The 56,354-nt window shown below is 67.9% G+C and carries 50 protein-coding genes (2 of these 50 cut by a window edge); 22 read left to right on the top strand and 28 right to left on the bottom strand.

What is annotated here, in order from left to right; genetic code table 11:
• From WS51_RS22120 to WS51_RS22105, 4 genes are all read left to right on the top strand, one after another.
• Positions 1-764, top strand: the 3' portion of a protein-coding gene (locus WS51_RS22120) for an aminotransferase-like domain-containing protein (protein ID WP_059502707.1). The gene continues 715 nt to the left of window position 1, outside the view; the window shows 764 of its 1,479 coding nt (coding positions 716-1,479); its start codon lies off the left edge, out of view; the stop codon is at positions 762-764.
• A 297-nt stretch (positions 765-1,061) separates the two neighbouring features.
• The gene (gene htpG, locus WS51_RS22115; RefSeq protein ID WP_059502705.1) at positions 1,062-2,960 is read left to right on the top strand and encodes a molecular chaperone HtpG; all 1,899 of its coding nucleotides are present in this window, start codon (positions 1,062-1,064) and stop codon (positions 2,958-2,960) included.
• A gap of 8 nt (positions 2,961-2,968) precedes the next feature.
• Positions 2,969-3,565, top strand: coding sequence for a chorismate--pyruvate lyase family protein (locus tag WS51_RS22110; RefSeq protein ID WP_059689448.1), 597 nt, complete (start codon positions 2,969-2,971; stop codon positions 3,563-3,565).
• A complete protein-coding gene (locus WS51_RS22105; RefSeq protein WP_069229779.1) occupies positions 3,565-4,041 on the top strand; it encodes a DNA-deoxyinosine glycosylase in 477 nt (158 codons plus the stop codon). The genes WS51_RS22110 and WS51_RS22105 overlap by 1 nt, the downstream gene beginning before the upstream one ends.
• Before the next feature lie 48 nt (positions 4,042-4,089).
• Here the strand turns inward: WS51_RS22105 and WS51_RS22100 are convergent, their stop codons facing one another.
• Positions 4,090-4,344, bottom strand: a complete 255-nt coding sequence (locus WS51_RS22100; RefSeq protein WP_059502703.1) for a hypothetical protein — start codon at positions 4,342-4,344, stop codon at positions 4,090-4,092.
• 156 nt (positions 4,345-4,500) lie between these two features.
• On the opposite strand from WS51_RS22100, the gene WS51_RS22095 reads away from it, so the two are divergent.
• The 3 genes from WS51_RS22095 (at position 4,501) to mctP (ending at position 7,407) form a co-directional block, all read left to right on the top strand.
• Positions 4,501-5,418, top strand: a complete 918-nt coding sequence (locus WS51_RS22095) for a class I SAM-dependent methyltransferase (RefSeq protein WP_059448656.1) — start codon at positions 4,501-4,503, stop codon at positions 5,416-5,418.
• Positions 5,419-5,617: 199 nt separating this feature from the next.
• Complete coding sequence (locus tag WS51_RS22090) at positions 5,618-5,860, top strand: DUF3311 domain-containing protein (RefSeq protein ID WP_059448657.1); 243 nt, start codon at positions 5,618-5,620, stop codon at positions 5,858-5,860.
• Positions 5,857-7,407 (top strand): monocarboxylate uptake permease MctP, encoded by a 1,551-nt coding sequence (gene mctP, locus WS51_RS22085; protein ID WP_059448658.1) that lies wholly within the window; start codon positions 5,857-5,859, stop codon positions 7,405-7,407. Before WS51_RS22090 ends, mctP begins: the two co-directional genes overlap by 4 nt.
• 96 nt (positions 7,408-7,503) lie before the next feature.
• Here the strand turns inward: mctP and WS51_RS22080 are convergent, their stop codons facing one another.
• The 5 genes from WS51_RS22080 to WS51_RS22060 all read right to left on the bottom strand — a co-directional run bounded on the left by WS51_RS22080 (position 7,504) and on the right by WS51_RS22060 (position 12,636).
• Positions 7,504-7,959: a VOC family protein gene (locus WS51_RS22080; protein ID WP_059448659.1), complete on the bottom strand. Its 456-nt coding sequence runs from the start codon at positions 7,957-7,959 to the stop codon at positions 7,504-7,506.
• 246 nt (positions 7,960-8,205) lie between these two features.
• Complete coding sequence (tal, locus tag WS51_RS22075) at positions 8,206-9,159, bottom strand: transaldolase (RefSeq protein ID WP_059448660.1); 954 nt, start codon at positions 9,157-9,159, stop codon at positions 8,206-8,208.
• A gap of 169 nt (positions 9,160-9,328) precedes the next feature.
• Positions 9,329-10,540, bottom strand: coding sequence for a benzoate/H(+) symporter BenE family transporter (locus tag WS51_RS22070; RefSeq protein WP_069229778.1), 1,212 nt, complete (start codon positions 10,538-10,540; stop codon positions 9,329-9,331).
• 56 nt (positions 10,541-10,596) lie between these two features.
• Positions 10,597-11,772: a vWA domain-containing protein gene (locus tag WS51_RS22065; RefSeq protein WP_059448662.1), complete on the bottom strand. Its 1,176-nt coding sequence runs from the start codon at positions 11,770-11,772 to the stop codon at positions 10,597-10,599.
• Positions 11,773-11,793: 21 nt separating this feature from the next.
• The gene (locus WS51_RS22060; protein ID WP_059502697.1) at positions 11,794-12,636 is read right to left on the bottom strand and encodes an AAA family ATPase; all 843 of its coding nucleotides are present in this window, start codon (positions 12,634-12,636) and stop codon (positions 11,794-11,796) included.
• Positions 12,637-12,892: 256 nt separating this feature from the next.
• Between WS51_RS22060 and WS51_RS22055 the strand changes: the two genes are divergently transcribed.
• Together WS51_RS22055 and WS51_RS22050 are read left to right on the top strand one after the other, a co-directional pair.
• Positions 12,893-13,252, top strand: a complete 360-nt coding sequence (locus WS51_RS22055) for a c-type cytochrome (protein WP_011885616.1) — start codon at positions 12,893-12,895, stop codon at positions 13,250-13,252.
• 41 nt (positions 13,253-13,293) lie between these two features.
• Positions 13,294-13,653 carry a c-type cytochrome gene (locus WS51_RS22050; RefSeq protein WP_059448664.1) on the top strand — a complete coding sequence of 120 codons (360 nt, stop codon included), beginning with the start codon at positions 13,294-13,296 and terminating at the stop codon, positions 13,651-13,653.
• Positions 13,654-13,725: 72 nt separating this feature from the next.
• Here the strand turns inward: WS51_RS22050 and WS51_RS22045 are convergent, their stop codons facing one another.
• Positions 13,726-14,193, bottom strand: coding sequence for a DUF1841 family protein (locus tag WS51_RS22045; protein ID WP_390885647.1), 468 nt, complete (start codon positions 14,191-14,193; stop codon positions 13,726-13,728).
• A gap of 235 nt (positions 14,194-14,428) precedes the next feature.
• Between WS51_RS22045 and WS51_RS22040 the strand changes: the two genes are divergently transcribed.
• Positions 14,429-15,358 carry a DMT family transporter gene (locus WS51_RS22040; RefSeq protein ID WP_069229777.1) on the top strand — a complete coding sequence of 310 codons (930 nt, stop codon included), beginning with the start codon at positions 14,429-14,431 and terminating at the stop codon, positions 15,356-15,358.
• Positions 15,359-15,477: 119 nt separating this feature from the next.
• Here WS51_RS22040 and nth read toward each other — a convergent pair whose 3' ends face one another.
• Together nth and rsxB are read right to left on the bottom strand one after the other, a co-directional pair.
• Positions 15,478-16,122, bottom strand: coding sequence for an endonuclease III (gene nth / locus WS51_RS22035; RefSeq protein WP_059468177.1), 645 nt, complete (start codon positions 16,120-16,122; stop codon positions 15,478-15,480).
• Positions 16,119-17,000, bottom strand: a complete 882-nt coding sequence (gene rsxB / locus WS51_RS22030; RefSeq protein WP_059547072.1) for an electron transport complex subunit RsxB — start codon at positions 16,998-17,000, stop codon at positions 16,119-16,121. Before rsxB ends, nth begins: the two co-directional genes overlap by 4 nt.
• Before the next feature lie 253 nt (positions 17,001-17,253).
• Here rsxB and WS51_RS22025 point away from each other — a divergent pair, with 253 nt between their 5' ends.
• Positions 17,254-17,886, top strand: coding sequence for a TetR/AcrR family transcriptional regulator (locus WS51_RS22025; protein ID WP_059448668.1), 633 nt, complete (start codon positions 17,254-17,256; stop codon positions 17,884-17,886).
• A 97-nt stretch (positions 17,887-17,983) separates the two neighbouring features.
• Here WS51_RS22025 and WS51_RS22020 read toward each other — a convergent pair whose 3' ends face one another.
• Positions 17,984-19,471 carry a polyhydroxyalkanoate depolymerase gene (locus WS51_RS22020; protein ID WP_060361046.1) on the bottom strand — a complete coding sequence of 496 codons (1,488 nt, stop codon included), beginning with the start codon at positions 19,469-19,471 and terminating at the stop codon, positions 17,984-17,986.
• Between the two features lie 211 nt (positions 19,472-19,682).
• Positions 19,683-21,512, bottom strand: a complete 1,830-nt coding sequence (locus WS51_RS22015) for a glycoside hydrolase family 15 protein (RefSeq protein ID WP_069229776.1) — start codon at positions 21,510-21,512, stop codon at positions 19,683-19,685.
• A 168-nt stretch (positions 21,513-21,680) separates the two neighbouring features.
• On the opposite strand from WS51_RS22015, the gene WS51_RS22010 reads away from it, so the two are divergent.
• On the top strand, positions 21,681-22,928 hold the full coding sequence (locus WS51_RS22010) for a lactonase family protein (RefSeq protein ID WP_081053846.1): 1,248 nt from the start codon (positions 21,681-21,683) through the stop codon (positions 22,926-22,928).
• A 114-nt stretch (positions 22,929-23,042) separates the two neighbouring features.
• Here the strand turns inward: WS51_RS22010 and WS51_RS32900 are convergent, their stop codons facing one another.
• Together WS51_RS32900 and WS51_RS22000 are read right to left on the bottom strand one after the other, a co-directional pair.
• A complete protein-coding gene (locus WS51_RS32900; RefSeq protein ID WP_069229775.1) occupies positions 23,043-28,061 on the bottom strand; it encodes a DNA translocase FtsK in 5,019 nt (1,672 codons plus the stop codon).
• A 180-nt stretch (positions 28,062-28,241) separates the two neighbouring features.
• Entirely contained in the window at positions 28,242-28,787 is a 546-nt protein-coding gene (locus WS51_RS22000; RefSeq protein ID WP_059448673.1) for an META domain-containing protein, read from the bottom strand.
• A gap of 216 nt (positions 28,788-29,003) precedes the next feature.
• Here WS51_RS22000 and purT point away from each other — a divergent pair, with 216 nt between their 5' ends.
• The 4 genes from purT to WS51_RS21980 all read left to right on the top strand — a co-directional run bounded on the left by purT (position 29,004) and on the right by WS51_RS21980 (position 32,876).
• Positions 29,004-30,218, top strand: coding sequence for a formate-dependent phosphoribosylglycinamide formyltransferase (gene purT / locus WS51_RS21995; RefSeq protein ID WP_059791572.1), 1,215 nt, complete (start codon positions 29,004-29,006; stop codon positions 30,216-30,218).
• Between the two features lie 18 nt (positions 30,219-30,236).
• Positions 30,237-30,431 (top strand): DUF6726 family protein, encoded by a 195-nt coding sequence (locus WS51_RS21990; protein WP_059448675.1) that lies wholly within the window; start codon positions 30,237-30,239, stop codon positions 30,429-30,431.
• An 82-nt stretch (positions 30,432-30,513) separates the two neighbouring features.
• Entirely contained in the window at positions 30,514-30,897 is a 384-nt protein-coding gene (locus tag WS51_RS21985) for an MliC family protein (protein WP_059502684.1), read from the top strand.
• 497 nt (positions 30,898-31,394) lie between these two features.
• Complete coding sequence (locus WS51_RS21980) at positions 31,395-32,876, top strand: DEAD/DEAH box helicase (protein ID WP_472297397.1); 1,482 nt, start codon at positions 31,395-31,397, stop codon at positions 32,874-32,876.
• A gap of 255 nt (positions 32,877-33,131) precedes the next feature.
• Here WS51_RS21980 and gluQRS read toward each other — a convergent pair whose 3' ends face one another.
• Together gluQRS and WS51_RS21970 are read right to left on the bottom strand one after the other, a co-directional pair.
• On the bottom strand, positions 33,132-34,025 hold the full coding sequence (gene gluQRS, locus WS51_RS21975; RefSeq protein WP_069229774.1) for a tRNA glutamyl-Q(34) synthetase GluQRS: 894 nt from the start codon (positions 34,023-34,025) through the stop codon (positions 33,132-33,134).
• 22 nt (positions 34,026-34,047) lie between these two features.
• Positions 34,048-34,902 carry a sulfurtransferase gene (locus WS51_RS21970; RefSeq protein WP_059502680.1) on the bottom strand — a complete coding sequence of 285 codons (855 nt, stop codon included), beginning with the start codon at positions 34,900-34,902 and terminating at the stop codon, positions 34,048-34,050.
• Between the two features lie 222 nt (positions 34,903-35,124).
• On the opposite strand from WS51_RS21970, the gene dnaE reads away from it, so the two are divergent.
• The 3 genes from dnaE to WS51_RS21955 all read left to right on the top strand — a co-directional run bounded on the left by dnaE (position 35,125) and on the right by WS51_RS21955 (position 41,490).
• Positions 35,125-38,658: a DNA polymerase III subunit alpha gene (gene dnaE, locus WS51_RS21965; RefSeq protein WP_059502677.1), complete on the top strand. Its 3,534-nt coding sequence runs from the start codon at positions 35,125-35,127 to the stop codon at positions 38,656-38,658.
• 322 nt (positions 38,659-38,980) lie between these two features.
• A complete protein-coding gene (locus tag WS51_RS21960) occupies positions 38,981-40,069 on the top strand; it encodes a glycosyltransferase family 9 protein (protein WP_069229773.1) in 1,089 nt (362 codons plus the stop codon).
• A gap of 242 nt (positions 40,070-40,311) precedes the next feature.
• Positions 40,312-41,490, top strand: a complete 1,179-nt coding sequence (locus tag WS51_RS21955; protein WP_069229772.1) for a glycosyltransferase family 9 protein — start codon at positions 40,312-40,314, stop codon at positions 41,488-41,490.
• A gap of 169 nt (positions 41,491-41,659) precedes the next feature.
• On the opposite strand, the gene WS51_RS21950 is transcribed toward WS51_RS21955, so the two are convergent.
• The 3 genes from WS51_RS21950 to WS51_RS21940 form a co-directional block, all read right to left on the bottom strand.
• Positions 41,660-42,940 (bottom strand): O-antigen ligase family protein, encoded by a 1,281-nt coding sequence (locus tag WS51_RS21950; protein ID WP_059547042.1) that lies wholly within the window; start codon positions 42,938-42,940, stop codon positions 41,660-41,662.
• A 134-nt stretch (positions 42,941-43,074) separates the two neighbouring features.
• Positions 43,075-43,917: a glycosyltransferase family 2 protein gene (locus WS51_RS21945; RefSeq protein WP_069229771.1), complete on the bottom strand. Its 843-nt coding sequence runs from the start codon at positions 43,915-43,917 to the stop codon at positions 43,075-43,077.
• Between the two features lie 157 nt (positions 43,918-44,074).
• Complete coding sequence (locus tag WS51_RS21940) at positions 44,075-44,827, bottom strand: glycosyltransferase family 2 protein (protein ID WP_059502667.1); 753 nt, start codon at positions 44,825-44,827, stop codon at positions 44,075-44,077.
• Between the two features lie 223 nt (positions 44,828-45,050).
• Here WS51_RS21940 and msbA point away from each other — a divergent pair, with 223 nt between their 5' ends.
• Positions 45,051-46,802 carry a lipid A export permease/ATP-binding protein MsbA gene (gene msbA / locus WS51_RS21935; RefSeq protein ID WP_059448685.1) on the top strand — a complete coding sequence of 584 codons (1,752 nt, stop codon included), beginning with the start codon at positions 45,051-45,053 and terminating at the stop codon, positions 46,800-46,802.
• Positions 46,803-46,893: 91 nt separating this feature from the next.
• Entirely contained in the window at positions 46,894-47,286 is a 393-nt protein-coding gene (locus WS51_RS21930) for an RcnB family protein (RefSeq protein WP_059502665.1), read from the top strand.
• 58 nt (positions 47,287-47,344) lie between these two features.
• On the opposite strand, the gene WS51_RS21925 is transcribed toward WS51_RS21930, so the two are convergent.
• The 4 genes from WS51_RS21925 to WS51_RS21910 all read right to left on the bottom strand — a co-directional run bounded on the left by WS51_RS21925 (position 47,345) and on the right by WS51_RS21910 (position 50,795).
• Positions 47,345-47,923 carry an FUSC family protein gene (locus tag WS51_RS21925; protein ID WP_059448687.1) on the bottom strand — a complete coding sequence of 193 codons (579 nt, stop codon included), beginning with the start codon at positions 47,921-47,923 and terminating at the stop codon, positions 47,345-47,347.
• 32 nt (positions 47,924-47,955) lie between these two features.
• Positions 47,956-49,215 (bottom strand): MFS transporter, encoded by a 1,260-nt coding sequence (locus WS51_RS21920; RefSeq protein ID WP_059448688.1) that lies wholly within the window; start codon positions 49,213-49,215, stop codon positions 47,956-47,958.
• Positions 49,212-50,177, bottom strand: a complete 966-nt coding sequence (locus tag WS51_RS21915; RefSeq protein WP_059502663.1) for a PRC-barrel domain containing protein — start codon at positions 50,175-50,177, stop codon at positions 49,212-49,214. Before WS51_RS21915 ends, WS51_RS21920 begins: the two co-directional genes overlap by 4 nt.
• A 282-nt stretch (positions 50,178-50,459) precedes the next feature.
• Entirely contained in the window at positions 50,460-50,795 is a 336-nt protein-coding gene (locus WS51_RS21910; RefSeq protein WP_059791557.1) for a YggL 50S ribosome-binding family protein, read from the bottom strand.
• Between the two features lie 247 nt (positions 50,796-51,042).
• Between WS51_RS21910 and WS51_RS31320 the strand changes: the two genes are divergently transcribed.
• A complete protein-coding gene (locus tag WS51_RS31320) occupies positions 51,043-52,068 on the top strand; it encodes a pentapeptide repeat-containing protein (RefSeq protein ID WP_081333593.1) in 1,026 nt (341 codons plus the stop codon).
• 52 nt (positions 52,069-52,120) lie between these two features.
• On the opposite strand, the gene rng is transcribed toward WS51_RS31320, so the two are convergent.
• The 6 genes in view from rng to hemF are tightly spaced (at most 51 nt apart) and all read right to left on the bottom strand, a layout consistent with a single transcriptional unit that may run on beyond the window.
• Positions 52,121-53,590: a ribonuclease G gene (gene rng / locus WS51_RS21900; protein ID WP_059448692.1), complete on the bottom strand. Its 1,470-nt coding sequence runs from the start codon at positions 53,588-53,590 to the stop codon at positions 52,121-52,123.
• 8 nt (positions 53,591-53,598) lie between these two features.
• On the bottom strand, positions 53,599-54,231 hold the full coding sequence (locus WS51_RS21895; RefSeq protein WP_059448693.1) for a Maf family protein: 633 nt from the start codon (positions 54,229-54,231) through the stop codon (positions 53,599-53,601).
• Between the two features lie 51 nt (positions 54,232-54,282).
• Complete coding sequence (rlmH, locus tag WS51_RS21890; protein ID WP_044844705.1) at positions 54,283-54,753, bottom strand: 23S rRNA (pseudouridine(1915)-N(3))-methyltransferase RlmH; 471 nt, start codon at positions 54,751-54,753, stop codon at positions 54,283-54,285.
• A gap of 19 nt (positions 54,754-54,772) precedes the next feature.
• The gene (gene rsfS / locus WS51_RS21885; RefSeq protein WP_059502656.1) at positions 54,773-55,219 is read right to left on the bottom strand and encodes a ribosome silencing factor; all 447 of its coding nucleotides are present in this window, start codon (positions 55,217-55,219) and stop codon (positions 54,773-54,775) included.
• 4 nt (positions 55,220-55,223) lie between these two features.
• A complete protein-coding gene (locus WS51_RS21880; protein WP_081053631.1) occupies positions 55,224-55,937 on the bottom strand; it encodes a nicotinate-nucleotide adenylyltransferase in 714 nt (237 codons plus the stop codon).
• Between the two features lie 31 nt (positions 55,938-55,968).
• On the bottom strand, positions 55,969-56,354 hold the 3' end of the coding sequence (hemF, locus tag WS51_RS21875) for an oxygen-dependent coproporphyrinogen oxidase (protein WP_059502652.1). It continues 535 nt past the right edge of the window; the window shows 386 of its 921 coding nt (coding positions 536-921); its start codon lies beyond the right edge, outside the window — the gene reads right to left on this strand; its stop codon occupies positions 55,969-55,971.

Below are 56,354 nucleotides of genomic sequence, written 5' to 3'. Positions count from 1 at the left end.
TGCCGTATACGCCCGACGGCCCCGATCTCGACGCGCTGGAGACGCTCGTGCAGATGTGGCGGCCGAAGATGCTCGTGATCAATTCGGTGCTGCAGAACCCGACCGGCACGTCGCTGTCGGCCGCGCAGGCGTTCCGGATCCTGAAGCTCGCCGAGGCGTACGATTTCCTCGTCGTCGAGGACGACGTGTACGGCGACCTGTGCCCGCCGAGCTATCCGGCCACGCGACTGGCGAGCCTCGACCAGTTGAAGCGCGTGATCTACCTCGGCAGCTATTCGAAGACGCTCGCGGCGAATTTGCGGGTCGGCTATGTCGCGTGCGCACCGGAGATCGCGAAGGCCGTCACCGACCAGAAGATGCTGGTCGGGATGACGACGCCGGAGCTCAACGAGCGCGTGCTGTACAAGATCCTGACCGAAGGGCATTACCGGCGCCACGTGGAGCGGCTGCGCGCGCGGCTCGACGGCGTGCGCGACAAGACCGCGCGGATGCTCGAGCGTACCGGGTTGCGGCTCTTCACGATGCCGGCGGCGGGGATGTTCCTGTGGGCCGACACGGGCGTCGATTCCGACGCGCTCGCGGCCGCCGCGCACGAGGAAGGGTTCCTGCTGACGCCGGGGAGCCTGTTCTCGCCGCAGCAGTCGCCGTCGACATGGACGCGCTTCAACGTCGCGAACTGCGGCGATCCGGCGCTGCCCGGGTTTCTCGCGCGCTATATCGAGTCGGCGGCGCGGCGCGCAGGCGGATCCGGGCTGACGGGCTGACGCGCTGATCATCAGCCTCGAAGCTGCATGAAATCGTTTCGTTTTCGATCCGGGAAGCGATACGCCATTTCAGCGAATTGAAAGCGGCGCGAACATTGGATCGGTCCGAAATTCGCGCGGTAAAAGCGCTAATTCGCGACCCGGCCCACACGTGCATCCGGACAAGGCGCCGAAGCACACGGCCGGGCCCTTGAAATCCAGCCGGCCGCCCCCAGATGGCGGCAACAACCGGTCGGCCCCGGCATCGTGCGCCGGGTGCCGGGGGTTACACCATTCAAGTAAGAGGAAACAGCATCCATGGCACACGAAACGATGAGCTTTCAGGCAGAGGTCAAGCAACTCCTCCACCTGATGATTCATTCGCTCTACAGCAACAAGGAAATCTTCCTGCGCGAACTGGTGTCGAACGCGTCCGACGCTGCCGACAAGCTGCGTTTCGAAGCGCTCGCGGACAACGCGCTGTACGAGAACGATCCGAACCTGCGCATTCGCATCGGTTTCGACAAGGCCGCGCGCACGATCACGATCGACGACAACGGCATCGGCATGAGCCGCGACGAGGCGATCGCGAACCTCGGCACGATCGCGCGTTCGGGCACCAAGGAATTCTTCACGAAGCTGTCCGGCGACCAGCAGAAGGACGCGGCGCTGATCGGCCAGTTCGGCGTCGGCTTCTACTCGGGTTTCATCGTCGCGGACAAGATCACCGTCGAGACGCGCCGCGCCGGCCTGCCGGCGAACGAAGCCGTGCGCTGGGAAAGCGCGGGCGAGGGCGATTTCACGATCGACGCGATCGAGCGCGCGCAGCGCGGCACGACGATCACGCTGCACCTGCGCGAAGGCGAGGACGAACTGCTGTCGTCGCACCGCCTGAAGTCGATCATCCAGAAGTATTCCGACCACATCGCGCTGCCGATCCTGATGAAGAAGGAAGAGTGGGATCAGGAAAAGGGCGAGATGGTCCTGAAGGACGAGGACGAGACCGTCAACCAGGCGAGCGCGCTCTGGACGCGTTCGAAGAGCGACGTCACCGACGAGCAGTACACGCAGTTCTACCAGCATATCGCGCACGATCATCAGGATCCGCTCACTTGGACGCACAACCGCGTCGAGGGCCGCAGCGAATACACGCAGCTGCTGTTCGTGCCGGCGCGCGCGCCGTTCGACCTGTGGAACCGCGATTACCGCGGCGGCCTGAAGCTGTACGTGAAGCGCGTGTTCATCATGGACGACGCCGAGCAGCTGCTGCCGCAATACCTGCGCTTCGTGAAGGGCGTCGTCGATTCGGCCGACCTGCCGCTGAACGTGTCGCGTGAAATCCTGCAGGAAAGCCGCGACGTGAAGGCGATCCGCGAAGGCGTGACGAAGCGCGCGCTGTCGATGCTCGAGGAACTCGCGAATGCGGAAGACGACGCCGGCAAGGAGAAGTACAAGACGTTCTGGAGCGCGTTCGGCCAGGTGCTGAAGGAAGGCGTGGGCGAGGATCACGCGAACCGCGAGCGTATCGCGAAGCTGCTGCGCTTCGCATCGACGCACGGCGACACCGACGCGCAGGACGTGTCGCTTGCCGACTACGTGTCGCGCATGAAGCCCGAGCAGAGCAAGATCTACTACGTGACCGCCGATACGTGGCAGGCCGCGAAGAACAGCCCGCACCTGGAAGTGTTCCGCAAGAAGGGCGTCGAGGTGCTGCTGCTGACCGATCGCGTCGACGAATGGATGCTGTCGTTCCTGCACGAATTCGACGGCAAGCCGCTCGCGAGCGTGGCCCGCGGCGATCTCGACCTCGGCGCGCTCAACGACGAGGAAAAGAAGGCGCAGGAGCAGGCTGGCGAGGCGATCAAGCCGGTCGTCGAGAAGATGAAGGAAGCGCTCGGCGACAAGGTGAAGGAAGTGCGCGTCACGTTCCGCCTGACCGACTCGCCTTCGTGCCTCGTTGCGGACGACAACGACATGAGCGGCTACCTGCAGCGGATGCTGAAGGCGGCCGGCCAGAACGCGCCGGCGATGCAGCCGATCCTCGAGATCAACCCGGAGCATGCGCTCGTGAAGCAGCTGAACACCGAAAGCGCCGATTTCGGCGACTGGTGCCACCTGCTGTTTGACCAGGCGCTGCTGGCCGAAGGCGGGATGCTCGACGATCCGGCGAGCTTCGTGAAGCGGACCAACGCGCTGCTGCTGTCGCGCGCCGCGTGAGCGCGCGGATGCGATTCGACGGCGCACGGGCGGGCTGGCGCGAAACGCCCCGGCCCGGCTGCACGCTCGATCAGCGCGACTGGCTGACGCGCGGCGGTTCGCTGACCGCGCATCTGGCGCGGCTCGGCAGCGTGAGCGTGCGCGTGACGCGCGAGGCCGTCGATTGCCCGTGGTTCGACGAACCCGATGCGCTCGACAGTGCGCCGCGCGCGCCGATGTGGGTGCGCGAGGTGATCCTGTCGGTCGACGGCATGCCGTACGTCGCCGCGCACAGCATCGCGCCGCTCGCGGCCAGCAAGGGTGTATGGCAGGCGATGCGGCGGTTGCGCACGCGGCCGCTCGCGGAGCTGCTGTACAGCGATCCTCAGGTCGAGCGCTCGACGCTCGTCAGCCGGCGCGTGATCGCCGGTCATCCGCTGTATGCGCTCGCGAGCCATGCGTTGCAGGGCGCGCGGGCGCCGCATGCGTTCGCCGCGCGGCGCTCGGTGTTCCAGCGCCACGGCAAGCCGTTGATGGTCACCGAGTGCATGTTGCCTGCGCTGTGGCGCCATCTCGATGCGCACGGCGACGGGCCGCGATCGGCCGGGCCGCGCGGAGCGGCGTGATGCTGCGAGGCTTTCCGCCCGTCGTCGGGCCGCACACGCATACGATGATTCTCGGCAGCTTTCCGGGCGAGGCGTCGCTCGATGCCGCGCAGTACTACGCGCATCCGCGCAATCAGTTCTGGCGGTTGCTCGGCGCGGTGCTCGGCGAGCCGGGGCTGCACGAGCTCGAGTACGACGCGCGGCTCGAGCGCGTGCTTTCGCACGGCATCGGCATCTGGGACGTCCTCGATGCGTGCCATCGACAAGGCAGTCTCGATTCGGCGATCCGCAATGCGAAGCCGAACGACTTTGCATCGTTGCGCGAGCATGCGCCGTTGCTGAGGAAAGTGTGTTTCAACGGCAAGACGGCAGGGCGGTTTGCCGACGTGATCGGCCAGGCCGGATACGACACGCTCGTGCTGCCGTCGTCGAGCCCGGCGAATGCGATGCTGTCGTTCGAGCAGAAGCTGGTGCACTGGCGGGCAATTCGCGACTGACGGCGATCCCGACCGCTCTCCGGTCGCGCGCGAACGCCGCGCCGGCGCTCAGTCGTCCTTGCCCCATCTCCACCCGGGCTTTTCGCCCTTGATCCAGCAAACGGCAGTCAACAGCGCGACCATCACCACGATGCAGGCGCCGTACGCAATCGGCGACCGGTTGGGCGGCACCAGCCACGCGCTCGCGATGATCCCGATCGCGAACAACAACAGCACGACCCAGCCCTGCCACGCCACCGGCAATCCCCATCCCCAACCGTAGCGCTTCGCCGGAAACCAGATCCGTTTGCCGTTCGAGTTCATGCGTCCTCCTTCGATCACGCGTGCAGCGTAGCGCGAACCGGTTTCGAAGTCATGCAGTGCAGTGCAGAGAAGGGCAGGGTATGCGGCGCGGCCGCCATCCCGCACCAATGCTATCCTCTCGTCCGCTCATCCAGCGTCACCCAGCGAGATTCAATCATGACCCGACTGATCAAGCGCGCGTCCGCCGAGGCGCGCGCGTTCAAGCAACGCAAGCCGTCCGCCTACAACGGCTCCGAAAAGCTCCAGCCGCCGCGCGTGAAGCGCCGCCCGGAGATCGACGAACACGACGACGTGCCCGTCCTCGACGCGCCGCGCAAGCCGCGCTTCGCGCCCGTCACGTTCTCGGAAGAGCGCGGCGTGCGTTTCCTGCACTTCGGTACCGAATGGGTGCAGGGTGCGATGCGGATCTCGAAGCCGCTGCACATCGAGCTCGAATACGCGCAGCAGATGATGGCATGGCTGCTGTTCCTCGAAACGCCCGCGCGAATCGTCCAGCTCGGGCTCGGCACCGGCGCGCTGACGAAGTTCTCGCACCGTTTCCTGCCGCACGCGAAGGTCGAAGCCGTCGAATTGAACCCGGCCGTGATCGTTGCTGCCCGCACGATGTTCGCGCTGCCGCCCGACGATGCACGCCTCGTCGTGCACGAAGCCGACGCATGGGATTTCGTCAACGACCCGGCCAACCGCGGCACGACGGGCGCACTGCAGATCGACCTGTACGACGCGACCGCGCGCGGCCCGGTGCTCGACAGCGTCGCGTTCTACCGCGCGGTGCGCGGCTGTCTTGCCGACGCGGGCATCGCGACGATCAACCTGTTCGGCGACCATCCGAGCTTCGTGCGCAACATGAAGCATCTGAACGCGGCGTTCGACCATCGCGTGATCGCGCTGCCGGAAGTGCACGATGGCAACCGGATCGCGATCGCGTTCTCGGGCCCCGCGCTCGACGTATCGTTCGCGCAGCTCGAAGCCCGCGCGAAACTGATCGAGGACACGCTGAAGCTGCCCGCGCGCAAATGGGTGAAAGCTTTGAAAGAAACGATCGGCGCACGCGAATCCTCGTTCGCGATCTGACGCTCATGCACCGGCCGCATGCCGGTGCAACCGCTGGACCTGGGGGCGGATCACCTCGGGTTCGCCCCTGCTTGACCGCTCGCTCGCGGCTCCTATACTGGCGCGAAGCCAGGGGAGCCGCAGCTTACCCGTTTTGCCCCTCCTCTCGCCGCCGTACCCGCTTGACAAGATCGATAACCGGGAAAGATGAGGAGACGTCATGGCTCACGATGCCGACGCCAGCCGGGCCGCCAAGCGCTGGCTCTGGCTGCTGGTGCTGCCGCTGATCGCGATGGTCTGGGTGCCGTCGTACAGCAAGATCGAACCGCAATGGTTGGGTTTTCCGTTCTTCTACTGGTACCAGTTGCTGTGGGTGTTCATTAGCGCGGTGATCACCGCGTTCGTGTATTTCAAGACCAAGAACGCGTGGAAGGCGAGCGGCCCGCAAGGAGGTGCGCGATGAACCTCGGCGCCACCTTCGTCTTCGTCCTGCTCTTCATCGGCGTCACGATCCTCGGCTTCCTGGCCGCGAACTGGCGGCGCGGCGATCTCGCCCATCTCGACGAATGGGGTCTCGGCGGACGCCGCTTCGGCACGATCGTCACGTGGTTCCTGCTCGGCGGCGACCTCTATACGGCGTATACGTTCGTCGCGGTTCCCGCGCTCGTGTTCGGCGCCGGTGCGATGGGCTTCTTCGCGTTGCCGTACACGATCCTGATCTACCCGTTCGCGTTCGTCGTGTTCCCGAAGCTGTGGAGCATCGCGAAGCGGCACGGCTACGTGACCGCCGCCGACTTCGTGAACGCGCGGTACGGCAGCCGCATGCTCGCGCTCGCGATCGCGGTGACGGGCATCCTCGCGACGATGCCGTACATCGCGCTGCAACTCGTCGGCATCGAAGTCGTGATCGGTGCGCTCGGCTTCGACACGACGGGCTTCGTCGGCGACCTGCCGCTCATCATCGCGTTCGCGATCCTCGCCGCCTACACGTATACGTCGGGGCTGCGCGCGCCCGCGATGATCGCGATCGTGAAGGACGTCCTGATCTACATCACGATTGCCGCCGCGGTCATCGTGATTCCGGCGAAGCTTGGCGGCTTCGGGCACATCTTCGCGTCGGTGCCGCCGGCGAAGCTGCTGCTGAAGGCGCCCGACGCGGCGAGCCTGAACGGCTACAGCGCTTACGCGACGCTCGCGATCGGCTCCGCGCTCGCGCTGTTCCTGTATCCGCACTCGGTCACGGCGATCCTGTCGTCGGCGTCGGGCAACTCGATCCGCCGCAACATGGCGATGCTGCCCGCGTACTCGTTCGTGCTCGGCCTGCTCGCGCTGCTCGGCTACATGGCGCTCGCGTCCGGCGTGAAGGACATGCCGCAGTACGTGCCGTACTTCAAGGCGTTCGGCCCGAACTTCGCGGTGCCCGCGCTGTTCCTCGAGTATTTCCCGTCGTGGTTCGTCGGCGTCGCGTTCGCGGCGATCGGCATCGGTGCGCTGGTGCCGGCGGCGATCATGTCGATCGCGGCCGCGAACCTGTACACGCGCAACATCCATCGCGAGTTCGTGAACCGCAACATGACGCACGACCAGGAGACGCACGTCGCGAAGCTCGTGTCGCTGATCGTGAAGGTCGGCGCGGTGGCGTTCATCCTCGGGCTGCCGCTGACTTACGCGATCCAGCTGCAGCTGCTCGGCGGGATCTGGATCATCCAGACGCTGCCCGCGATCGTGCTCGGCCTGTACACGCGGCTGCTCGATCATCGCGGCCTGCTGGCCGGCTGGGCGGCAGGCATCGTGTGCGGCACGTGGATGGCGGTGTCGCTGAAGCTCGCGAGCTCGATCTTCACGATCCACCTGTTCGGCCTCGCCATTCCCGGCTATGCGGCCGTATGGTCGCTGGTCGTGAATCTCGTGGTGTCGGTGGTGGTAAGCGTGCTGGTGCGCGCGATCGGCATGGCGCATGCGGAGGACCGCACGCGGCCGGAGGATTACCTCGACGTCGTCGAGAGCTGAACGGGCGGCGCGGCGGTATGCCGCCTGCTGCTTGCCGCGCATCGTGCAGCAAAACGAACGCCCGCCACCGCGAAGTGGCGGGCGTTTTTGCAGGCGTCAGCCTTGCGCGCGTTTCGCGAGATCCTCGCGTTGCGACAGGTCCTCGACGTTGACCATCCAGTGCACGCCGAAGCGATCCTTGGCCATGCCGAAGCCGAGCGCCCAGAACGTCTTGCCGAACGGCATCGTCACTTCGCCGCCGTCGGCGAGCGCGTTGAACAGCTTCTGGCCTTCCTCGACCGTCGCCGGGTTCAGCGACAGCGAATAGCCGGCGTGCGTGCCGCCGCCCGGCTGGCTGCAATCACCGTCCGAGCACATGATCATCGAGTCGCCGATCGTGAAGCTCGCATGCATCACCTTGTCGCTCATCTCCGGCGACATCGGGTAATCGGGATTCGGCGGCGCATCCTTGAAGTGCATCTTGAACATCGTCTTCGCGCCGAGCGCCTTTTCGTAGAACTGAAGGGCCTCTTCCGCACGGCCGTAGAACGTCAGGTACGGTTGGACTTGCATCGTTGTCTCCTGTTGACCGGGCCGGCGTGCCGGTGCCTGCCCGGGTACTTCCGAAGTTGACCGGGAAGAGTGCGCCGGGATGCGGCCGGCGCACTCGTGACGTGGATTGTAGTGCGCGCGCTTGACGATGGAATGAAAAATAAAAACGGCCGCGAACACGAGGTTCGCGGCCGTTCGGCGCGCGTGCTGACGGCTGTTGTCAGGCCTGCTGACAGTTCAACTGACAGCCGTCACGTGTGGCACGGTTCAGCGCAGCGCATCGATCAGCTTCTCGAGTTTCACCGCGTCGGCGGCGAATACGCGGATGCCTTCGGCCAGTTTCTCCGTTGCCATCGCTTCGTCGTTCAGCTGGAAGCGGAACGACGCCTCGTCGATCGCGACGCGCTCGGTCGGCTTGTCCTGCAGCGCATCGGGCGACAGCTTGCGCGCCACGGTGTCGGTGCTTTCCTGCAGCTTCTGCAGCAAATCGGGGCTGATCGTCAGCAGGTCGCAGCCCGCGAGCTCGGTGATCTGGCTCGTCGTGCGGAAGCTCGCGCCCATCACTTCGGTGTTGTAGCCGAACGTCTTGTAGTACGTGTAGATGCGCCGCACCGACTGCACGCCCGGATCGTTCGCACCGCCGTTCTTCGCTTCGTCCCACTCGGCGCCGGCTTGCTTCTTGTACCAGTCGTAGATGCGGCCGACGAACGGCGAGATCAGCTGCGCGCCGGCTTCCGCGCATGCGGCGGCCTGAACGAGCGAGAAAAGCAGGGTCATGTTGCACTTGATCCCTTCCTTCTGCAGCACCTCGGCGGCGCGAATGCCTTCCCACGTCGACGCGAGCTTGATCAGGATGCGCTCGCGGCCGATGCCGGCGGCTTCGTACAGCTTGATGAGCTCGCGGCCCTTGTCGATCGAGCGCTGCGTGTCGAACGACAGGCGCGCATCGACCTCGGTCGACACGCGGCCCGGGATCAGCTTCAGGATCTCGGTGCCGAATGCGATCAGCAGGCGGTCGATGATGAAATCGGTGTTTTCGTTGCGATGATCGCGGACGGTTTTCTCGAGAATCGGCTTGTACGCGTCCTTCTGGACGGCCTTCAGGATCAGCGACGGATTCGTGGTCGCATCCTGCGGCTTGTATTGCGCAAGCTGCTGGAAATCGCCCGTGTCGGCGACGACGGTCGTGTACTGCTTCAGCTGGTCGAGTGCGGTAGTCATGGCGATTCGGGAGGAGGGCGCAAGGCGCCGGGGTTCTCACGGGCCGCGCGAGCGCGGCGGCGAAGCGAGGCGGCGCCCGGCGCCGCCTCCGATCCACTATTTTAGGCCCGAATCGCGTCGCGCACGTTTTGGGCGAACCGTTTGCGGTGCGGGGCCGCACCACGTGGCGCTACGCTGGGCGCCGCGCATTCAGGATCACCTGCGTGACGATCCCCGCGACGAGCCCCCAGAACGCCGAGCCGATCGACAGCAGCGTGAGGCCCGATGCGGTGACCATGAACGTGACGAGCGCGGCTTCGCGCTGCTTCACGTCCTGCATCGCGTTCGCGAGCCCGCTCATGATCGAGCCGAACAGCGCGAGCGCGGCGACCGACACGACGAGCGCCTTCGGCAGCGCCGCGAACAGCGCGGCGATCGTCGCGCCGAAGATCCCGGCGATCAGGTAGAACGTGCCGCACCACACGGCGGCGGTGTAGCGCTTCGCGTGATCCTCGTGCGCCTCGGGGCCCGTGCAGATCGCCGCGGTGATCGCCGCGAGGTTCACGCCGTGCGAGCCGAACGGCGCGAGCAGCAGCGATGCGAGGCCGGTGGTCGCGATGAGCGGCGACGACGGCGTCGAATAGCCGTCGGCGCGCAGCACCGCGATGCCCGGCACGTTCTGCGACACCATCGCGACGACGAACAGCGGAATGCCGATGCTGACGATCGATGCGACCGAGAATGCGGGCATCGTGAACACGGGCTGCGCGAGCGCGATCTGGAAGCGGCTGAAGTCGAGCAGGCCGAGGCTGCCGGCCACCGCGGTGCCGACGAGCAGCGTCGTGACGATCGCATAGCGCGGCGCGAGCCGCTTGACGATCAGGTAGGTGAAGAACATGGCGAGCACGAGCGCGGTCTGGAACTGCGCGGCGCGGAAGATCTCGATGCCGATCTCGAACAGGATGCCGGCGAGCAACGCGGCCGCGATGCCGGCCGGAATGCGCCGCATCAGCGTGTCGAACAGCCCGCTCACGCCGACCGCGGTCAGCAGCAGCGCGCACACGACGAACGCGCCGATGGCTTCGGCGTACGGCACACCGGGCAGCGACGCGATCAGCAGCGCGGCGCCGGGCGTCGACCACGCCACGACGACGGGCGCGCGAAAGCGCAGCGACAGGCCGATGGTCGTCAGCGCCATGCCGATCGACAGCGCCCAGATCCACGACGAGATCTGCGCGTCGGTGAGGTGCGCGGCGCGGCCGGCCTGGAACATCAGCACGAGCGAGCTGGTGTAGCCCGTCATCATCGCGACGAAGCCGGCGACGAGCGCGGAGACGGACGTATCGGCGAAAAAGCGGCGGCCGCCGGCGCGGCCCGCGCTCGCGGTAGGCGAAGGGTTCATGCTATCTCCGGAGGAGGCCGCTCGGACGCGGCCTTCGTTTCTGCAGGGTGGGTTCGTTATTTGCTGAGTGCGCGCATCGCGGTTTCGAGGCCCGCGAGCGTGAGCGGATACATGCGCTGGCCGAGGAGGTCGCGGATCACCGCGACCGATTGCCGGTACTCCCATAGCCGCTCGGGCTCGGGGTTCAGCCACGCATGGTGGGGGAATTGGTCCGCGAGGCGGCGCAGCCAGACGGCGCCGGCTTCCGGGTTGTTGTATTCGACCGAGCCGCCCGGTTGCAGCACCTCGTACGGGCTCATCGTCGCGTCGCCGACGAAGATCAGCTTGTAGTCGGGCGTGAACTTGTGCAGCACGTCCCACGTCGCGGTGCGCTCGGAATGGCGGCGGCGGTTGTTCTTCCACAGGTGGTCGTACACGCAATTGTGGAAGTAGTAGAACTCGAGATGCTTGAATTCCGCCTTCGCGGCCGAGAACAGTTCCTCGGTGCGCTTGATGTGGTCGTCCATCGAGCCGCCGACGTCGAGCAGCATCAGCACCTTCACGTTGTTGTGACGCTCGGGCACCATCCGCAGGTCGAGCCAGCCGGCGTTCGCGGCGGTGCTGCGAATCGTGCCCGGCAGATCGAGCTCTTCGGCCGCGCCTTCGCGCGCGAAGCGCCGCAGGCGCCGCAACGCGACCTTGATGTTGCGCGTGCCGATCTCGACCGAATCGTCGTAGTCGCGGTATGCGCGCGCCTCCCATACCTTGACCGCGGTGCGGTTGCCGTTCGACGGGCCGCCGATGCGCACGCCTTCCGGGTTGTAGCCGCCGTGCCCGAACGGCGACGTGCCGCCGGTGCCGATCCACTTGTTGCCGCCTTCGTGGCGTTCCTTCTGCTCGTCGAGCAGTTCCTTCAGGCGCTCCATCAGCTTGTCGAGGCCGCCCATCGCTTCGATCTGCGCCTTTTCCTCCGGCGACAGTTCGCGCTCCAGACGCTTCTCGAGCCAGTCGAGCGGAATGTCGAACGCGTCGGACGGCAGCGCGGACACGCCATGGAAATACGCGCCGAACGCCTGGTCGAACTTGTCGAAGTACTGCTCGTCCTTCACGAGCGTCATTCGCGCGAGGAAGTAGAACGCGTCGATCGACGGCGAGATCAGCCCGGCCTTCAGCGATTCGAGCAGCGTCAGGTATTCCTTCACCGAGACGGGCAGCTTGGCTGCGCGCAGCGCGTAGAAGAAATTGAGCAGCATGGCCGGGCCTTCGCGGGTGGGTTACCGGTTGTGCCGGTTCATGTAGACGAGGCGCTCGAGCAGGCTCAGATCCTGCTCGTTCTTCAGCAGCGCGCCGGCGAGCGGCGGCACGATCTGCTTCGCGTCGGCGCCGCGCAGCGCGTCGGCCGGGATGTTCTCGGCGAGCAGCAGCTTCAGCCAGTCGAGCAGTTCGGAGGTTGACGGCTTCTTCTTCAGCCCCGACACGCCGCGCAACTCGAAGAAGCTCTGCAGCGCCGCGTGCAGCAGCTCTTCGCGGATGTTCGGGAAGTGAACCGCGACGATCTTCTGCATCGTCGCCGCATCGGGGAACTGGATGTAGTGGAAGAAGCAGCGGCGCAGGAACGCGTCGGGCAGTTCCTTCTCGTTGTTCGACGTGATGATCACGAGCGGGCGGTGCTTGGCACGTATCGTCTCGCGCGTCTCGTACACGTGGAATTCCATGCGGTCGAGCTCGCGCAGCAGGTCGTTCGGGAATTCGATGTCGGCCTTGTCGATCTCGTCGATCAGCAGCACGCTCGGGCGCTCGGCGTCGAACGCTTGCCACAGCACACCCTTCACGATGTAGTTCGCGATGTCCTTCACGCGCTCGTCGCCGAGCTGCGAGTCGCGCAGCCGCGATACCGCGTCGTATTCGTACAGCCCCTGCTGCGCCTTCGTCGTTGACTTGATGTGCCACTGCAGCAGCGGCATGCCGAGCGCGGCCGCCACTTCCTCGGCGAGCATGGTCTTGCCGGTGCCGGGCTCGCCCTTGATCAGCAGCGGGCGCTGCAGCGTCAGTGCGGCGTTGACCGCGAGCTTCAGGTCGTCGGTGGCGACGTAGTGCGAGGATCCTTCGAAACGCATGGCGGCGCTCTTTCCTGGTCGCAAAAAAACCCAGTATAAGTCAGAAGGGCTGTCCGGTTGGCCCGCTGCCGCGTATCGTTGCGGGGCTGCGGCGGGGCTGCGGCGGGGCGGACCGGGGCGCCATATGGACGCGTTCCCCGCCGACGCGGTACAATCTGGCCGTTTTTTTTGGCCTGCGTGGCGATCCGATAAGCAAAACGGCGCGGGCCGTTGCCGCTTCGGCGCCAGTTTCCCCTCAAGCTAGGTTACAAGAGCTATGAACAAATTTGTCGGCAAACACGTCGTTGTCGCAGCGCTCGTGGCGCTCGCGGGCAGCGCGCAGGCGGCCGGTGTGGTCGGCAACCCGAAGGACGGGGCGAGCAAGGCCGCCATGTGCATCGGTTGCCACGGCATCCAGGATTACCGCGCGGCGTACCCGGAGGTCTACCGGGTGCCGGTCCTCGGTGGCCAGAACCAGCAATACCTCGAGAACGCGCTGAAGGCCTACCGCAAGAAGGATCGTCACTTCCCGTCGATGAACGCGATCGCCGGTTCGCTGACGGATCAGGACATCGCGGATCTGGCGGCCTACTACGCCGCCCAGAAGGCCGACACGAAGGACAATCCCTACAAGTAAAGCGCGCGCCGCCGATTCTTACCGGCGGGACAGGAGCATTCATGAACAACGCATTCAAGACGGCAGCGGTTGCACTGGCGGCCGGCCTCGCGATCGGTACCGCGCATGCGGCGGACACCGTGAAGGGCAAGGAACTGGTCGAGTCGCACAACTGCGCGGCCTGCCACGGCGCGCAGCTGAACAAGCCGATCAACGCAGAGTATCCGCGCCTCGCCGGCCAGCACGCCGACTATCTCGTATGGGCGATGCGCCAGTACCAGATGGGCCTGACGAACCCGCTGCTCGGCCGCAACAACGCGATCATGCAGGCGCAGGTGCAGAACCTGTCGGTCAACGACATGAAGGACATCGCGGCCTACATCGAGTCGCTGAAAGAGACCGATCTCGTCTTCAAGAAGTAAGCGCGCCGGGCCTTGCCGGTCCGTGCAGCCAGCGTACCCCGCCGCGGCGGGGTATTTTTTTGTCCGCGGCGCTCAGTCGCGCGACGCGCGGCGCAGGATGCGCTGCAGGTACGCGTCCGTATCGGGCGGCGTGCCGGTGCGTTGCGCTTCCCAGATCGTCTCGCCGAGGCATTCCATGATCATGTGCTGCGCCTCGTGGGTCGAGTCGAGCTTCGCGGCCAGCTTGTCGTGCGCGGCGCGGATGCCGGGCGGCTGGTCGATCGACAGCTGCTCGCTGATCGCGAGGTGCATCGACAGGTGCAGGAACGGGTTCGTGCGGCCTTCCTCGGGCGTGTAGTTGCGCGCGGCGGCGCCGTCGGCGTCCGCGAGGTCGTCGTGGTATTCGGGATGCTCGACGATCCAGTCGGCTGCCATCGCTTCCAGCGGCGTCAGGATCTCGCCGGCGCGCTGCTTGCGCCAGGTCTCGGTGAAAAAGCGACGGACCTCGTCGCGACTCGGATTGAACATGGTGGGAACGCGTGGTGATTCGGGCGGCGTCATGCCGCGTCGCGCATTGTACGCCGGGTCGGCGCACGGCGCTGGCGGCGGGTGATGCCTGGGCGGTGGACGGCGGCTTGCGGCCGGCGGAGCGCGCCGCGTGACGCAGCGGCGACGTCGATCCGCATTGGCCAGCGCGGGCCGCGGCGCCGCGCAACGGGTAAGCGCGGGCTAGGCCGCCGGCCGCCGGGCCGCTACACTCCGACGATTGCCGTCGTCGCGCTCACACCGTTCCATCATGTCCGCCACCGTTCGCTTATCGTCCGCCGCGCTGCAGGGCGCGCTCTATGTCGCGCTGTCCGCCGCCGCATTCGGCGCGATGGCAATCTTCGGCCGCTACGCGTATGCGGCCGGCGTCGACGTGCTCGGGCTGCTGATCGTGCGCTTCGCGATCGGCGGCGCGGTCCTTGCCGCGATCGCCCGGCACCGCCGCGTCGCATGGCCGCGCGGCCATGCGCTCGCGCCGCTCGTGGCGATGGGCGCGCTCGGCTACGTCGGGCAGTCGTTTTGCTATTTCAGCGCGCTCCAGCATGCGCAGGCGAGCCTCGTCGCGCTGCTGCTGTACCTGTATCCGGCATTCGTCACGCTGCTGGCCGCGTGGTGGCTCGGCGAGCGTCTCACGCGCGCGAAGGCGGTCGCGCTCGTGCTCTGTGTCGCCGGTTCCGCGCTGATGGTGGGCGGCGGCCACGGCGAGCCGCTCGGCATCGCGCTCGCGCTGGCCGCCGCGGTGATCTATTCGCTGTACATCGTCGGCGGCACGAAGGCGACGCGCGGTGTCGATCCGCTCGCGACCACCGCGATCATCTGCCTGTCGGCGACCGCGACGCTCATCGCGATCGCGATCGTGCGGACCGCCGCGTTCGGCGCGCCGCCGCGCTGGCCGGCGACGCCCGCCGGCTGGGCGTCGATGCTGGCGATCGCGCTGGTGTCGACGGTGGCCGCGATGCTCGCGTTCTTCGCCGGGCTCGAGCGGCTGGGCGCCGCGCGCACGTCGATGCTGTCGACGCTCGAACCGGTCGTGACGGTCGCGCTCGCGGCGCTGCTGTTCGGTGAGGCGCTGTCGCCGTTGCAGTGGGCGGGCGGCGTCGCGATCCTCGCGGCGGTGCTGGCGCTCGTGCGTGCGGGCGGTGCGGCCGCCGACGACGCGACGGCGACATCCAACGCATAGCAGGGAAGGGAATCCGGCGGGTGCTCAACGGCGCGTGGTCGGTGCCGCGTGGTGCGCGGGGCACCGGGCACGCCGGGCGCGTGATGCGTGATGCATGGCGCGCGTCACGCGCCCGCCGCTCACTCGTTCGGCGGCGGTGTCTTCGGCCGGAATTCGCACAGAGGCTCGATCGCGCAGTGCCAGCATTCGGGCTTGCGGGCCTTGCACACATAGCGACCGTGCAGAATCAGCCAGTGATGTGCGTCGTGCAGGAATTCCTTCGGCGTGAACTTCTCGAGCGCGGCCTCGACGGCTCGCACGTCCTTGCCCGGCGCAAGCCCCGTGCGATTCGCGACGCGGAAGATATGCGTGTCGACCGCGATCGTCGGCTGGCCGAACGCGGTATTCAGCACGACGTTCGCGGTCTTGCGGCCCACGCCCGGCAGGCTTTCGAGCGCTTCGCGATCGGCCGGCACCTCGCCGTCGTAGCGTTCGAGCAGGATGTTGCACGTCGCGATCACGTTCTTCGCCTTGGTGCGGTACAGGCCAATCGTCTTGATGTAGTCGGCGACGCCTTCTTCACCGAGCGCGACGATTTGTCGCGGGGTGTTCGCCACCGGGAACATCTTGCGCATCGCCTTGTTGACCGACACGTCGGTCGCCTGCGCCGACAGCATCACCGCGATCAGCAGCTCGAACGGCGTCGTGTATTCGAGCTCGGTGGTCGGATGCGGATTGAGGCTCTGCAGCGTTTCGTAGATCGCGCGTCGTTTGGAGGCGTTCATGAACGGTTCTTGTCGGGCGCCGTGCTCGGGCTGTTCCGGTCGTCGTTGTTCGGGGCGTCGTGATCGTTGCCGGCGGCCTCGGCGTCGCGCTGCGCCTGCTGTTCGGCGAGCCGCTTGCGGCGGGCTTCGGCCGCGTCGATCTGCGCCTGCACGGCCGCGCTCACGCCTTCGGTGTTCTTCGGCCCGGCGCCTTGCTCCGACAGTTCTTCCTTCTTCTTGCGAGCGCGCTCGAGCGCGGCGGCGATGATCGCGCGCTTCTTCGCTTCGGCGTCGTCGGCCGCGGCGCCTGGCTGTGCGGCGGCCGGCGCCGCCTTGGCCGAGCCCGCACTGGCCGCGCGGCGGGCGGCGGCGCGCGCTTCGGCGGCCTCGCGTTCGCGACGCTGGCGGGCGAGCCGCCGATCGTGGCGTTCGCGTGCGGCGTCCGCCTGTTCCTGCGACCATGCGTCCCAGCCGGTGCGCTCGCCGGTGACGGGAACCATCGCGATGCAGTCGACCGGGCAGGGCGGCACGCACAGGTCGCAGCCCGTGCACAGCGATTCGACGATCGTATGCATCTGCTTCGGTGCGCCGACGATCGCGTCGACCGGGCATGCCTGCATGCACAGCGTGCAGCCGATGCACAGGCTTTCGTCGATGAACGCGACGGCGCGCGGATGCTCGGTGCCGTTGACGGGGTTCAGCGGGATCACGGGCTTGCCGAGCAGCTTCGCGAGGCGTGCGATGCCTTCGGCGCCACCTGGCGGGCACTGGTTGTAGTTGGCATCGCCGGCGGCGATCGCGTCGGCGTACGGACGGCAGCCGTCATAGCCGCACTTCGTGCATTGGGTCTGGGGAAGCAGATCTTCGATGCGATCCGCGAGGGTCTTGGAATCGGTCACGGTGACAACGGGCGCAGCAGCGCCGAATGGCTCTCGGCCGCGTATGCCCGCGACCGGAAAGGTTTGCCAAACCTTGATTATCGCCGATTTCCCGCATTGCGCTGGACGCTGTCTGTGCGCATAATCGAACCGCTTTTTTGCAGGGGCTCAGCAGGGGGGCGGCCGCATGCGGTGCGCTCGTTCCAGGGCAGCCGGCGCCGAGGCGGTGGGGGTGCCGGTCCGGATCACGCGGCTCACATAGCAAAACGCCACCATGAATCAGCCAAAAATCAAAAGAGATCCTGAAGGTACCCGCCGCCGCATCCTGATGGCGGCCGCCGAAGAGTTCGCGAGTGGAGGGCTGTTCGGCGCACGCGTCGACCAGATCGCGCGCCGGGCCGAAACCAACGAGCGCATGCTCTATTACTACTTCGGCAGCAAGGAGCAGCTGTTTACGGCCGTGCTCGAACACGCGTTCTCCGCGCTGACCGACGCCGAGCGCGTGCTCGATCTCGATGGCGTCGCGCCGGTCGAGGCCGTCACGCGGCTCGCGCACTTCGTGTGGGATTACTACCGCGATCATCCGGAGCTGCTGCGGCTCATCAACAACGAGAACCTGCACGAAGCGCGCTACCTGCACAAGTCGACGCGGATCCGCGAGATGATGTCGCCGATCGTCGCGAAGCTCGGCAACGTGCTGATGCGCGGCCAGAAGGCCGGTCTGTTTCGCAGCGACGTCGATCCGCTGCGCTTCTACGTGACGCTGTCGGGGCTCGGCTACTACATCGTGTCGAACCGCTTCACGCTCGCTGCGACACTCGGCCGCGACTTCAGCGAAGCCGACGAGCGCGCGGAGATGGTCAGGATGAATACCGAGGTGCTGCTCGCGTATCTGTTGCGACGCTGAGCCCGCGCGCCAATTGGCGGGCCACGCCGGGCCGCCGGATAGAAAAACGCCGCCGTGCGCAAGCAACGGCGGCGTTTTTGCGTCCGAACGCGGTGTGTCAGGCGGCCTTGCGCGCGCGAACGGGTTTGGCGCGCGTGCCGCCCGCGCGTTTCGCGGCCGGTGCTGCCTTCGCGCTGGCCGTCTTGGCGGGCGCAACGCTCACGGCCGGCGCCTTCGCGCGCGTGCGCTTCGCGGCGGTCGCGCGCGCCGTCGACTCGTGCTGCGGCGTGGCGGCCGGCGCGGCACCGATCGTGGTGGCGTCCTGCGCATCGGCAGGCAGCTTCGCCGCGCCGTTCTTCGGTTCCGGCGCGTGCTCGCGGATGAAGTCGCGCAGTTGCGGATAGATGATCGTGCGCCAGCGGCGGCCCGAGAAGATCCCGTAATGACCGCACTTCTCGGCGGTCAGGCTGCGGCGGTCGTCCTGCGGGATGCCGGTGCACAGCTCGTGCGCGACGTGTGTCTGGCCGCTGCCCGAGATGTCGTCGAGTTCGCCCTCGATCGTCATCAGCGCGGTGTGCTTGATGTCCTGCGGGCGCACGCGCTCGCCTTCGACGTCCCATGTGCCTTCCGCGAGCCGGAATTCCTGGAACACGACGCGGATCGTCTCGAGGTAGTACTCGGCCGCCATGTCGAGCACCGCGTTGTACTCGTCGTAGAAGCGGCGGTGTGCCTCGGCGTCATCCTCGTCGCCGCGCAGCAGGCTCTGGTAGAAGTCCCAGTGCGATTGCGCGTGGCGTTCCGGATTCATCGCGACGAAGCCCGTGTGCTGCAGGAAGCCCGGATAGACGTGGCGGCCTTCGCCCGGATAGTTCGCGGGCACCGTGTGGATCACGTTGTTCTCGAACCACGCGGTCGAGTGTTGCGTTGCGAGCGAGTTCACCGACGTTGGGCTGCGGCGCGCGTCGATCGGGCCGCCCATCATCGTCATCGTGAGCGGCGTGTCCTCGCCTCGGCTCGCCATCAGCGAGATCGCCGCGAGCACCGGCACGGTCGGCTGGCATACGGAGATCACGTGCAGGTTGCGCGCGCCGATGTGGCGGATGAATTCCTGGATGTACGCGATGTAGTCGTGCAGGTGGAACGGGCCGACTTCGACCGGCACCATCCGCGCGTCGATCCAGTCGGTGATGTACACCTTGTGATCCTGCAGCAGCGTGCGCACGGTGTCGCGCAGCAGCGTCGAGTGGTGGCCCGACAGCGGCGCGCAGACGAGCACGACCGGCTCGTCCTTCAATTGCGTGACGGCATCGGCGTCGTCCGAATAGCGTTTGAAGCGCAGCAGCCGGCAGAACGGCTTCTCGATGATCGTCTGCTCGACGATCGGGATGTTGTGGCCGTCCTTGACGATCTGATGAATGTTGAATTCGGGCTTCTCGTAATCCTTGCCGAGCCGGTACATCAGCTCGTACGCGGCGGCCATCCGCGTCGCGCCGGGCATCAGCGAGAACGGGCTGGACGGATTGGCGAACGATTTGGAGGCGGCCTGGGCCCAAGCCGTGAGCGGGCTCAGCATCGCCCGCTGGAATTCGTGCAATTGGTAAAGCATGCAGACTACTCCCGCGTGGGGGACGGTGCGCAAGGGCGGCGTGGGGCGTCGCGGCGTGCCGTGTGGGTCAGCGACCGGCCATGTTGCAGTGCAGCCGGACAATCGAATCGATCATATCGGACAACGATCGGTGGTGCAATGCAACATTTCCCGGATTTTTCATCAAACTTTTGCGAATTGACGATCTCTGAAGAAGCCGCTCCGCCCCCGCTCAGCGTCCCGTCGCGACGGCCGGCGCCGGCTGGCCCGCCGCGCGCGCCATGGCGTCCTCGTGGTGCATCAGGTTCATCGCGGTATGCACCAGCGCCACGTGCGAGAACGCCTGCGGGAAGTTGCCGACGAGTCGGCCCTCGACCGGGTCGTATTCCTCGGCGAGCAGCCCCAGGTCGTTGGACAGCGCGAGCAGGCGGCTGAAGAGCCGGTGCGCGTCGTCGATTCGGCCGAGCAGCGCGTAGTTGTCGACCAGCCAGAAGCTGCACGCGAGAAACGTGCCTTCGCCGGGCGGCAGGCCGTCGTCGTACTCCGTCGTTCGGTAGCGCATCACGAGGCCGTCGTGCAGCAATTCCCGCTCGATCGCATCGACCGTGCCGACGATGCGCGGGTCCTCCGGCGGCAGGAAGCCGAGCAGCGGCATCAGCAGCACGCTCGCGTCGAGCTCGTCGCTGCCGTAGCTCTGCGCAAACGCCTGTTTGCCTTCATGCCACGCGTTGTCGCAGACGTCGGCATGGATCCGGTCGCGCAGCGCGCGCCAGCGGTCGAGCGACGCGGGCAGCCGGAACATCTCCGCCGACTTGATCGCGCGGTCGAACGCGACCCACGCCATCACCTTCGAGAACGTGAAATGGCGGCGGCCGCCGCGCGTCTCCCAGATGCCCTCGTCGGGCTCCTGCCAGATTTTCTCGAGATGGTCGAGCAGCGAACACTGGACGGACCACACCGTGTCGTCCGCCTGCAGGCCGCCGACGCGCGCGAGGTGCAGCGCTGCCATCACTTCGCCGAATACGTCGAGCTGGAGCTGGTTCGCGGCACCGTTGCCGACGCGCACCGGTTTCGAGTCCTGGTAGCCGGGCAGCCAGTCGAGCTCCATTTCCGGCAGCCGGCGCTCGCCGGCGATCCCGTACATGATCTGGATTTGCTCGGGCGAGCCGGCCATCACGCGGCCGAGCCACGTGCGCCACGCGCGCGCCTCGTCGTAGTAGCCGCCGCGCATCAGCGCGAGCAGCGTGATCGTCGCGTCGCGCAGCCAGCAGTAGCGGTAGTCCCAGTTGCGGTTGCCGCCGATCTTCTCCGGAAGCGACGTGGTGGGCGCCGCGACGATCCCGCCGGTGGGCTCGTACGCGAGCGCCTTCAGCGTGATCAGCGAGCGGCGCACGGCGGCCGCGTAGCGGCCCTGCACCTGGCAGCGGCCCGACCATTCGAGCCAGTAGTTCTCGGTGCGGGCGAGCATCGACAGCGGATCGCGCGCGGGCGGCAGCCGCAGGTGCGACGCCGCATAGCCGAGCGAGAACGGCACGCGCTCGTCGGCGTTCACCTTGAATTCGGCGAGCGTGTGAAGGTTCTTGCCGGTGAGCGGCACCGGCGTGCGCAGCACGACCGTATCGGGACCGGCGATTGCCTTCATCCCGCTTTCACGCGTGAGCTGCGTGACCCACGGGATCGAGAAACCGTAGTCGAAGCGCAACACGAGTTCCATGCGCATCTTCATCGTGCCGTGCCGGCCGACGACGATCCGCACGAGTTCCGACCAGCCGTTGCCGGGCGGCATGAAGTCGATCACGGTGACGGCGCCGTCCGCGCTTTCGTAGTCGGTTTCGAGGATCAGCGTGTCGCCGCGATAGCGGCGCGTCGTGTGCGTGATCGCGGCGTCGCTGGCCGGCGCGAGCAGCCAGCGGCCGTGCTCCGGCGTGCCGACCAGCGCCGCGAAGCAGGCGCCCGAATCGAAGCGGGGCCAGCAGAGCCAGTCGACGGAGCCGTCTTTCGAGATCAGCGCGGCGGTGTGGCCGTCGCCGACGAGCGCGTAGTCTTCGATCAGGGCGGGCATGGGCAAGCGGTCCTTGGGTATTCGAGTTCACAATGCAGGCTGCGGCGCTCTGGCTTCACGCTGCGGCGTCGCGCCCCGTATACTCGGCCAGGCGGCGGCGGAGCGCATGAACGGCCGGCGTTTCGTCCTATCTCAACACTTGAAGCGACTCGATGCAAGGAGGATTCAATGCCCAGCCGTTTACGCGAGCGTGACGCACGCGCTTCGACACGAGGGTTCCCGCTTGGGCTCGCTCACTGGATGAAAGGTTTCGCGATCGTGCTGTCCTTGTCCGCGACCCATGCGTTCGCCCAGCAATCCCAGGCACCGGCCGACGGCGTCTACAACCTGCTCGTCGGCACCTATACGGGACACGGCAGCGACGGGATCTACGTGTACCGCTTCGATACGAAAACGGGCGGTGTCGCGCCCGTGTCGTCGGCCAAGACCGTGAATCCGTCCTATCTGTTGCCGAGCCGCGACGGTCGCACCGTCTACGCGGTCAACGAACTGCCCGGCGACAACGGCCCGGCGACGCAGCGCGGCGGCGTCAGCGCGTTCGGCTTCGATCCGAAGACGGGCGCGCTCACGTTCATCGACCGCGTGTCGTCCGAAGGGAACGATCCTTGCTATCTCGCGCTGTCGCCGGACGGCAAGTACCTCGTCACGGCCAACTACTCGGTCGCGGCCGATCCGGGCGGCAGCTTCGCGGTGTTCCCGGTCCGCGACGGCGGGGCGGTCGGCACGGCGGTGTTGACGGTGCACCACGAAGGCACCGGGCCCGTGAAGGGGCGCCAGGACGGCGCGCACGTGCACTCGACGGTGTTTTCGCCCGACGGCCGTTACCTGTTCGTGCAGGATCTCGGCGCGGACAAGATCTACGGCTACCGCTACACGGTCGATGGCAGCCGCGGGCTGATCAGCCCGACCGACACGCGCTATACGCCGGTGAAGCCCGGCTCCGGCCCGCGTCACATGGTGTTCAGCGCCGACGGCCGGTTCGCGTACGTGACGAGCGAGCTCAACGCGTCGGTCGAGGTGTTCGGCTACCACGACGGCAAGCTGACGCCGATCGAGACGCTGCCGATGACGGTGCCCGGCTTCAAGGGCAAGGTCGGCGGCGGCGCGATCCACCTGTCGCCGGACGGCCGCTTCCTGTACGCGAGCAACCGCGGCGACGTGAACGACATCGTGATCTACGCGGTGAACAAGGCCGACGGCCGGCTGAAGACCGTCGGGCATCAGTCGAGCCTCGGCAAGACACCGCGCGAATTCCTGATCGATCCGACCGGCAAGTGGCTGATCGTCGGCAACCAGGACAGCGACACGTTTTACGTATTCAGCCGCGACGTCGAAACGGGTCTGCTCGGCCCGAATCCGCAGAAGGTGGCGGTCGGCAGCCCGGTGGACTTCAAGCTGGTGCCGGTGGCGCAGTAATCGCGCGGTAAATGTCACGCGGCAAATGGAAAAGGGCGCTGCCGAGGCAGCGCCCTTGTTTCGTCCGGGCGGCCGCTTGCGCGCAACGCCCGTATCGGCCGTGGGCCGCCGTGCTCAGTCGGCCGCGGCCGGCACGAGCACCTCGCGGCTGCCGTTGATGCCCATCGACGACACGAGGCCGGCCGCTTCCATCTGCTCGACGAGGCGCGCGGCGCGGTTATAGCCGATGCGCAACTGGCGCTGCACCGACGAGATCGACGCGCGCCGCGTACGCACGACGAATGCGACCGCTTCGTCGTACAGCGGATCGGCTTCCGCATCCGGCGCATCGCCGAACAGGTCCTGCGTCGCGCCGTCGGCCGCCGGGCCGTCGAGAATGCCTTCCTCGTACTGCGGCTCGCCGAACTGCTTCAGGTATTCGACGATCCGGTGCACTTCCTCGTCCGCGACGAACGCGCCGTGCACGCGCTGCGGATAGCCCGTGCCCGGCGGCAGGAACAGCATGTCGCCCTGGCCGAGCAGCGATTCGGCGCCCATCTGGTCGAGAATCGTGCGAGAGTCGATCTTCGACGACACCTGGAACGCGACGCGTGTCGGGATGTTCGCCTTGATGAGGCCGGTGATCACGTCGACCGACGGGCGCTGCGTCGCGAGGATCAGATGGATGCCGGCCGCGCGTGCCTTCTGCGCGAGACGGGCGATCAGCTCCTCGATCTTCTTGCCGGCAACCATCATCAGGTCGGCCAGCTCGTCGATCACGACGACGATCAGCGGCAGTTTCGATAGCGGCTCGGGGTCGTCGGGCGTCAGCGAGAACGGGTTGCCGATCTTCTTTTCCTTCGCCTCCGCGTCACGGATCTTCTGGTTGAAGCCCGCGAGGTTGCGCACGCCGACCGCCGACATCAGCCGGTAGCGCTTTTCCATTTCGCCGACGCACCAGTTCAGCGCGTTCGCCGCGAGCTTCATGTCGGTGACGACCGGCGCCAGCAGGTGCGGAATACCTTCGTAGACCGACAGCTCGAGCATCTTCGGGTCGATCATGATGAGCCGCACGTCCTCGGGCGTCGCCTTGTACAGCAGCGACAGGATCATCGCGTTGATCGCGACCGACTTGCCCGAACCCGTCGTGCCGGCGACGAGCATGTGCGGCGCTTTCGCGAGATCGGTGACGACCGGGTGGCCCGTGATGTCCTTGCCCATCGCGATCGTGAGCTGCGACGCCGAATGCTGGTACTGGCGCGATTCGAGGATTTCCGACAGGCGGATCATCTGGCGTTTCGCGTTCGGCAGCTCGAGGCCCATGCAGGTCTTGCCGGGAATCGTCTCGACGACGCGGATCGACGTGAGGCCGAGGCCGCGCGACAGGTCCTTCATCAGGCCGACGATCTGGCTGCCGCGCACGCCGAGCGCCGGCTCGATCTCGAAGCGCGTGATCACCGGGCCCGCCGATGCGCCGACCACGGTCACCGGCACCTTGAATTCCTGCAGGCGCTGCTCGATGACCTGGGCCGTCTGCGCGAGGTGTTCCTCGGTGATCGTTTCGACGTCGTCGGACGCGGGTTCGAGCAGGTCGAGCGTCGGCAGTTCGACGTTGAACGACGCAGGTGCGTGGAATTCGAATGCGTTCGGGCGCGGCTGGCGCGCGGGTGCGGTCGACGCGTCCGGGGCCGGGGCGCTCGATTCGACGGGGGCCGACGGTACGGCGGGCTCGGGGAGTGTCGTGCCTGCAGGCGGTACGGCCGTGACGGCCGGGATGGCCGGGATGGCGATGCCGGTTGCCGCGGGTGGCGTGCCGGCGCCGGGCGTCGGCACGCTTGCCGATGCGGCAGCAGGAGCCAGCGGGGTGGTGAACGGCTGGGCCTGCGGCGCCGGCGCGGACGCGATGGGTTGCGCCTGTGTCGCCGTGCCGATGAATCCGCCGGGTGCCGGGAAGGTCGGCATTGCCGGGACGGATTCGGTCGCGGAGGTCGCGGAGGTCGCGGAGGTCGCGGAGGTCGCGGAAGTCGCGGAAGTCGCGGAAGTCGCGGAAGTCGCGGAAGTCGCGGAAGTCGCGGAAGTCGCGGACGCGGCCGATGCCGTCGCGGGGGCGGTCGTGGCGAAGGAGCTTGGCGCGCTTCCCGTCGCGGCGGGTGTGCCGCCAAACGCGGCGGGTGCAGCGGCAGCGATCGTGCTCGTCGCGGCCAGTGTGCCGGAAGACGGCGCCGGAACGACCGCAGCGGCGGCGACAGAAGTAGTACCGGCGGCGGCCTGCGCTGCGCCGTTCGACGTGGCCGGCATGCCGGGCGACCAAGCGTCCGGCGTGCGGTGCGTCGTTGCTGCCGAAGGCGTCGCCGATGCGGTCGACGCAGCGGTAAAGGTGCTGCCCGACGGAGCGATAGACGCGACCGCAGGCGATCCCTGCGCGTGCTGCGTGTCTTGCGCGGGTTGCGATGCGATTGCGCCGAAGGACGTGCCAGTCGATGCGGCGGCCGTCGCGGCTGCCACGGTCGGCGCGGTTGCCGACGACTGCGACGTGGCCGGACCGGACGCAGTCATCGCGGGCGTCAGGGCAGACGTCTTTGCCGCCATGCCCGGCGCGGCCGCAGAAGGTTGTGTCGCGGTCACCCCCGAGGCTCCGTTCGCAACCGTCGGAGCGGACGTCGTCGCGGAGGCGGACGGCTGCGCAGTGGGCTGGGCCGCGGCACTCGTCGAATGCGTGTGGGCGTTTGCCGGCGTGATCGTCGCACCGAGCGCCGATGACGCCGCAGCCGGCACGTGGCCGCTCGAAACGTAGGCGGTCCCAGTGGTGCGTGCCGGCACGGTCGGCTCGGGCGATGCAACGGACGCCACAGATGCTGGCGGTTGCGACGGCGACCAGGAGGCGGTGCTCGTCATGGCGGGCAACGACGGCGTCGCGGCGGCAGGTGTGCTGTTCGATGCGTTCACCGGTGTCGGTGCGTCATGGCCCGGCGCGCTGCCGACGCGCGACGATGCGGAAGATGCCGGAATCGTCTGCGCCGCAGAGGAGGGTTCTACTGACAGCGGTTTCGACCACGATGCGGACGCCGTGACATTGACGGACGCAGGTTCCGCGATCGTGGAGGGCGACGCAGCTGGTGCGGGTTGCACGGCGCGTTGCGTGTCGGCAGCCGACGGTGCCGCTTCTCCGCCGGGCGCTGTTGCAGGATGTGAGGCCGTTCCCGTTACGGTGTCGGCCGGTGCGGAGTTCGACGTGTCTGCAGCCGTCGGTGTCGCTGCTGCCACGGGCGTTGCATCGGTAAGCGGCGACGTCGCTGATGCTGCGATCGACGAAGCGGGCAGGGGAGCGGTCGGTGCCACCTGCTGGACAGGCTTCACGACGTCCTGAGCCGCGAGTGTGTCTTGTTTCGTATCGACGGATACGGCGGTACCGGCGGACGGCGTGGATCGCGACTCGTCGTGACCGACTGCGACCGTTGCCGCGTCCTTCACATCGGCGGCGCCGCTCGTCGCGTGTGCGCTCGGGGCGACGGCGACCGGATGCGTATCGACATCCTTGCTCGTCGCCACCGACGCAGCCGCGTCGGACAGCGGCGCAGCGATCGGGCTTTCATGCGCTGCGCCGAGGTCGGAAACGGGCGGGCTGACGATGTCTTCCCAGGGTGCAAAGTCGATCGGGGAATCGAATACCGGCGCGGCGGGAGCATCGGCATCATCCCGATGCTTGCCGTGCGCATCACGCGTAGGTGCATCGGTCTCGACGCCGGGATCGGGCACGGCATGCTGCACAGCCTCGCCGAATGCCGGCGCGCCTGCATTGACGACCGGCGCGTGCGCGCTCGGCTCGACCGGCATGAATGCATCCAGCACGATCGGTGCGTCGTCGTATGCCGGCGCGGCTTCATGCACGTCAGGAAGGCCTGCGTCGTGGGGCGCGGCATGATGCGCGCCCGCGGCAATCCCGCCGGGTACGGCGGTCGATGCCGCGACCGGTGCTGCTGCTGCCGATGCCGACCCCGCGACGCTCGCTGTCGCCGCCACCGCCCCGGCCATCGTCGCCGCGGCGGCCTTCGCCGCCGCCGCATCGGGCGCCCGCACATCGTCCAGCGTCGCCCATTGCGCGGTGCTGGCCTCGATCGAGCGCAACGTATCGTGAACGCTCGGCGCCGGCGTGATCGGCTCCGCGGGCTGCTGCACCCATGCGTAGAGCGGCGCGCGCGCCGGGACCGGCGGCGCGGGGCGGCGCCGTGCCGCGTCCTGCGACTGGCCGGCTGCGCCGCCGCCCGTCACCGGGCGTGCGGGCGTGCGCGGCGGCGTCGCTGCGGCCGGGCGCGGCGTGACCGCCGTGCGCGGTGCGGTCGGCTGCTTCAATGCGGCTGCGGCCGGTCGCGCGGCGGTCGGTTGCGGCCGAACGGGCTCGAACCCGGCCGGAAGCGGGGCCGGATTCGGGCGCGGCATCTGAGCATTCGCGGCGGCCCGCGCGAGGCTGGCCGTGCTGCCTGTCGTCGGGGGCGGCATGGCGCTCGTCGTGCCCGCTACGGGCGGCGGCATGCGATGAGCCGACGTCGGTTTCAGCCAGCCCGACGGCGCGACCGGCTCGGCGAGCGGGCGCGGCGCCGCGTTGCCGCGCGGCTTCGGCCGCGCCTGCGGATCCGGTTTCCACAACGTCGGGCGCGAATAGCGGCCGTTCTGCCGCGGCGCCATCGAGTTGACGGTGTGTGCGGTGGTCGGCTGCACGATGTCGTCGTCGCGATGCAGCGCGTTGCGCGGCAGGTCGGCGACACCGCGCACGTCGTCGTCGCCGATGTCGCGCGCGAGCTTGACGCCGAACGACGTGTCGACCCACGCGGCGAACTGGCGCCAGCCGATGCCGGTCAGCCACGGCAGGCCCGCGAAGAACAGGACGACCATCGCGACCGGCGTGCCGATCGGGCCGAGCACATGCGCGAAGCCGTTCGAGAACGCGTGGCCGAGCGCATTCGTGTCGGGGCCCGACAGCGGGCTCGTCAGCGTGCAGCTCGCGACGAACACGGCCGCGAAGCCGAGCCAGAGGCGAATCGAGCCGCGCCCGGCGAGCCCGGCGCCGCCGGGCAGCATCGCCTGAACGAGACGCCAGATGAGAAGGAGGAACCAGACGGCGGAGATGCCGAACCAGCCGAAGACAACCGTGTGCATGCTTTGATGAAACAGGAAGAGGGCGGGGCGCGCGGGGCGCGACCCGCCGAGTTTAACCGGCCGGCGAACAGGACTCCAACGCAGCGTGACGGCGTCGACACGCTGCCGGGCGGCGCGACGCGTTCGCGCGGGATTCGCGCGTGGCGAAGGCGGCCGGGCGGCCTTCGCCCGCGCGCTGCATCAGGGGCTCCGGCGCGTGAAGGTCAGCGTCGCGCCAGCCTCGGTCACGATCTGCAGTTGCTGCGGTTCGCGCATCTGCACGCCGGTCTTCGCGATGTGCTCGAGCGCATCGAGGTACGCGTGCTCGAGCTGGCCGCCGAGCGTGTTCGGGCATGCCATGCGCGTGCCGGCGAGCGGCCCGAAACTCAGCAGCCCGTTCTTGAGCGCATAGGTGCCCATGTAGCGGTTGCAGCCGGAAAAGCCGCTGGCGCGCCGCACGCCCGATTCGGAGGACAGCGCGAGCTTGATCGGTTCGCCGTTGTCGCCGTGCGGAATCGTGCGCGGCGTGCCGTCGGCGTTCACCCAGCTCGTGAGCTCCCAGCTCGTATCGTCGAGCAGCTGGACGGCGGCGGGGTTGTACGGATCGGGTGCGGGGGCGGCGGAATCGGGGTGGGTCGGCATTGCGCAGGCGGCGAGAAGCGTGGCAAGCGTCAACGCGCAGAGCGGCGCGCGCAACGGGCGCAGCAGGCCGATGCGTGCGCGTGCGGCGGCGGACAGGTGGGACATGAGCCTCGTTCCTCATCGGATTCTGATCAAGGCGTAAGAGTAACGCACCCGCGCCGCGCGAGGCGAGCCGACACTTCGCGCGCGAAAACGTTCGCAACCTTCCGGCCGGCCTCGCGCGGCCACGCGGCGACGCGACGAAACCGGCCGGTCCGGCACGGATGCGCGTGTTAACATCGAAGCCGTTTTCGTCCTCCAACAGAACCAGCGGGAAATCACATGCAGATCGGTCAGCGGCTCGGTACGCCGCTTTCACCCTCGGCCACGCGCGTCATGCTGCTCGGCGCGGGCGAGCTCGGCAAGGAAGTCATCATCGCGTTGCAGCGGCTCGGCGTCGAAGTCGTTGCCGTCGACCGTTATCCGGACGCGCCGGGCCACCAGGTCGCGCATCGCGCGCACGTGATCGACATGACCGACGCGGCCGCGCTGCGCGCGGTCGTCGAGGCCGAGCGCCCGCACCTGATCGTGCCGGAGATCGAGGCGATCGCGACCGATGCGCTCGCGGCGATCGAGGCGGCCGGCCTGGCCGAGGTGATTCCGACCGCGCGCGCGACGCAACTCACGATGAACCGCGAGGGCATTCGCCGTCTCGCGGCCGAGGAGCTCGGGCTGGCGACTTCGCCGTACGCGTTCGCGGAGTCGTTCGACGCATTCAGCGCGGCTGTCGCGAAGATCGGCATGCCGTGCGTCGTGAAGCCGGTGATGTCGTCGTCGGGCAAGGGGCAGTCGGTCGTGCGGACCGAGGCCGACGTGAAGCCTGCGTGGGATTACGCAATGGCCGGCGGCCGTGTGAACCACGGCCGCGTGATCGTCGAGGGCTTCATCGACTTCGACTACGAGATCACGCAGCTGACCGTGCGCGCGATCGATCCCGCGACGCTCGACACGCGCACCTACTTCTGCGAGCCGGTCGGGCACGTGCAGGTGGCCGGCGATTACGTCGAATCGTGGCAGCCGCAGCCGATGAGCGCCGTCGCGCTGGAAAAGTCGCGCGAGATCGCGCACAAGGTGACCGAGGCGCTCGGCGGGCGCGGGCTGTTCGGCGTCGAGCTGTTCGTGCGCGGCGACGACGTGTGGTTCTCCGAGGTGAGCCCGCGGCCGCACGACACCGGCCTCGTGACGCTCGCGTCGCAGCGCCAGTCGGAATTCGAACTGCACGCGCGCGCGATTCTCGGGCTGCCGGTCGATCCGGCGCTCGGCTCGCCGGCCGCGTCGGCGGTGATCTACGGCGGCCTCGACGAGCGCGGCATCGCGTTCGAGGGCGTGCGCGACGCACTGGCCGTGCCGGGCGCCGACCTGCGCCTGTTCGGCAAACCGGAAAGCTTCGCGAAGCGGCGCATGGGCGTCGCCGTCGCGACCGGCGCGACCGTCGACGAAGCCCGCGAACGCGCGAAGCGCGCCGCAGCGGCCGTGCGGCCCGTGTCGGCGCGCTGACGCGATCAGGAGAGCACGATGGCATCGACATGGCGGCGGATCGGCCGTTTCGGCAAGGTGGGCGCCGCACTGGCGCTGATCGCGAGTCTCGCGGGGTGCGGCCTTGCGGCCGCGCCGTGCCGGGTCGCCTCGGCCGGGCTGAAGATCGTGCCGCTCGTCGGCCATGTCGCGGCCGCGCCGACCGACGCGTGCGCCGACGTCATCGATCCCTGAACGTCGAACGCTCGACCGATGATCAACGATAACCGCGCGCCCCGCGAGGGCGCGCTTCCACCCGTCTCGTGAGAGGACCTGCATGATTCGCCAAACCTTCGCCGCGCTCGCGCTGGCCGGCGCCGCCGTCTCCGTCGCGCATGCCGCGCAACTGACCGTCGAGGAGATCGACGCCGATGCCCGCGTGCAGACCGTCTATCAGTGCGCGAACCAGAAGCAGCCGGTGCGCGTGTCGTACTGGCGCGCAGGCAACGGCCAGAGCTTCGCGCTCGTGCCGGTCAACGGGCAGCAGCTGCTGTTCGTCGATACCGTTTCGGCGTCGGGCGTGCGCTACCAGGCCGGGCGCTATACCTGGTGGACGAAGGGCAAGGAAGGGACGCTGCGCGACGAGATTGCCGACCAGAATGCGGCTCCGCTGCTCGGCGACTGCGTGCAGGTCGAGAAGAAGAAAAAGAAGAAGGGCTGAGCGCCGCGCGCGTTTTGCACCCGCCGCGCGGGCGTGCCGATTGCCGCGATCGATGGGGGCCGCCGCGTTCGATCCCGGGCCCGGCCGAGCAGGCGACGCTCGGGCTCGTCGGCCGCTTGCCGATTTCCCTGAAGCATATGTCCGACATGTGGCCCCGATTTTTTCTCATCGGCCGATCGGCATAGCCCGGTCGCTCGACGCATTTCCCCGTGACCGGCCGGCCGGAGGTCGCCGCGAACCGCCGCCGGGGGCGTTCGCGGCGTTGTCACGGACAGATTGCTGCGCAGTGCTACAATACGGCCCTTTCCGCCGGCATTCGCGCCGAACGGAGTCCGCACGGCCTGTGGCGCCCGATGTTCGAAATGAACCGGTCCCAAGCGCCAGAGCGGCGCCGCGCGGCGCGCCGCGGCTCCGTCTACTTCCGAAATGTGATGAGCGCAGGCCCGGCCGGCCTGACGCACGATGTCCCCGCCGCGCCTTTTGAGCGAAACGCCACCATGTCCGATTCTGTCGCCAAGCCAGTCGACGCAACCTTCGATCAATTCGGCCTTGCCGCCGATATCCTGAAAGCCATTGCGGAGCAGGGCTATACGACGCCGACGCCGATCCAGGCGCAGGCCATTCCGGTCGTGCTCGCCGGCCGCGACGTCATGGGCGCCGCGCAAACGGGCACCGGCAAGACCGCGAGCTTCTCGCTGCCGATCCTCCAGCGGCTGCTGCCGCAGGCCAACACGAGCGCGTCGCCCGCGCGCCATCCGGTGCGCGCGCTGATCCTCACGCCGACCCGCGAGCTCGCCGACCAGGTCGCCGCGAACGTGCATGCGTACGGGAAGCACACGTCGCTGCGCAGCGCGGTCGTGTTCGGCGGCGTCGACATGAACCCGCAGATGGCCGAGCTGCGCCGCGGCGTCGAGATCCTGATCGCGACGCCGGGCCGCCTGCTCGACCACGTGCAGCAGAAGACGGCCAACCTCGGGCAGGTGCAGATGCTCGTGCTCGACGAAGCCGACCGGATGCTCGACATGGGCTTCCTGCCGGACTTGCAGCGCATCCTGAACCTGCTGCCGAAGGAGCGTCAGACGCTGCTGTTCTCGGCCACCTTCTCGCCGGAAATCAAGAAGCTCGCATCGACCTACCTGCGCAATCCGCAGACGATCGAAGTCGCGCGCAGCAATTCGACCAACGCGAACGTCACGCAGATAGTCTACGACGTCGCCGAAGGCGACAAGCAGGCCGCGGTCGTGCAGTTGCTGCGCGATCGCGGGCTCAAGCAGGTGATCGTGTTCTGCAACAGCAAGATCGGCGCAAGCCGGCTGGCGCGCAACCTCGAGCGCGACGGCGTGGTCGCGTCGGCGATCCACGGCGACAAGTCGCAGATCGAGCGGATGCAGGCCCTCGACGCGTTCAAGCGCGGCGAAATCGAAGCGCTGGTGGCGACCGACGTGGCCGCACGCGGTCTGGACATCGCCGAGCTGCCGGCCGTGATCAACTTCGACCTGCCGTTCAACGCGGAAGACTACGTGCACCGGATCGGCCGCACGGGCCGTGCGGGCGCGACGGGCGATGCGCTGTCGCTGTGCAGCCCGAACGAGCGCAAGCAGCTCGCCGAAATCGAGAAGCTGATCAAGCGTCCGCTCGACGTGCAGACGATCGTGCTCGACAAGCCGGCGCGCCATCGTCACGACGAGCGTGGCGGCGAGCGCGGTGGTGAGCGGGGCGGCGAACGTGGCGGGCGCCGCGAGCGCGACGAGCACCGCGGCACGTCGGCGCGTCGTACGGGCGGTTCCGAGCGCGGCGGCCATCACCGTCGTCACGAGGCGCCGGTCGACGATTTCTTCCTGAAGCCGTATGAACCGTCGGCGCCGGCGCAGCAGCCGGAAGAGTCGAAGTCCGCGCAGCAGCCCGAAAAGAAGGGCCCGAAGCGTCAGGTTGCCGCGCTGCTCGGCGGCTTCGGAATGCCGCGCAAGCCGTCGGCGTAAGCGGGCGGTTCAGCCAGTCGGCGCGGCGCGCGAGCGCTGCCGCGGAAACGGGTGCATGCGATGAGCATGTGCCCGTTTTTCATTGGGCGGGAGGAATCGCGAAGAGGCGGCCCAGAAGAACGACGCGTTGCCGCATCGATCGGGGCGGTCCGGCGCATGCGTCGGTGCCGCGTCGTCAGCGGGCGCGGTTCCGCTCGACACGGCGCTGACGGATGCCGCGGCGCGGGCGAGACAGCCCGGTGTCGCGCGAGCGAATCAGCCGGCGTGCGGCCCGAAGCGGCGCGCCCACGCATCGGTCGCGGCCGTGTAGAACGTGTCCATCGTGTCGCACGACGGGTCGCCATCCATCGCAAGGCCGAGATGCGCGGCAGCGGCGCGAAGCGCCGGCAGCGGATCGTTGCGCTCGAGCGCGATCGCGCCGGTCTGCTTGCTGAGTTTTTCCCCGTTCGCATCGACGACGACGGGCACGTGCAGGTACGCCGGCGTCGGCACGCCGAGACAGCGCTGCAGGTAGATCTGGCGCGCGGTCGAATCGAGCAGGTCGGCGCCGCGCACGACGTGCGTGATGCCCGCGTCGGCATCGTCGACCACGACCGCGAGCTGGTACGCCCATTGGCCGTCCGCCCGCTTCAGCACGAAATCGCCGACGTCGGTCGCGAGGTTCTGCGCTTGCGTGTGGTGCCAGCGGTCGTCGAACGTGACGATCGCATCGTCGCCGTCCGGCACGCGCAGTCGCCATGCGCGCGCGGGCTTGCCGTGCAGGCCGGTGCGGCAGGTGCCCGGGTACGCGAGCGTCGTGTGGCGCTCGTGCGCGGCCCGCAGCGAATCGGCGATTTCCTTGCGCGTGCAGCCGCACGGGTAGACGAGCCCCGCATCGACGAGCCGTTTGAGCGCGGCCGCATAGTTGGCCTCGCGCGTGCTTTGCCACACGGGCGGCTCGTCGGGCGTCATGCCGAAATGCGCGAGCGTCGCGAGGATGTCGTCGGCGGCGCCGGGCACCGTGCGCGGGCCGTCGATGTCCTCGATGCGCACGAGCCACGCGCCGCCATGCGCACGCGCGTCGAGCCAGCTCGCGAGCGCACCGACCAGCGAGCCGAAATGCAGCGGGCCGGTGGGCGACGGCGCGAAGCGGCCGCGGTAGCCTTTCATCGGGGCGCGAAGCGACGCGCGCTTACGCGGCGCTGGCTGCCTGCGCGCAGGCCGGGCACGACTTGCCGGGCACGTAGCTCGGCGATTGCTGGGCTTCCGGCGTGACGACCGCGCGGCACGCGAAGCACGTGACGTTGGCGGTCGGCTGCAGCTGCGGGTTCAGCGCGGTGCGGTAGTCGAACACGAAGCAGTCGCCGTGATAGTGGGCTCCGCCGACTTCCTCGAAATACTTCAGGATCCCGCCCTCGAGCTGGTACACGTTCTCGATGCCGATTTCCTTCATGTGGATCGCCGCCTTCTCGCAGCGGATGCCGCCCGTGCAGAACGACACGACCGTCTTGCCCTCGAGATCGGCGCGGTTCGCGTCGATCACTTCCGGGAACTCGCTGAACTTGTCGATCCGGTAGTCGAGCGCGTCGTCGAACGTGCCGACGTCCACTTCGAACGCGTTGCGCGTGTCGAGCATCACGACCGGGCGGCCGGCATCGTCGTGGCCGCGGTCGAGCCACGCCTTCAGCGTGCGCGCGTCGACCGACGGGGCACGGCCGAGCTCCGGCTTGATCGCGGGCTTCTTCATCGTGATGATCTCGCGCTTCAGGCGCACGAGCATCCGGCGGAACGGCTGCGAGTCGGACAGGCTCTCCTTGAACTGCAGCGTCGCGAACTTGCCTTCGAACAGCGGATCGTGGCGGATGTAGTCGATGAACGCGTCGGTCGCCTCGCGCGGGCCGGCGATGAACAGGTTGATGCCTTCCGGCGCGAGCAGGATCGTGCCGCGCAGGCCGAGTTCGTTGCAGCGGGCGGTGACGAGCGGGCGCCATTGCTCGGTCGCGTCGAGCGACACGAAGTGGTAGGCGGCAAGGTTGACGATGGTCATGATGGTCCGACGGGAAAACGGCCGCGGCCGTGCGCCGGGCGCACGGCGGCCCCGCAAAAAAGGGTGCGAAGCCGGGGCGATGATTCGAAAACCCGTATTATCCCGCAAACTGCGCATGCGCCGGCACCTGACCGTTCGGCCGACGTCGCGCGCATCGGCCGAACGGCCGGGCGCGGGGATTTTTTGGGCAGCCGGCGCGACGACGCGGCTACAATATCGCCCATGTCAGATCCCCGCTTCGTCCATCTTCGCGTTCACTCCGAATTCTCGATTGCCGACGGCATCGTGCGTCTCGACGACATCGTCAAGGCGGCGGCCGCGGACGGTCAGGGCGCGCTCGCCCTCACCGATCTCGGCAACGCATTCGGCCTCGTCCGTTTCTACCAGGAAGCCCGCGGCAAGGGCATCAAGCCGATCGCCGGCTGCGACGTCTGGATCACCAATCCGGACGATCGCGACAAACCGTCGCGCCTGCTGCTGCTGGTGAAGGACAAGACCGGCTACCTGAATCTGTGCGAGCTGCTGTCGAAGGCTTGGCTTACGAACCAGTATCGCGGCCGCGCGGAGCTCGACGCGAGCTGGCTCGAGGGCGAGCTCTCGCAAGGGCTGCTCGCGCTGTCGGGTGCGCAGCAGGGCGATATCGGGCTCGCGCTCGCGGCCGGCAACGAGGAAGCCGCGCGCCGTCACGCCGAGCGCTGGGCGAAGGTCTTCCCCGGCGGCTTCTACATCGAGCTGCAGCGTTACGGCCAGCCGGGCGCCGAGGCGTACATCCAGCAGGCCGCGACGCTCGCCGCGTCGCTGAAGCTGCCGGTCGTCGCGACGCATCCGACGCAGTTCATGACCGACGACGACTTCACCGCGCACGAGGCGCGCGTGTGCATCTCGGAAGGCGACATGCTCGCGAACCCGCGGCGCCAGAAGCGCTTCACGACCGAGCAGTACTTCCGCACGCAGGACGACATGGTCGCGTTGTTCGCCGATATCCCGTCGGCGGTGGCGAACACGGTCGAGATCGCGAAGCGCTGCAACCTGAAGCTCGAGCTGGGCAAGCCGAAGCTGCCGCTGTTCCCGACGCCGGACGGCATGTCGCTCGACGACTACCTGGTCCAGCTGTCGAAGGAAGGGCTCGAGAAGCGCCTCGAACAGCTGTATCCGGATGCGGCGGAGCGCGAAGCGCAGCGCGACACGTACTACAAGCGGCTCGAGTTCGAGTGCGGGACCATCACGAAGATGGGCTTCCCGGGCTACTTCCTGATCGTGGCCGACTTCATCAACTGGGCGAAGAACAACGGCGTGCCGGTCGGCCCGGGCCGCGGCTCGGGCGCCGGTTCGCTGGTCGCGTACGCGCTCGGCATTACCGATCTGGACCCGCTGCGCTACAACCTGCTGTTCGAGCGATTCCTGAACCCGGAACGCGTGTCGATGCCCGACTTCGACATCGACTTCTGCCAGCACGGCCGCGATCGCGTGATCCAGTACGTGAAGGAAAAATACGGCGCGGACGCCGTGTCGCAGATCGCCACCTTCGGCACGATGGCCGCGAAGGCCGCCGTGCGCGACATCGGCCGCGTGCTCGACCTCGGCTACATGTTCACCGACGGCGTCGCGAAGCTGATCCCGTTCAAGCCGGGCAAGCACGTGACCATCGCCGACGCGATGAAGGAGGAGCCGCAGCTGCAGGAGCGCTACGACCACGAGGACGAAGTGCACCAGCTGCTCGACCTCGCGCAGCGCGTCGAAGGCCTGACGCGTAACGTCGGGATGCACGCCGGTGGCGTGCTGATCGCGCCCGGCAAGCTGACCGATTTCTGCCCGTTGTACACGCAGGGCGACGACGGCGGTGTCGTCAGCCAGTACGACAAGGACGACGTCGAAGCGGTCGGTCTCGTGAAGTTCGACTTTCTGGGCCTCACGACGCTGACCATCCTCGACTGGGCCGAGCGCTACATCCGCCGTCTCGATCCGTCGAAGGCGGACTGGTCGCTCGCGCAGGTGCCGCTCGACGATCCGGCGTCGTTCCAGATCCTGAAGAAGGCCAACACGGTCGCCGTGTTCCAGCTGGAAAGCCGCGGGATGCAGGGCATGCTGAAGGATGCGCAGCCCGACCGCTTCGAGGACATCATCGCGCTCGTGTCGTTGTATCGTCCGGGCCCGATGGACCTGATCCCGAGCTTCTGCGCACGCAAGCACGGCCGCGAGAAGGTCGACTATCCGGATCCGCGCGTCGAACCCGTTCTGAAAGAGACCTACGGGATCATGGTCTATCAGGAGCAGGTGATGCAGATGGCGCAGATCATCGGCGGCTACTCGCTCGGCGGCGCGGACTTGCTGCGTCGCGCGATGGGCAAGAAGAAGCCCGAGGAGATGGTCAAGCACCGCGAGATCTTCGCCGAGGGTGCGGCGAAGAACGGCCTCACGCGCGAGAAGTCCGACGAAATCTTCGACCTGATGGAGAAGTTCGCGGGCTACGGCTTCAACAAGTCGCACGCGGCGGCCTACGCGCTGCTCGCGTATTACACCGCGTGGCTGAAGGCGCACCATCCGGCCGAATTCATGGCGGCCAACATGACGCTCGCGATGGACGACACCGACAAGGTGAAGATCCTGTTCGACGACTGCGTCGTGAACAACCTCACCGTGCTGCCGCCGGACATCAACCAGTCGCACTACCGCTTCGAGCCCGTCGCGGAGCCCGACGGCAAGCGCTCGCGCACGATCCGCTACGGTCTCGGCGCGGTGAAGGGCAGCGGCCAGAACGCGATCGAGGAGATCCTGCGCGCGCGCGAGGAAAAGCCGTTCACCGACCTGTTCGATTTCTGCGAGCGGATCGACCGGCGTGTGGTCAACCGCCGCACGGTCGAGGCGCTGATCCGTGCCGGCGCGTTCGATTCGCTGAACGCGAATCGCGCGCAGATGCTCGCGTCGGTGCCGCTCGCGATGGAAGCGGCCGAGCAGGCCGCGGCGAACGCGATGCAGGCCGGCCTGTTCGACATGGGCGCCGAGTCGCCGCACGCGCATGCGCTCGTCGACGAACCCGCGTGGGACGACAAGCGCCGCCTGCAGGAAGAGAAGGGCGCGCTCGGTTTCTACCTGTCTGGCCACCTGTTCGACGCGTATCGCGACGAGGTGCGCCGCTTCGTGCGGCAAAAGCTCGGCGACCTGAAGGAAGGCCGCGACAAGCTCGTCGCCGGCATCATCGCGTCGCTGCGCACGCAGATGACCCAGCGCGGCAAGATGTTGATCGCGCTGCTCGACGACGGTTCGGGCCAGTGCGAGATCACAATTTTTAACGAACAGTTCGAGGCGAACAAGGCGCTGTTCAAGGAAGACGAACTGCTGATCGTGCAGGGGCAGGCGCGCAACGATGCGTTCACCGGCGGCATCCGTTTCACCGCCGACACGGTGATGGATCTCGAGCGCGCGCGCAGCCGCTACGCGCAGGCGGTGCGGCTCACGATGAACGGCAACGCCGATGCGGCGGCGCTGCGCCGCGTGCTCGAGCCGCACGTGTCGAAGGACGATCCGGCGGCCGCGCAGGCGGCAGAGGTGCCCGCGCCGCGCGGCGGCGGGCGCGACGGCGGCCGTCGCCCGCAGGCGCCGCTGCCGAACGGGCTCGCGGTCCAGGTTCATTACAGCAATGCGCGCGCGCAGGGTGAAATGCGTCTCGGCGACGCATGGCGCGTCAAACCGAGCGACACGCTGCTCGCGGAATTGCGCGCGACGTTCGACGGCAGCATCGTCGAAATCACGTACTGAGCGGTCCCCGGCTGGCGGTCGCCGGCACGGCCCGCCGCGTCGCCACTGGGCGGTGCGGCGGGCCGTTTTCATTTCGTCGGACGCTTGGGGCCGTCATCCGGACGCTATACAATCCGTCGCGCGCAACGCAATTGCGGCGCCGGGCGTGGTCAGTTCACCGCCCGGCGGCGACCTCGCACGCGCGAACAAACGGTACGGTTCGGCGCCGCACGCGATGCGGCGCGATGCCGCGACCGACCACGCGACGAGGCCGGCACGGGGAAGGACGCCAGGATGCCGGCCGGTACGCGACGATAAAAAAACCGACAGCACGACCACAACAATGGCCAACGGGAAACCGACGGGGCGGATCCTCGTGATCCGGATTGATTTTCTGGGCGACATGCTGTGCACGACCGCTTTTCTCGGCGCGCTGAAGCAGCGCTGGCCCGGCGCGGAGCTGCACGTGGTCGCGAACCGCTACAACGCGGCCGCACTCGCCGGCAACCCGGACGTGCACACGGTGCACACCTACGTGTACAGCCGTCAGTGCGAGCGCAACGATCGCCCGGGACGGATGCGCGCGTTCTTCGAACGGCTGCGGCTCGTGCGCCGGCTGCGCCGCCTGCGGTTCGATCTCGTGGTCGTGCCGAACGGCGGCATGCATCGCAGCAGCATCCGGTTCGCCCGGCAGCTCGGCGTGAAGGATTGTCGCTGGCACGATGCCGATTCCGAATTCGACGATCGCAAGCCGGAACACGTCGCGTCGCGGCCGATGTGCCACGAGGCGCTGTCGGGATTCCTGCTTGTGCCCGAGCTCGGCCGCACCGATCTCGACGGTCTCGCGCTGTCCGTCTACCCCGATCCCGCGCTGCAGGACACGTGGTATCGGCTGCTCGGGCCGCGCACGAAACCGCGCGTCGGCTTCTTCGTGTCGAACAAGGCGGCCGAGCGGCGCTGGCCGGCCGATCGATGGCGAGACCTCGGCCGGCGGCTCGCACCGTTCGCCGACGTGATCGTGTTCCGCGATCCCGCCGTGTCGGCCGAGGCCGACCGCGACGCGTGGCGGGACGTGAACGCACGGCACGTCGCGCCGTCGTCGGTCGCCGAACTGATGGCCGCCGCCAGCCTGCTCGACGTGATCGTGTCGGCCGACAGCGCGCCCGTGCATCTCGCGTCGGCGCTCGGCGTGCCGGTCGCCGCACTGTTCGAGGACCGTCCCGAAAAATACCGGCGCTGGCATCCGCTCGGCGTGCCGCATATGATCCTGCGGGCCGGCGCGACGGTCGACGCGATCGGCGTCGACGCGCTCGAGCGCGCGGTGCTTCATCTGTTGCTGCCGGCCGGACGGCCCGACGACGCGATGGGCGACGCGACGCCCCGTGCAGCGGCCACGTTCGCGGCACCCGGCGTCGAAGCAATCGCTTCGTAGCCCGGGCAACGCGCGCGGCGACGGCATTGTCGGCGCTGCCGTCGGAAGGGCAGGAGGGCGCGCGATGGCCGCAGGCCCGCCGCGCACCGCGTGTGACTGCCTGACGCGATGCCGGACGGGCGCGCGCAGCAGCGTGCCACGGCGTGTAGCTGACGCCGGCACGGGCGCCGGACGCCACGCCACCGGCCGCAAAATCCTGTACATTGCGAGCCTTGTCCAGCCAGCTAGTCGGAACGATCGCCGTGGCCCTGTTTTCTTCCGCCCGCCCGCCCAGAACCATCCTCGTCGCAGCCCCGCGCCGTATCGGCGACGTGCTGCTGACGACGCCCCTCGTGCGTTCGCTGAAGGCGCGCTGGCCCGACGCGCAGATCGACATGCTGGTGTTTCGCGGCACCGAGGGCGTGCTGGAGCACAACCCCGACGTGCGGCGCGTGATCGTCGTCGCGCAGCGCGCCGGGTTCCGCGAGCGGCTGCGCGACGCGCTATCGATGTGGCGCCGCTACGATCTCGCGTGCGCGGCGCTCAGCTCCGACCGGCCGCGTTTCTACAGCTGGTTCGCCGGCCGCAAGCGCGTGGGCCTCGTCGATCCGAACCGCGTCACGTGGCTGACTCGAATGATGCTGAACGGCATCGCGATCAATCATCACGAGTCCGCGCACACGGTCGTCAGCACGCTCGCGCTCGCTCCGGTGATCGGCATCGAGCCGGTATCCGAGGTGGTCGCGCCGGGCATCGGCGACGATCCCGCGCGGCGTGCGCGATTCGACTCATGGCTCGCCGAATCGCCGGCGATCCGCGAAGGCAAGCCGCTCGTCGTGCTGCATCCGTATCCGATGTTCCGCTACAAGCAATGGCGGCTGGAGGGCTGGGTCGAGATGATCGAATGGCTGCGCGCGCAGGGATTCGCGATCGCGCTGTCGGGCGGGCCGGCCGATCGTGAGCGCGAATACGCGGAGCAGATCGCGGCCGAGGCAGGCGGCGACGTGCTGAATCTGGTCGGGCGCCTGACGTTCGGCGAAAGCGCGGAACTGGTGCGGCGTGCGCGGCTCTTCATCGGTCCCGATACGGGGGCGACGCACGTGGCCGCCGCGACGGGCACCGACACGATCGCGCTGTTCGGTCCGTCCGATCCGGTGCGCTGGGGGCCGTGGCCGCAGCACTGGCCGGCGACCGAGAACCCGTGGGCGCTGCGCGGCTCCGCGCGGCACGGCAACGTGTGGCTGCTGCAAGGCGAGGGCGATTGCGTGCCGTGCCGGCACGAAGGCTGCGAGCGCCATGTCGACAGTCGTAGCGACTGCCTCGTCAATCTCGGCGCGCAGCGTGTGAAGGCGGCGGCAGCCGAGATGCTCGGGCTGACTGTGCCGCGCGCCAGCGACGTGGTCATCGACACGTCGCGATTGCATCGCGCGCGTTCCGACTGACGCGTGAAGGCCTTGCGTTACCTGATTTGAAAAAAGCGGCGGTGCGGCGACGCATCGACCGCGAGCGGCCGCGCTTGCGGCGGCAACGTCCGTGCGCCGCATCGAAGCGTGCGACGCCGAACGTGCGGCAGGCCGCAACGCGCATCGCGCGCCGCCCGCCGCATGACGGTTACGCGCTGCGCCGGATCGCCGACGTCTCGCGGGGCAGCGCTTCGGTTCGCGCGCCGCAGCCGAGCAGGATCCCGGCGAGCAGCACCAGCAGATGCCCTTCGGCGAAATCGAGCAGCAGCGAATTCGCGAGGCTGCCGATCGCGAAGATCGCGAGCCACGCGAGCAGCAGTTGCCGCGAACGCGGATCGAGCGCGCGGCTGCCGCGCGCGATCTGCACGATCAGGTTCAGGAACAGCAGCACGCCGAGCGTGCCGAGCTGCACGGCCATCAGCAGGTATTCGTTATGCGGATTCGACGTGAGCTGCCCTTCGGCGGCCGTCTTGCCGGCCGTGAGCTTTTCGAACTCGAATTCGAGGCCGCCCGCGCCGTAGCCGATCACAGGGCGCAGGCGATACAGCTCGAGTCCCTTCTTGTACCACTCGAGGCGCAGCCCGGTCGACGTGACCGCATCGGTCTGCCGATACTGCTGCACTTCCGACACGACCTTCACCAGCCGGCCGTTGTGCACCGTGCACGCAGCGACGACGAGTGCGGCGCCCGCCAGCACCAGTGCCCCGGCGGCAAGCCCCGCGCGCAGCGCCGACTGGCGGCGCAGCAGCAGCACGAAACGCACCGCGACGACGAGCATCAGCAGCAGCGCGATGACCTGCCCGGTGCGTCCTTGCAGCATCACGAACACGTTGATCAGCGACCATGCGGCGACGGCGGCATACGCGGTGCGCGACAGCGCGGCGCGGGCCGACAGCGCGAGGTCGGCCGCCTGATAGAAGAGCAACGCGCCGAACATGCCGGCCGCGATGTGGTTCTTGAACACCCATGCGCGCGACAGCGGCAGTTCCGTCGCGTGCGCGGGCCCGATCGCGGTCAGGCCGAGATAGTTGGTGGTCGACAGCAGCAGGATCACGCACAACGTGCCGAACCATGCTCGCCGCACGATCGGCGCCCAGTTCGAGTGACGGAACGCGAGCACGGCAAACGGCACCAGCAGCAGCTTGTCGTACTTGGCGACCCAGTTCCACGCCTTCGGATGCGGCGCGACCGTATAGGCGACGCTCGCGGTCAACGCCGCGAGGATCAGGAGCGCCGCGAGCGACGCCGGTTCGGTGACGAACGTGCGCAGGTCGCGCCAGAATTCGGGGGAGATGACGAGCGCGGCCGCGAACAGGCCGCAGAACACGTTGGTCAGCGCGGTCGAGACGGGCACCATGCACAGCGCGATGACGGCGAAGGCGCGAGCGGCGGTCAGGCGCCGCGTGGCGGGAGCGGAAAACGAAAGCATCGGAACCTGTCGAATGGACGAATGCGGGATGCGGGCACCGTGCTGCGCGCCGCGCGTCCCGGCGGCACCGCGCGGGACGAAGCGCGCAGTATACGCGAAGCCGCGCGCGTTTCCGTGCCGTTTTCGGGGTCCGATCAGCTGAAGGCGCGCTTGAGCCGGGAGCGCAGCAGCGCGCGCTTCAGGTGCCCTTCGACGGCCGGCGTGTCGAGCACGAGTCGCGAGCCCGCCGGCTCGCCGCGATGCAGGTAATAGCGGTCGAACGTGGCCTGCGTCATGCCCCATTTGTTGAGGAACTGACGGCGGCCGTCGTTCTTGACGATCTTGCCCGTGCTCTTCTGCTGGAAGTGATAGACGAGGCTGTCGCCCACACCGAGGAAGATCCGGCAGCCGGCGTCCCAGAATTTCATCGAGAAGTCGTTGTCGCTGCTCATTCCCGGCGACAGCTCGCTGCTGTAGCCGCCGATGCGGTTCCACCAGTCGCGGTGCACGAGCGTCGGCGGCCAGGTCGAGCCGAGCCAGTCCGCGCGCGCGAGCCGCGGCGTGGCCGCGACGAGGCCGGCCGCATCGAACTGTTCGGCGTCGCGGCCGAAATTGCTGACCACGACGCACGGGTTGCGCGTGTCGACCGGCTCGACCATCGTGCCGGACAGCATGAACAGGTCGGTCGGCATCTGCTCGATGCGCCGCACGAGCGCCGCGTCCCAGCCGGGGCAGCAGTACATGTCGTCGTTCATGTAGACGACGTAGTCGCGCGTCGCGCGCGCGGCGGCCAGGTTCACCGCGTGGCAGATGCCGATGTTGGCCGGCGACGCGGTGTGCTCGATGCCTTCGCTGCGCACCCAGTCGAGCGTGCCGTCAGAGCCGTCGTTCACGTGTACGATGATCTGATGGTCGTACGCCGAATGACGGCGCAGGCTGTCGACGACGAGCTTGAGGTACGGCAGGTTGTTCCAGGTCGGGATGATGATGGAGAACATGGCGGTCGGATTCGGTGGTCGTCGTGTCGGCGGCGCGTGGCGCGGCGCCGCACTCGGGCGCGCATGGCGCGCGGGCAGCCCGGCATTGTAACGCCGGGCCGGCCGCATGCCGGCGGCGTCTGGGTCGGGGGCAGGTTCGGGGCAGGGCGGCGCGCGCTCAGCGGGCCGGCTCGTGGCCGAGCTTCAGGAACCGGTAGTACACCGTTTCCGCGTTGAATACGGCGATCATGAAGCCCGCGCGACCGTCGAGAAACCCGCGCCGCAGCAGGTAGGTCCGCACGAATGCCCATGCGCCGCGCGCGAGTGCCTTGCCGAAGCCGCCGCGCTGGCCGGCCGCGCGGCGCTGGCGCGCACCGGCCGTCGAATACGCGTCGAGCTTGCGCACGACGGTCTCGAAATCCTCGTAGGAATAGTGCATCAGCTTGCCCGGCAGCCGCTGCGCGGGCGTGTCGAATACCAGGCGTTCGTGCACCAGGTCGTCGGAGAAGCGGGCCGCGCCGCGCCGGAACAGGCGCGGCACCCAGTCCGGATACCAGCCGCTATGGTGGATCCACTGGCCGCAGAAGCTCGACAGCCGGTCGAGCGCATAGACTTGTGCGGCCGGCGCGCGAATGGCCGCGCGGATCGACTGCGCGAGCTCCGCGCTGACTACCTCGTCGGTGTCGAGCGACAGGATCCAGTCGGTGTCGAGGGCAGCGAGCGCGCGGTTCTTCTGCGGGCCGAAGCCCGGCCAGTCGCGCTCGACGATCACGCGGGCGCCGTGCGCGCGCGCGATCGCGACGGTATCGTCGGTGCTGCCGCCGTCGATCACGACGATGTCGTCGGCGAAGGTCAGCGCGTCGAGGCACTGCGCGAGCCGCGCGGCCGCGTTGAGGGCGATGAGGGCGACGCCGAGGGTGGGTTCTGCCATGAAATCGTCGAAAAGGCGGAGAAAACGGTGAGCGGCAGTATACCCGCGCGCCGGCCGGCGGCCGCTTCGGCGACGGCCATGCCGGCGGAGGCGGTACAGCTATAATGTTGGGCCTTTTTCGGCACCCGCCGGACGGGATGAATTCCGGGCAGTCACGCCCCGGGCGCCGCGTCGCGGCTCAAGAAGGATTGCCTTGGAAACCCAGAACACTCTTCGCAAACCGATGGACGGCACCGGTACGTCGCCGCTCACGGTCCTCAAGCGCCTGTGGCCGTACATCCGGCCGCTCATCGGCATCGTGCTGCTCGCCGTGATGACGATGGGTGTAGTCGCGGCCACGGAAGCCGGGATCCCGGCACTGCTCAAGCCGCTGCTCGACCACGGCTTCGGCTCGCACGGCAGCGATCGCGCCAAATGGTACGTGCCGATCGCGGTGATTGGCCTTGCGCTGGTGCGCGGCGTGTCGCAGTACACGTCCAACTACCTGCTCAACTACGTGTCGAACCGCATCCTGCTGCAACTGCGGCTCGAGATGTTCCAGCGGATGATCCACACGGGCGCATCGTTCTTCCAGCGCGAAACCGCGAGCACCGTGATCAACGCGATCGTGTTCGAGGTCAACCAGATCCTGTCGGTGCTGACCGGCGTGATGGTCACGCTCGTGCGCGACTCGCTGACCGTGGTGTTCCTGCTCGGCTACCTGTTCTACCTGAACTGGCGGCTCACGCTGATCGTCGCGGTGATCCTGCCGGGCATCGGCTGGCTCGTCAGCAAGATCAACCGCCGCCTGCGCCGCCTGAACCGCGAGCACCAGACGCTCACCAACGAGCTGTCGTACATCGTCGAGGAGACGGTCGGCGGCTACAAGGTCGTGAAGGTGCACAACGGCGAAGCGTACGAGATGGATCGCTTCACGACGATGAGCAAGCGCCTGCGCGGCTACGCGATGCGCATGACGATCTCGGGCGGGCTCGCGCAGCCGCTGACGCAGTTCCTCGCGTCGATCGCGCTCGCGGTCGTGATCACGATCGCGGTCGTGCAGTCGTCCAACGACCAGACGACGGTCGGAGGTTTCGTCGCGTTCGTCACGTCGATGCTGCTGGTCATTTCGCCGCTCAAGCACCTGATCGACGTCAACCAGCCGCTGCAGCGCGGGATGACGGCCGCCGAGCTGATCTTCGGGCTCATCGACGAGCCGGCCGAGCCGCAAGGCGGCGGCCGCGCGCTGCCGCATGCCCGCGGCGAAATCGAATTCCGGGACGTGTCGTTCGACTACGGTGCCTCCGAGCGGCCGACGCTCGACCGCATTTCGTTCAAGGTCGCGCCGGGCGAGATGATCGCGCTCGCGGGGCCGTCGGGCAGCGGCAAGACGACGCTCGTCAACCTTCTGCCGCGCTTCTTCGATCCGACGGGCGGCGCGATCCTGGTCGACGGCGTACCGGTGGCCGACTACGACATCCACGCGCTGCGCGGCCAGATGGCGATGGTCAGCCAGGACGTCGTGCTGTTCAACGACACGATCGCCGCCAACGTCGCGTACGGGCAGACGCCCGATCGCGCACGCGTGCAGGCGGCGCTCGAGGCCGCGAACCTCGCCGACGCGGTTGCCGCGATGCCCGACGGGCTCGACACGCTCGTCGGCGGCAACGGGATGCGTCTGTCGGGCGGCCAGCGGCAGCGGCTCGCGATCGCGCGCGCGATCTACAAGGACGCGCCGATCCTGATCCTCGACGAGGCGACCTCGGCGCTCGATTCGGAATCCGAACGCCACGTGCAGGCCGCGCTCGAACGGTTGATGGAAGGGCGCACGACGCTCGTGATCGCGCACCGGCTGTCGACGATCGAGCGCGCGGACCGGATCCTCGTGCTCGAAGCCGGCAAGATCGTCGAGACGGGCAGCCACGACGAGCTGCTGCGCCATGGCGGGCTGTACGCACACCTTCACCGGATCCAGTACCAGCAGCAGGCGGCGTGACGCCGGATCGCCCGCGCCGTGTGCTAGTCTTGCTCGCGCAGGTCCGGTTTCGTTGTTTCCGGTTCGACGTGACGACACGGAGGGAAGGGCAATGAAGAAGATGCACGGCATCATGCTGGCAGCGCTGGTTGCGGCGGGTTTTGCAGCGCCGGCCGCGATGGCGCAGGATCACGACAACTACGACAAGCACGGAGACCACGGCGGCCCGGGCATGCGGCACGGCCACGGCCCGAAGCACATGCCGCCGGGCCAGGCGATGCATCGCGAGGACGACGTGCCGCCGCGCTGGGCCGATCAGCCGCGTCGCGAGTGGCACAAGGGCGACCGTCTCCCGGACGAATTCCGCGATCGCCAGTACGTGGTCGACGACTGGCGCGGCTACCGCCTGAGCCCGCCGCCGCGCGGCTATCACTGGGTTGGCGTCGGTGGCGACTACCTGCTCGTGCAGATCGGCTCGGGCATCGTGCTGCGGGTCGGTCCGTAACGCCTGCCGCCTATCGTCGATTCATCCGGCTGCCGGGGCGTGCGTTCCGGCAGCCGCGTCATTTCTCCTTCCGCTCGTCCGCCGCGCGGCGGAACCAGCGCCGCTCGATCCGCGACATCGCCCAGCACACGGCCAGCGCGCAGACCGTGCCCAACGCCACTTGCCCGAGCCGCATCAGCGGAATGTCCCATAGCGGGCCGTTGCCCGGAAACAGCAGCACGATCGTCGCGGTCACGCCGCCAAGCCGTGCCGCGCTGCCGACGTTCAGGCACCAGCAGCTGACGATCGTGACCGCGACCGCGATCGCATAGGCGAAGAGGCGGTCGCCGCCGAGCGCGGCACCGGCGAAGCCGACCAGCCCGCCGATCATCGCGCCGATGAACTGGTCGCGCGACAGCGACATCGTGTCCGAGTAGTTGTGCTGCGTGACGGCGATGGCGGTGACCGCCGCCCACACGGCCTGCTCGGTGTGCAGCGCGCGGCCGATCGCGTACGCGAGGCACGCGCCGCAGACGGCTTGCAACGCCATCAGCGCGCCTTGCGTGAGCCGCTCGCCGAAGGTCAGCCCCTTGAACAGATCGAAGATCGACTGCTGGATCTGCTGGCGGGCTTCGTTGAGTGTCCTGATCGTATCCATCGTGTCGGCCGGGAAGCGGGGGCGAGCGTGTGTCAGTGTGCCTGTTCCGACGGTGTCGCGGCTGGCTCGCCGGCGGTCGCATCGCCGTTCTCGACGCGCGTTTCCGGCATCGCGAGCCAGACCAGCAGCACCGCGAGCGCGCCGGCGGCGGCGAGCCCGAAGAAGCTGACCGCGTTACCGAAGTGGTCGGCGACAAAGCCGGCCACGGCCGTGCTGAGCGTCGCGCCGATGCCGGCCGCGAGACCGAACAACCCGATGCACAGGTTGTAGCGGCCCTTGCCGCCCGCGACGTCGGCCGCGATCAGCGGCAGCATCACGCCGAACACCGCCGCGCTGATACCGTCGAGCATCTGCACCGGCACGAGCAGGTACGGGCTGCTCACGCCGGCGAACAGCAGCGCACGCACCGGTAGCGCCGAGAAGCCGAGCAGCAGGATCGGCCGACGCCCCCAGCGCTGCGCGGAGCGGCCGACCCACGGCGACAGCATCGCGACGATCGCCTGCGGCACGATGATGCACGCGGCGATCACGAGCTGCACGTTCTCGCCCATGCCGGCCGTCACTTCGCCGGCCGCGAGGTTGAGCATCGCCGCGTTCGACAGGTGGAACAGCACGACGCATGCCGCGAAGATCAGCATCCGGCGATCGCGCAGCAGCTCGAGCAGCGTCTCGCGTTCCTCGCCTTCGTCGTGCGCGTCGGGTTTCGACGCATGCGGGATCACTTCGTGTGTCGGCTGGATCATCGCGAGCGCGAACAGCGCGGGCAACGCCAGCACCGCGGTCAGCCAGAACACCGCGCGCGCGGAGAAATACTCGCCGGTGAGTCCCATCAGGCCTGCCGCGATCGCGCTGCCGATCGATGCCCAGCGCGCGTTGCGGCCGAGCCGGTCGCCGAGATCGGCGCGGCCGACCAGCGAGAACGAGATCGCGGCCATCGCGGGCACGAGCATGCAGCTCGCGAAGCCGTGGAACACTTCGGCCGCGATCACCGGCACGATCGTCGGGCTCGACGCGAGCAGCACCGCGGACAGGATGATGGCCGCGATCGCCCACGCGGCCGCGCCTTTCTTGTTCTTCAGCGCGTCGACTGCGGCACCGCCCGGCACCTGGCTGACCATCGCGCTGATCGTGCCGATCGACAGCACCATGCCGATCTCGCCCTGCGTCCACTTGTGCGATGCGAGGTAGGACGCGATGAACGGACCGAAACCGGTTTGAACGTTTGCAACGAAAAAGTTGAGCCAGTCGAGGGCCCGGAGACTGCGAACGCTGACGGAATGCTTGATCGTCATCGGGCGGCACTCGCAGGCGAAGCCGGCGCGGCGGCGGCAGCCGGCGGCGAAACCACGACGATCGGCTTGTCGGCCACGTACGGCGGCGCCGCCTTGATCTGCGCGTCGTTCAGGTCGAGTTGCGGACGCAGCGCCTTGTCGCGCGTGACGAAGCGCAGCGCGCCCCAGCTCGCGGCGATCGAGCGGCGGTCGGTGTTGACGAGCCCGCCGAGGTCGAGCACGACGGCCTGCGGTTGCGCCCCGCGGTCGATCAGCACGTCGACGACCCGGCCGATCTTCGTGCCGTTCGGGCGTTCGACGTCGCTGTCGAGCAGCGTCAGTCGCGTCGCGGGCGACGCCGCGGCCGAGCCCGACAGCGGCACGGCCTTGGGCCGGGCGGCCGGCGGCAGGTCGCCCGACGGGACGTCGAGCACGATCGGCTCCTGTTTGCCGCCCGGCGTGAAGCGGAACACGTTCCACGGGAAGACGACCTTGCGGTCGCCGACACCCATGAAGCCCTGCAGGTTGACGATCATCTCGCGCGGTTTGCCGCTTGCGTCGGTGACCATGTCGACCGCGCGGCCGATCACCTTGCCGTTGCGGCGCGCGACTTCGCTGTCGAGCAGCGCATGGATCTGCGAGCGCTCGAGCGGGCGTGTCGCGATGAGCGGCGGCGGGGGCGGCGGAGGCGGCGTCGGCGATTCGGGGCGCTGCACCGGCTTCGGCTTCGTCACTTCACGGTGCGGCTTCTTCGGCGCTTCCGGTTCCTCCGGCTGGACGAGCGGCGGCACGGGCGGCATCGTCAGCGGTTCGCCGGCGGTTTCCTCGACGGGTTCGACGAGCGCCTCGCTGATCGGCGCGGGCGGATTCTGCGTTGGCAGCAGCCCGCAGCCGGACAGCAGCGCGGCGGCCGAGAGAGCCAGCAAGACCGTCGAGGACGGGAACGACATGCGGGGTGCGGGAAACGGAGGTCCGCCGCTCATTGATACTCACTCCATGGGTCGGGGCCGCGCGCAGGCGCGCGGCTGGCGATGGATGGCGGGTGCGGGCGGCGCACCGCGCGAGGTGAGAGTTTAACGTGTCTTCCTTTCAGGACCGATTTCTGCGGAGGATTGGGCGCGCGATGGCGGGGAAATGGCGGGGAAATGGCGGGGAAATGGCGGGGATCGAGCACCGGAAGTGCGTTGGCGAGGGCGCGAAAGAACACGGCGCCCGACCGTCGACGACGGAGCGGGCGCCGCATGAGGCGCGGAGCAACCGGAACGTCAGGCTTCCGGATACCACGCGTCGCTGAATTCGCTGACCTGGACGTCGGTCAGCTCCGGACGTGCGGCCAGCCATGCGCGCACGTTCTCGCGGTCGGCATCGGTCGTCGTGCCGCGCGGTGCGCCGGAGATCACGTAAGCGCCGATTCCTTCGTCGGCGGACGCGACGGTCAACAGCCCGTTGGCTTCGACGAAATCGATGAATGCATCGATCAACTGGCCGCGTTCGAGATCGGACAGCTCGTTGCGGTATTGCGCGGTCGCGTTGAACGCGAGTTCCTGGAACTCGGCGATGTGCAGTTTCTTGCGCTGGCGGCGGTTGTGGCGTTTGCTCATGGTGTGGGATTCGTGAAGGAGATCTGTGGAGAATGGTCGCGCAGTGTATCGCATGGCTGACTGCCCGTCTTGCGCCGGGGGGTGACTGGCCGATTCGCGATCGAGTTGCGGAAGGTGAAAGGCTATGACATCAATGCCTTACCGGGAGGGGGGACATAAGCCCGATGGTAGCTTCGGCGGAATGCCGTGCATGGCGAGGTAGAAGTCGCTGTGCCGGGAAGAACGCACCTATGCCAGGAGAAATTGCATGCGAACGAACGATGCCGACGCGAGATGGTTGCGGGATCGATGGAAGTCAGGAAAGTACAAGGATGCGCTCGATGCAATTCACAACGCGTTACCGGACGATGCGTGGCTGCCTTTCTGCGACAACTTGCCTCATTTTGCTGATGGGGCGTCGGCGCCGGACCTGCGCGGCATGACACTCCTTGGCGGCAAGCTCAAGAACGTGGAACTGGCCGGTAGCCATCTTGGTTTTGGGGTGTTCGATGCCACCCAGTTTGACGAGGTCGGGTTTCAGCACGCGATTCTTGATGGTGCATCTTTCATTCAATGCGAGTTCTATCTGGCGCAGATGCTTCCGGTCTACGGTGACGGCGCCGATTTTCGCCATGCGCGATTTCGGAATTCGTTCATTGGATATGCCAGGTTGAGCAATTGCGATTTTTCCGGCGTGACGATGTCTGACGGAGACTTGAATTCGTCCGAGATGACTGAGTGCAATTTTTCCGGCTTGTCAGCAGAGCGAAACGCATGGCGTTGGAGCAAGATGGCGCGCTGCGATTTCGTCGGAGCCCGTTTCGTCGACTGCAGATTAACGGCGTCCCAATTCGATCGCGCGCGATTGATCGCTGCCGCGTTTGAGAATTGCGATTTGCGGGGAGTGGACTTCCGTGGTGCGGACTTGGCAGGGGTGTGCTTTGTCGGCGGCACCTTCGGTAATGTGTTGCAGGGCGAGACGACGTACCGGACGCGGTTCGACGACACGCCGGAGGCGCGCCGAGCGGTTGCTGCAGGTAGTACGGAAAATCAGATGGCCGTGGAATGGTGCCCCGTTACATCGGGTTCCAGCGAACCTGTCAGGCCAACTGCATCGTCGAAGCTGAAGGCGAGGCCCGGTGACGTCGTGCCGCAGAGCGGATGGTGGGTCAGTCCCGCACTGGGCGGCGAGCAGGGGCGGCGCTATTTCCACGCGGGGGAGAGGTTTCCCGACGTTAAATCGACAAGCTGGGGGCTCGTGATCTGGAGCTATAACCCTACGGATCAGGACTGAGCGTGCCGCGCGATTCGCCGCACGGCGCGACCGGCGGCGAATCGGAGGAATGCTACATCAGCACGATATCGTACTGCTCCTGGCTCAGGTTCGACTCGACCTGCAGCGATACCGGCTTGCCGATGAAGTCGATCAGCATCGCGAGATGCTGCGACTCTTCGTCGAGGAACAGATCGATCACCTGTTGCGCCGCGATCACGCGGAATTCGCGCGGGTTGAACTGGCGCGACTCGCGCAGGATTTCGCGCAGGATGTCGTAGCACACGGTGCGCGACGTCTTCACCTGGCCCTTGCCCTGGCAAGTGGGGCAAGGCTCGCACAGCACGTGCGCGAGCGATTCGCGCGTGCGCTTGCGCGTCATCTCGACGAGCCCGAGCTGCGAGAAGCCGTTGACCGTCACGCGCGTGCGATCGCGCGACAGCGCCTTCTTCAGCTCCGACAGCACCGCGTCGCGATGCTCGGCGTTCTCCATGTCGATGAAGTCGATGATGATGATCCCGCCGAGGTTGCGCAGCCGCAGTTGCCGCGCGATCGTATGCGCGGCCTCGAGATTGGTCTTGAAGATCGTGTCGTCGAAGTTGCGCGCACCGACGTAGCCGCCGGTGTTCACGTCGATCGTCGTCATCGCCTCGGTCTGGTCGATCATCAGATAGCCGCCCGACTTCAGGTCGACGCGGCGCGACAGCGCGCGCTGGATCTCCGTCTCGATGTTGTACAGGTCGAACAGCGGCCGCTCGCCGGTGTAGTGGTGCAGCTTCGGGCTCACCGCCGGCGTGAACTCGCCCGCGAATTCCGCGAGGCGCTGGTAGGTTTCGCGCGAATCGACCTGGATGCGTGTCGTGTCGTCGTTCGCGAAATCGCGCAGCACGCGCTGCGCGAGATCGAGATCCTGGTACAACAGGCTCGTCGCGGGCAGCCGCTGCGCCTGGGCGACGATCGTCGCCCACGTCTTGCGCAGATACGTGACGTCGGCCGCGAGTTCGTCGGACGTCGCGTCCTCGGCGATCGTGCGCACGATGTAGCCGCCTTTCTCGTCCGGCGGAATCACGGCGGTCAGCCGTGCGCGCACGGCCTCGCGCTCGGCCTCGCTCTCGATCTTCTGCGAGATGCCGATGTGCGGCTCCTGCGGCAGGTACACGAGCGTGCGGCCCGCGATGCTGACCTGCGTCGACAGTCGCGCGCCCTTCGTGCCGATCGGATCCTTGATCACCTGGACCATCAGCGTCTGGCCTTCGAACACGGTCTTCTCGATCGGCTGGTGCGGCGCGCCCGACTGCGGCTCGCCCGCGAGGCGCGGATGCCAGATGTCCGCGACATGCAGGAATGCCGCGCGCTCGAGGCCGATGTCGATGAACGCCGACTGCATGCCGGGCAGCACGCGCACGACCTTGCCGAGGTAGATGTTGCCGACGCGCCCGCGCGACAGCGTGCGCTCGACGTGAAGCTCCTGCACCGCGCCTTGCTGCACGAGTGCGACCCGCGTTTCCTGCGGCGTGAGGTTGATCAGGATTTCTTCGTTCATGGTGGCATTCAGAAGTCGACGCGCGCGGCGCGCAGCAGTGCCGCGGTCTCAAAAAGGGGCAGACCCATGATACCCGAATGGGAGCCTTCGATTCGCTCGATGAATTCGGCCGCGCGCCCCTGGATCGCGTAGGCGCCGGCCTTGCCGAACGGTTCGCGGGTGTCGACGTAACGTTCGAACGCCTCGCGCGGCGCCGCCGCGAAGCGCACCGACGAGCGCGACAGCGCGGGCGGCAGCAGTTCACCGTCGGCGCCGATCACCGCGACGGCGGTGAGCACTTCGTGTTCGCGGCCCGCGAGGCGGGTCAGCATCGCGAGCGCGTCGCCGGCGTCGGCCGGCTTGCCGAGGATCGCGCCGTCGATCGTCACGGTGGTGTCCGCAACCAGCACCGGCGCGGCCGGCTTGCCGCTCGCGACGAGACGCGCACGCGCGGCCTCCGCCTTCGCGACGGTCACGCGTTGCACATACGCATCGGCGGCTTCGCCGGGCAATTCGGCTTCGAGCGCCTCGGCATCTTCGTCGGGGCGCGGCAGCAGCAATTCGAAGCGCACGCCGATCTGCTGCAGCAGCTCTTGCCGGCGCGGGCTTTGCGAAGCGAGGTAAAGGGTCGGGAAAAGGGCGGCAGGCGTGCTGGACGGCATGGTGTCGTTATCTCGTTGAGCGCGCGCGGCGCGCGTCCCGAGGACGACGCGTCATGCGCGGTGATAAGGGTGATTCTGCGTGATGCTCCACGCCCGGTAAAGCTGTTCGGCGAGCAGCACGCGCACCATCCCGTGCGGCAGCGTCATGCTCGAGATGCGCAGCAGCAGGTCGGCGCGCGCCTTGAGTTCCGGATCGAGCCCGTCGGCGCCGCCGATCACGAACGCGACGTCACGGCCGTCCTGCTGCCAGCCGGGCAGCGCCTGCGCGAGCTGCATGGTGGTCCAGTCGCGGCCGCGCTCGTCGAGCGCGACGATGCGCGCGCCCTTCGGCAGCGCGGCTTCGATCTTCTGCCGCTCGGCCGCCATCACGCTTTCCGCGCTGCGGCCGCCCGAACGCAGTTCGGGCTTGATCTCGCGCAGCTCGATGCGCAGCTCGGGCGGCATCCGCTTCGTGTATTCGTCGAAGCCGGACGCGATCCAGCCGGGCATCTTGTGGCCGACCGCGAGGATGAAAAGCTTCATCGGGACGACTCGCTGCGGCTCAGCGGCGGCGGGCCGCCGTCTTGCGCGCAGCGCGTGCGGGCGCTTCTTCCTCGTCGTCCTCGTCTTCGCCGGCCGTCGCGACGCCGTTCGCGCCCTTGCCGCCGCCGAGCTTCATCCGCACGGGCTTGTCGCCCCAGATTTCCTCGAGGTTGTAGTACTGGCGCAGGGCCGGTTGCAGGATGTGCACGATCGCGTCGCCGCAGTCGACCAGCACCCATTCGCCCGTGTCTTCGCCTTCGGAGCTGACGATGTCGCCGCCGGCTTCCTTGACCTTGTCGCGCACGCTCGACGCGAGCGCCTTGGTCTGGCGATTCGACGTGCCCGACGCGACGATCACGCGGTCGAACAGTTCGGTCAGGTGGCTGGTGTTGAACACCTTGATGTCTTGCGCCTTGATGTCTTCGAGAGCGTCGACGATCACGCGCTGCAGTTTGCGGATATCCATGGAATCAGGAATGGTAGAGACGATGTTGAAGAATATAGGCCCAGACGGCGGCCGGCACATGCTCGGCCAACGCATCGGGCATTTGCGCGTGACGCGCGATGCATTCGCGCAGGTGCGCACGGATGTCGGTTGCGGCGATATCGAACGCCAGGGTCGTGTCGATCAGCAGGTGGCCGGCCGGCGTCGCCTTCAGCACGTCGGCGCCGGCCTGACGCCGTGCGATTTCGCGTGCGACGTCGGGCGACGCCGCGCCGAGGTCGAATCCCGGGCGCGTCGCCGCGCAGACGTGCGCGTAGTCGAACAGCCGGCGCCAGTCGCGCCACGTGTCGAGCCGCACCAGCTGGTCGGCGCCGATCAGCAGCGACAGCGACGCCTCGGGGCCGATCCGCTCGCGCCAGCGCGCAAGCGTCTCGACGGTATAGGTCGGCCCCGCGTGCTCGATCTCGTCGGTGGCGACGGTGACCGTCACGCCGGGCAGCGACAGCGAACCGGCAGCGGCGCGCGTCATCGCGAGCCGATGCTCGGCGGCCGACACATCGCGCTTCTGGTACGGCTGTCCGGCGGGCAGCAGTGCGAGCTCGGTCAGGCCGAGCACGTCGGCGAACCGGCGCGCGAGCGCGAGGTGGCCGTCGTGGATCGGATCGAACGTGCCGCCCAGCAGGCCGATGCGACGTAACGGCGGGTGCGGCTGCGGGGCGGGGCGGGCGGTGGTGTCCAGAAAAACGTCCTGTTCTTGGGGCGCGGCGGGTTCAGACCCAGTCGCGCGGCACGAGGAACTCGCTCAGGCGCGCTTCGGGCGAGCCCGGCTCGGGTTGCCAGTTGTAGCGCCAGTTCGCGACCGGCGGCATCGACATCAGGATCGACTCCGTCCGGCCGCCGCTTTGCAGGCCGAACAGCGTGCCGCGGTCGAACACGAGGTTGAATTCCACGTAGCGGCCGCGCCGGTAAGCCTGGAAGTCGCGTTCGCGCTCGCCGTACGGTAGCGCGACGCGGCGTTCGACGATCGGCAAATACGCGTTCAGGAACGCGTCGCCGACGCCTTGCATCATCTCGAACGAGCGTTCGAATCCGGGCTCGGAGAAATCGTCGAAGAAGATCCCGCCGATGCCGCGCGTCTCGTTGCGGTGCTTCAGGA

The organism is Burkholderia territorii (genome assembly GCF_001718335.1).
In the GTDB taxonomy this organism is placed as follows: Bacteria; Pseudomonadota; Gammaproteobacteria; order Burkholderiales; family Burkholderiaceae; genus Burkholderia; species Burkholderia territorii.
This window is presented reverse-complemented; position numbering and strand designations above follow the sequence as displayed.

Excerpts from the sequence above, each read along its gene's own strand:
- WS51_RS21920 (WP_059448688.1), bottom strand. The coding sequence starts at position 49,215 with ATGACGATCAAGCATTCCGTCAGCGTTCGCAGTCTCCGGGCCCTCGAC.
- WS51_RS21915 (WP_059502663.1), bottom strand. The coding sequence starts at position 50,177 with ATGAGCGGCGGACCTCCGTTTCCCGCACCCCGCATGTCGTTCCCGTCC.
- WS51_RS21960 (WP_069229773.1), top strand. The coding sequence starts at position 38,981 with ATGGCCAACGGGAAACCGACGGGGCGGATCCTCGTGATCCGGATTGAT.
- WS51_RS22080 (WP_059448659.1), bottom strand. The coding sequence starts at position 7,959 with ATGCAAGTCCAACCGTACCTGACGTTCTACGGCCGTGCGGAAGAGGCC.
- WS51_RS22105 (WP_069229779.1), top strand. The coding sequence starts at position 3,565 with ATGCTGCGAGGCTTTCCGCCCGTCGTCGGGCCGCACACGCATACGATG.
- WS51_RS22045 (WP_390885647.1), bottom strand. The coding sequence starts at position 14,193 with ATGACGCCGCCCGAATCACCACGCGTTCCCACCATGTTCAATCCGAGT.
- msbA (WP_059448685.1), top strand. The coding sequence starts at position 45,051 with ATGGACGGCACCGGTACGTCGCCGCTCACGGTCCTCAAGCGCCTGTGG.
- WS51_RS22025 (WP_059448668.1), top strand. The coding sequence starts at position 17,254 with ATGAATCAGCCAAAAATCAAAAGAGATCCTGAAGGTACCCGCCGCCGC.
- WS51_RS22095 (WP_059448656.1), top strand. The coding sequence starts at position 4,501 with ATGACCCGACTGATCAAGCGCGCGTCCGCCGAGGCGCGCGCGTTCAAG.
- WS51_RS21950 (WP_059547042.1), bottom strand. The coding sequence starts at position 42,940 with ATGCTTTCGTTTTCCGCTCCCGCCACGCGGCGCCTGACCGCCGCTCGC.
- tal (WP_059448660.1), bottom strand. The coding sequence starts at position 9,159 with ATGACTACCGCACTCGACCAGCTGAAGCAGTACACGACCGTCGTCGCC.
- WS51_RS21970 (WP_059502680.1), bottom strand. The coding sequence starts at position 34,902 with ATGACCATCGTCAACCTTGCCGCCTACCACTTCGTGTCGCTCGACGCG.
- rlmH (WP_044844705.1), bottom strand. The coding sequence starts at position 54,753 with ATGAAGCTTTTCATCCTCGCGGTCGGCCACAAGATGCCCGGCTGGATC.
- WS51_RS22020 (WP_060361046.1), bottom strand. The coding sequence starts at position 19,471 with ATGCTTTACCAATTGCACGAATTCCAGCGGGCGATGCTGAGCCCGCTC.
- WS51_RS22070 (WP_069229778.1), bottom strand. The coding sequence starts at position 10,540 with ATGAACCCTTCGCCTACCGCGAGCGCGGGCCGCGCCGGCGGCCGCCGC.
- WS51_RS21985 (WP_059502684.1), top strand. The coding sequence starts at position 30,514 with ATGATTCGCCAAACCTTCGCCGCGCTCGCGCTGGCCGGCGCCGCCGTC.
- gluQRS (WP_069229774.1), bottom strand. The coding sequence starts at position 34,025 with ATGAAAGGCTACCGCGGCCGCTTCGCGCCGTCGCCCACCGGCCCGCTG.
- WS51_RS22000 (WP_059448673.1), bottom strand. The coding sequence starts at position 28,787 with ATGTCCCACCTGTCCGCCGCCGCACGCGCACGCATCGGCCTGCTGCGC.
- WS51_RS22100 (WP_059502703.1), bottom strand. The coding sequence starts at position 4,344 with ATGAACTCGAACGGCAAACGGATCTGGTTTCCGGCGAAGCGCTACGGT.
- dnaE (WP_059502677.1), top strand. The coding sequence starts at position 35,125 with ATGTCAGATCCCCGCTTCGTCCATCTTCGCGTTCACTCCGAATTCTCG.
- WS51_RS21980 (WP_472297397.1), top strand. The coding sequence starts at position 31,395 with ATGTCCGATTCTGTCGCCAAGCCAGTCGACGCAACCTTCGATCAATTC.
- htpG (WP_059502705.1), top strand. The coding sequence starts at position 1,062 with ATGGCACACGAAACGATGAGCTTTCAGGCAGAGGTCAAGCAACTCCTC.
- nth (WP_059468177.1), bottom strand. The coding sequence starts at position 16,122 with ATGAACGCCTCCAAACGACGCGCGATCTACGAAACGCTGCAGAGCCTC.
- WS51_RS21945 (WP_069229771.1), bottom strand. The coding sequence starts at position 43,917 with ATGTTCTCCATCATCATCCCGACCTGGAACAACCTGCCGTACCTCAAG.
- rng (WP_059448692.1), bottom strand. The coding sequence starts at position 53,590 with ATGAACGAAGAAATCCTGATCAACCTCACGCCGCAGGAAACGCGGGTC.
- WS51_RS22090 (WP_059448657.1), top strand. The coding sequence starts at position 5,618 with ATGGCTCACGATGCCGACGCCAGCCGGGCCGCCAAGCGCTGGCTCTGG.
- purT (WP_059791572.1), top strand. The coding sequence starts at position 29,004 with ATGCAGATCGGTCAGCGGCTCGGTACGCCGCTTTCACCCTCGGCCACG.
- WS51_RS22050 (WP_059448664.1), top strand. The coding sequence starts at position 13,294 with ATGAACAACGCATTCAAGACGGCAGCGGTTGCACTGGCGGCCGGCCTC.
- WS51_RS21930 (WP_059502665.1), top strand. The coding sequence starts at position 46,894 with ATGAAGAAGATGCACGGCATCATGCTGGCAGCGCTGGTTGCGGCGGGT.
- WS51_RS22060 (WP_059502697.1), bottom strand. The coding sequence starts at position 12,636 with ATGCGTTTCGAAGGATCCTCGCACTACGTCGCCACCGACGACCTGAAG.
- WS51_RS22015 (WP_069229776.1), bottom strand. The coding sequence starts at position 21,512 with ATGCCCGCCCTGATCGAAGACTACGCGCTCGTCGGCGACGGCCACACC.
- WS51_RS21990 (WP_059448675.1), top strand. The coding sequence starts at position 30,237 with ATGGCATCGACATGGCGGCGGATCGGCCGTTTCGGCAAGGTGGGCGCC.
- WS51_RS22065 (WP_059448662.1), bottom strand. The coding sequence starts at position 11,772 with ATGCTGCTCAATTTCTTCTACGCGCTGCGCGCAGCCAAGCTGCCCGTC.
- WS51_RS21925 (WP_059448687.1), bottom strand. The coding sequence starts at position 47,923 with ATGGATACGATCAGGACACTCAACGAAGCCCGCCAGCAGATCCAGCAG.
- mctP (WP_059448658.1), top strand. The coding sequence starts at position 5,857 with ATGAACCTCGGCGCCACCTTCGTCTTCGTCCTGCTCTTCATCGGCGTC.
- WS51_RS22010 (WP_081053846.1), top strand. The coding sequence starts at position 21,681 with ATGCCCAGCCGTTTACGCGAGCGTGACGCACGCGCTTCGACACGAGGG.
- WS51_RS32900 (WP_069229775.1), bottom strand. The coding sequence starts at position 28,061 with ATGCACACGGTTGTCTTCGGCTGGTTCGGCATCTCCGCCGTCTGGTTC.
- WS51_RS22110 (WP_059689448.1), top strand. The coding sequence starts at position 2,969 with ATGCGATTCGACGGCGCACGGGCGGGCTGGCGCGAAACGCCCCGGCCC.
- WS51_RS22040 (WP_069229777.1), top strand. The coding sequence starts at position 14,429 with ATGTCCGCCACCGTTCGCTTATCGTCCGCCGCGCTGCAGGGCGCGCTC.
- rsfS (WP_059502656.1), bottom strand. The coding sequence starts at position 55,219 with ATGGATATCCGCAAACTGCAGCGCGTGATCGTCGACGCTCTCGAAGAC.
- WS51_RS22055 (WP_011885616.1), top strand. The coding sequence starts at position 12,893 with ATGAACAAATTTGTCGGCAAACACGTCGTTGTCGCAGCGCTCGTGGCG.
- WS51_RS21910 (WP_059791557.1), bottom strand. The coding sequence starts at position 50,795 with ATGAGCAAACGCCACAACCGCCGCCAGCGCAAGAAACTGCACATCGCC.
- WS51_RS31320 (WP_081333593.1), top strand. The coding sequence starts at position 51,043 with ATGCGAACGAACGATGCCGACGCGAGATGGTTGCGGGATCGATGGAAG.
- WS51_RS21940 (WP_059502667.1), bottom strand. The coding sequence starts at position 44,827 with ATGGCAGAACCCACCCTCGGCGTCGCCCTCATCGCCCTCAACGCGGCC.
- WS51_RS21895 (WP_059448693.1), bottom strand. The coding sequence starts at position 54,231 with ATGCCGTCCAGCACGCCTGCCGCCCTTTTCCCGACCCTTTACCTCGCT.